Annotated in this window: 50 protein-coding genes, 1 tRNA gene and 1 pseudogene (2 of these 52 cut by a window edge); 19 read left to right on the forward strand and 33 right to left on the reverse strand. The window is 63.3% G+C overall.

Annotation, left to right across the window (positions count from 1 at the left end):
- From LAC81_RS00275 to LAC81_RS00285, 3 genes are all read right to left on the reverse strand, one after another.
- Positions 1 to 608 carry the 5' end (the start) of a methyl-accepting chemotaxis protein gene (locus tag LAC81_RS00275; RefSeq protein ID WP_223726272.1) on the reverse strand. Its footprint begins 1,792 nt before the window's first position, so only the first 608 of its 2,400 coding nucleotides appear in the window; its start codon is at positions 606 to 608; its stop codon lies off the left edge, out of view.
- Positions 609 to 1,014: 406 nt separating this feature from the next.
- The gene (locus tag LAC81_RS00280; protein WP_223726273.1) at positions 1,015 to 1,914 is read right to left on the reverse strand and encodes a ribokinase; all 900 of its coding nucleotides are present in this window, start codon (positions 1,912 to 1,914) and stop codon (positions 1,015 to 1,017) included.
- A 51-nt stretch (positions 1,915 to 1,965) separates the two neighbouring features.
- Positions 1,966 to 3,159 carry a DNA recombination protein RmuC gene (locus LAC81_RS00285; protein WP_223726274.1) on the reverse strand — a complete coding sequence of 398 codons (1,194 nt, stop codon included), beginning with the start codon at positions 3,157 to 3,159 and terminating at the stop codon, positions 1,966 to 1,968.
- Positions 3,160 to 3,310: 151 nt separating this feature from the next.
- Here LAC81_RS00285 and def point away from each other — a divergent pair, with 151 nt between their 5' ends.
- From def to truA, 3 genes are all read left to right on the forward strand, one after another.
- A complete protein-coding gene (gene def, locus LAC81_RS00290) occupies positions 3,311 to 3,835 on the forward strand; it encodes a peptide deformylase (protein WP_223726275.1) in 525 nt (174 codons plus the stop codon).
- A gap of 164 nt (positions 3,836 to 3,999) precedes the next feature.
- Positions 4,000 to 4,935 (forward strand): methionyl-tRNA formyltransferase, encoded by a 936-nt coding sequence (fmt, locus tag LAC81_RS00295; protein ID WP_223726276.1) that lies wholly within the window; start codon positions 4,000 to 4,002, stop codon positions 4,933 to 4,935.
- Entirely contained in the window at positions 4,935 to 5,678 is a 744-nt protein-coding gene (gene truA / locus LAC81_RS00300) for a tRNA pseudouridine(38-40) synthase TruA (RefSeq protein ID WP_223726277.1), read from the forward strand. Before fmt ends, truA begins: the two co-directional genes overlap by 1 nt.
- Before the next feature lie 85 nt (positions 5,679 to 5,763).
- Here truA and LAC81_RS00305 read toward each other — a convergent pair whose 3' ends face one another.
- The 5 genes from LAC81_RS00305 to LAC81_RS00325 all read right to left on the reverse strand — a co-directional run bounded on the left by LAC81_RS00305 (position 5,764) and on the right by LAC81_RS00325 (position 13,192).
- Complete coding sequence (locus LAC81_RS00305) at positions 5,764 to 6,360, reverse strand: hypothetical protein (RefSeq protein WP_223726278.1); 597 nt, start codon at positions 6,358 to 6,360, stop codon at positions 5,764 to 5,766.
- On the reverse strand, positions 6,347 to 7,540 hold the full coding sequence (dapE, locus tag LAC81_RS00310; protein ID WP_223726279.1) for a succinyl-diaminopimelate desuccinylase: 1,194 nt from the start codon (positions 7,538 to 7,540) through the stop codon (positions 6,347 to 6,349). Before dapE ends, LAC81_RS00305 begins: the two co-directional genes overlap by 14 nt.
- Before the next feature lie 225 nt (positions 7,541 to 7,765).
- Positions 7,766 to 10,951: an efflux RND transporter permease subunit gene (locus tag LAC81_RS00315; RefSeq protein ID WP_223726280.1), complete on the reverse strand. Its 3,186-nt coding sequence runs from the start codon at positions 10,949 to 10,951 to the stop codon at positions 7,766 to 7,768.
- Between the two features lie 129 nt (positions 10,952 to 11,080).
- A complete protein-coding gene (locus tag LAC81_RS00320) occupies positions 11,081 to 12,283 on the reverse strand; it encodes an efflux RND transporter periplasmic adaptor subunit (RefSeq protein WP_223726281.1) in 1,203 nt (400 codons plus the stop codon).
- Positions 12,284 to 12,367: 84 nt separating this feature from the next.
- Positions 12,368 to 13,192 (reverse strand): alpha/beta hydrolase fold domain-containing protein, encoded by an 825-nt coding sequence (locus LAC81_RS00325; RefSeq protein WP_113536597.1) that lies wholly within the window; start codon positions 13,190 to 13,192, stop codon positions 12,368 to 12,370.
- A gap of 140 nt (positions 13,193 to 13,332) precedes the next feature.
- On the opposite strand from LAC81_RS00325, the gene LAC81_RS00330 reads away from it, so the two are divergent.
- Positions 13,333 to 14,244, forward strand: coding sequence for a LysR family transcriptional regulator (locus tag LAC81_RS00330; RefSeq protein ID WP_223726282.1), 912 nt, complete (start codon positions 13,333 to 13,335; stop codon positions 14,242 to 14,244).
- A 3-nt stretch (positions 14,245 to 14,247) separates the two neighbouring features.
- On the opposite strand, the gene LAC81_RS00335 is transcribed toward LAC81_RS00330, so the two are convergent.
- On the reverse strand, positions 14,248 to 14,643 hold the full coding sequence (locus tag LAC81_RS00335) for a winged helix-turn-helix transcriptional regulator (RefSeq protein ID WP_223726283.1): 396 nt from the start codon (positions 14,641 to 14,643) through the stop codon (positions 14,248 to 14,250).
- 83 nt (positions 14,644 to 14,726) lie between these two features.
- Here LAC81_RS00335 and LAC81_RS00340 point away from each other — a divergent pair, with 83 nt between their 5' ends.
- A complete protein-coding gene (locus tag LAC81_RS00340) occupies positions 14,727 to 15,044 on the forward strand; it encodes a DMT family transporter (RefSeq protein WP_113536594.1) in 318 nt (105 codons plus the stop codon).
- 87 nt (positions 15,045 to 15,131) lie between these two features.
- Here the strand turns inward: LAC81_RS00340 and LAC81_RS00345 are convergent, their stop codons facing one another.
- From LAC81_RS00345 to dapD, 3 genes are all read right to left on the reverse strand, one after another.
- Positions 15,132 to 17,099 carry a DEAD/DEAH box helicase gene (locus LAC81_RS00345; RefSeq protein ID WP_223726284.1) on the reverse strand — a complete coding sequence of 656 codons (1,968 nt, stop codon included), beginning with the start codon at positions 17,097 to 17,099 and terminating at the stop codon, positions 15,132 to 15,134.
- 139 nt (positions 17,100 to 17,238) lie between these two features.
- Entirely contained in the window at positions 17,239 to 17,622 is a 384-nt protein-coding gene (locus LAC81_RS00350) for a DUF805 domain-containing protein (RefSeq protein WP_223726285.1), read from the reverse strand.
- Between the two features lie 4 nt (positions 17,623 to 17,626).
- Positions 17,627 to 18,484 (reverse strand): 2,3,4,5-tetrahydropyridine-2,6-dicarboxylate N-succinyltransferase, encoded by an 858-nt coding sequence (gene dapD, locus LAC81_RS00355; protein ID WP_223726286.1) that lies wholly within the window; start codon positions 18,482 to 18,484, stop codon positions 17,627 to 17,629.
- Positions 18,485 to 18,852: 368 nt separating this feature from the next.
- Between dapD and LAC81_RS00360 the strand changes: the two genes are divergently transcribed.
- Entirely contained in the window at positions 18,853 to 19,752 is a 900-nt protein-coding gene (locus LAC81_RS00360; RefSeq protein WP_223726287.1) for an LOG family protein, read from the forward strand.
- A gap of 199 nt (positions 19,753 to 19,951) precedes the next feature.
- On the opposite strand, the gene LAC81_RS00365 is transcribed toward LAC81_RS00360, so the two are convergent.
- Together LAC81_RS00365 and LAC81_RS00370 are read right to left on the reverse strand one after the other, a co-directional pair.
- The gene (locus tag LAC81_RS00365) at positions 19,952 to 20,473 is read right to left on the reverse strand and encodes an EF-hand domain-containing protein (protein WP_223726288.1); all 522 of its coding nucleotides are present in this window, start codon (positions 20,471 to 20,473) and stop codon (positions 19,952 to 19,954) included.
- Between the two features lie 225 nt (positions 20,474 to 20,698).
- Positions 20,699 to 21,412, reverse strand: coding sequence for a pyrimidine 5'-nucleotidase (locus tag LAC81_RS00370; protein ID WP_223726289.1), 714 nt, complete (start codon positions 21,410 to 21,412; stop codon positions 20,699 to 20,701).
- 157 nt (positions 21,413 to 21,569) lie between these two features.
- On the opposite strand from LAC81_RS00370, the gene LAC81_RS00375 reads away from it, so the two are divergent.
- The 5 genes from LAC81_RS00375 (at position 21,570) to bchE (ending at position 27,015) form a co-directional block, all read left to right on the forward strand.
- Positions 21,570 to 22,361, forward strand: a complete 792-nt coding sequence (locus tag LAC81_RS00375; RefSeq protein ID WP_223726290.1) for a sterol desaturase family protein — start codon at positions 21,570 to 21,572, stop codon at positions 22,359 to 22,361.
- Positions 22,362 to 22,516: 155 nt separating this feature from the next.
- Positions 22,517 to 23,431 carry a DMT family transporter gene (locus LAC81_RS00380; RefSeq protein WP_223726291.1) on the forward strand — a complete coding sequence of 305 codons (915 nt, stop codon included), beginning with the start codon at positions 22,517 to 22,519 and terminating at the stop codon, positions 23,429 to 23,431.
- Between the two features lie 58 nt (positions 23,432 to 23,489).
- Positions 23,490 to 24,569, forward strand: a complete 1,080-nt coding sequence (locus LAC81_RS00385) for a bifunctional transcriptional activator/DNA repair enzyme AdaA (protein ID WP_223726292.1) — start codon at positions 23,490 to 23,492, stop codon at positions 24,567 to 24,569.
- A complete protein-coding gene (locus LAC81_RS00390; RefSeq protein WP_223726293.1) occupies positions 24,566 to 25,336 on the forward strand; it encodes an isocitrate lyase/PEP mutase family protein in 771 nt (256 codons plus the stop codon). Before LAC81_RS00385 ends, LAC81_RS00390 begins: the two co-directional genes overlap by 4 nt.
- Before the next feature lie 149 nt (positions 25,337 to 25,485).
- Complete coding sequence (bchE, locus tag LAC81_RS00395) at positions 25,486 to 27,015, forward strand: magnesium-protoporphyrin IX monomethyl ester anaerobic oxidative cyclase (RefSeq protein WP_223726294.1); 1,530 nt, start codon at positions 25,486 to 25,488, stop codon at positions 27,013 to 27,015.
- A gap of 105 nt (positions 27,016 to 27,120) precedes the next feature.
- Here bchE and argB read toward each other — a convergent pair whose 3' ends face one another.
- Positions 27,121 to 28,008 carry an acetylglutamate kinase gene (argB, locus tag LAC81_RS00400; protein WP_065372260.1) on the reverse strand — a complete coding sequence of 296 codons (888 nt, stop codon included), beginning with the start codon at positions 28,006 to 28,008 and terminating at the stop codon, positions 27,121 to 27,123.
- A 380-nt stretch (positions 28,009 to 28,388) separates the two neighbouring features.
- Here argB and LAC81_RS00405 point away from each other — a divergent pair, with 380 nt between their 5' ends.
- Positions 28,389 to 29,117: an anti-sigma factor gene (locus tag LAC81_RS00405; protein WP_223726295.1), complete on the forward strand. Its 729-nt coding sequence runs from the start codon at positions 28,389 to 28,391 to the stop codon at positions 29,115 to 29,117.
- 29 nt (positions 29,118 to 29,146) lie between these two features.
- Positions 29,147 to 29,647 carry a peptide-methionine (R)-S-oxide reductase MsrB gene (gene msrB, locus LAC81_RS00410; RefSeq protein ID WP_223726296.1) on the forward strand — a complete coding sequence of 167 codons (501 nt, stop codon included), beginning with the start codon at positions 29,147 to 29,149 and terminating at the stop codon, positions 29,645 to 29,647.
- A 43-nt stretch (positions 29,648 to 29,690) separates the two neighbouring features.
- Here msrB and LAC81_RS00415 read toward each other — a convergent pair whose 3' ends face one another.
- The 6 genes from LAC81_RS00415 to rpmH form a co-directional block, all read right to left on the reverse strand.
- Positions 29,691 to 30,230 (reverse strand): DUF1269 domain-containing protein, encoded by a 540-nt coding sequence (locus LAC81_RS00415; protein ID WP_223726297.1) that lies wholly within the window; start codon positions 30,228 to 30,230, stop codon positions 29,691 to 29,693.
- 160 nt (positions 30,231 to 30,390) lie between these two features.
- Positions 30,391 to 31,044 (reverse strand): ribosome biogenesis GTP-binding protein YihA/YsxC, encoded by a 654-nt coding sequence (yihA, locus tag LAC81_RS00420; protein WP_113536770.1) that lies wholly within the window; start codon positions 31,042 to 31,044, stop codon positions 30,391 to 30,393.
- 56 nt (positions 31,045 to 31,100) lie between these two features.
- Positions 31,101 to 32,033, reverse strand: a complete 933-nt coding sequence (locus LAC81_RS00425; RefSeq protein WP_223726298.1) for a DMT family transporter — start codon at positions 32,031 to 32,033, stop codon at positions 31,101 to 31,103.
- A 157-nt stretch (positions 32,034 to 32,190) separates the two neighbouring features.
- Positions 32,191 to 33,972, reverse strand: coding sequence for a membrane protein insertase YidC (gene yidC, locus LAC81_RS00430; protein WP_223726299.1), 1,782 nt, complete (start codon positions 33,970 to 33,972; stop codon positions 32,191 to 32,193).
- Complete coding sequence (gene rnpA / locus LAC81_RS00435) at positions 33,972 to 34,370, reverse strand: ribonuclease P protein component (RefSeq protein ID WP_057248057.1); 399 nt, start codon at positions 34,368 to 34,370, stop codon at positions 33,972 to 33,974. The genes yidC and rnpA overlap by 1 nt, the downstream gene beginning before the upstream one ends.
- 20 nt (positions 34,371 to 34,390) lie before the next feature.
- Positions 34,391 to 34,525 (reverse strand): 50S ribosomal protein L34, encoded by a 135-nt coding sequence (gene rpmH, locus LAC81_RS00440; RefSeq protein ID WP_077962533.1) that lies wholly within the window; start codon positions 34,523 to 34,525, stop codon positions 34,391 to 34,393.
- Positions 34,526 to 34,926: 401 nt separating this feature from the next.
- Between rpmH and LAC81_RS00445 the strand changes: the two genes are divergently transcribed.
- The 3 genes from LAC81_RS00445 (at position 34,927) to LAC81_RS00455 (ending at position 39,245) form a co-directional block, all read left to right on the forward strand.
- Positions 34,927 to 36,930: a HAMP domain-containing methyl-accepting chemotaxis protein gene (locus LAC81_RS00445; protein ID WP_223726300.1), complete on the forward strand. Its 2,004-nt coding sequence runs from the start codon at positions 34,927 to 34,929 to the stop codon at positions 36,928 to 36,930.
- A gap of 504 nt (positions 36,931 to 37,434) precedes the next feature.
- Positions 37,435 to 38,916 (forward strand): sensor histidine kinase, encoded by a 1,482-nt coding sequence (locus LAC81_RS00450; RefSeq protein ID WP_113536576.1) that lies wholly within the window; start codon positions 37,435 to 37,437, stop codon positions 38,914 to 38,916.
- 252 nt (positions 38,917 to 39,168) lie between these two features.
- A tRNA-Arg gene (locus LAC81_RS00455) sits at positions 39,169 to 39,245 on the forward strand.
- A 194-nt stretch (positions 39,246 to 39,439) separates the two neighbouring features.
- Here the strand turns inward: LAC81_RS00455 and LAC81_RS00460 are convergent.
- Entirely contained in the window at positions 39,440 to 40,021 is a 582-nt protein-coding gene (locus LAC81_RS00460) for a 2'-5' RNA ligase family protein (RefSeq protein ID WP_223726301.1), read from the reverse strand.
- 154 nt (positions 40,022 to 40,175) lie between these two features.
- Entirely contained in the window at positions 40,176 to 41,750 is a 1,575-nt protein-coding gene (locus tag LAC81_RS00465; protein ID WP_223726302.1) for an MFS transporter, read from the reverse strand.
- 30 nt (positions 41,751 to 41,780) lie between these two features.
- Between LAC81_RS00465 and LAC81_RS00470 the strand changes: the two genes are divergently transcribed.
- Positions 41,781 to 42,629, forward strand: coding sequence for a helix-turn-helix transcriptional regulator (locus LAC81_RS00470; RefSeq protein WP_223726303.1), 849 nt, complete (start codon positions 41,781 to 41,783; stop codon positions 42,627 to 42,629).
- Between the two features lie 447 nt (positions 42,630 to 43,076).
- On the opposite strand, the gene LAC81_RS00475 is transcribed toward LAC81_RS00470, so the two are convergent.
- The 6 genes from LAC81_RS00475 to LAC81_RS00500 all read right to left on the reverse strand — a co-directional run bounded on the left by LAC81_RS00475 (position 43,077) and on the right by LAC81_RS00500 (position 50,717).
- A complete protein-coding gene (locus tag LAC81_RS00475) occupies positions 43,077 to 43,508 on the reverse strand; it encodes a DUF1810 domain-containing protein (RefSeq protein ID WP_223726304.1) in 432 nt (143 codons plus the stop codon).
- A 44-nt stretch (positions 43,509 to 43,552) separates the two neighbouring features.
- On the reverse strand, positions 43,553 to 44,539 hold the full coding sequence (locus LAC81_RS00480; protein ID WP_223726305.1) for an aldo/keto reductase: 987 nt from the start codon (positions 44,537 to 44,539) through the stop codon (positions 43,553 to 43,555).
- A gap of 186 nt (positions 44,540 to 44,725) precedes the next feature.
- A complete protein-coding gene (locus tag LAC81_RS00485) occupies positions 44,726 to 45,310 on the reverse strand; it encodes an IMPACT family protein (protein ID WP_223726306.1) in 585 nt (194 codons plus the stop codon).
- Between the two features lie 349 nt (positions 45,311 to 45,659).
- Positions 45,660 to 49,367: a trifunctional transcriptional regulator/proline dehydrogenase/L-glutamate gamma-semialdehyde dehydrogenase gene (gene putA / locus LAC81_RS00490; RefSeq protein ID WP_223726307.1), complete on the reverse strand. Its 3,708-nt coding sequence runs from the start codon at positions 49,365 to 49,367 to the stop codon at positions 45,660 to 45,662.
- Positions 49,368 to 49,554: 187 nt separating this feature from the next.
- Positions 49,555 to 49,869 carry a YkgJ family cysteine cluster protein gene (locus LAC81_RS00495; protein ID WP_223726308.1) on the reverse strand — a complete coding sequence of 105 codons (315 nt, stop codon included), beginning with the start codon at positions 49,867 to 49,869 and terminating at the stop codon, positions 49,555 to 49,557.
- 41 nt (positions 49,870 to 49,910) lie between these two features.
- Positions 49,911 to 50,717 carry a phosphodiesterase gene (locus tag LAC81_RS00500; RefSeq protein WP_223726309.1) on the reverse strand — a complete coding sequence of 269 codons (807 nt, stop codon included), beginning with the start codon at positions 50,715 to 50,717 and terminating at the stop codon, positions 49,911 to 49,913.
- A 199-nt stretch (positions 50,718 to 50,916) separates the two neighbouring features.
- Between LAC81_RS00500 and LAC81_RS00505 the strand changes: the two genes are divergently transcribed.
- A complete protein-coding gene (locus tag LAC81_RS00505; protein WP_223726310.1) occupies positions 50,917 to 51,951 on the forward strand; it encodes a proline racemase family protein in 1,035 nt (344 codons plus the stop codon).
- 174 nt (positions 51,952 to 52,125) lie between these two features.
- Here LAC81_RS00505 and LAC81_RS38500 read toward each other — a convergent pair whose 3' ends face one another.
- Positions 52,126 to 52,383: a tetratricopeptide repeat protein gene (locus LAC81_RS38500; protein ID WP_419195834.1), complete on the reverse strand. Its 258-nt coding sequence runs from the start codon at positions 52,381 to 52,383 to the stop codon at positions 52,126 to 52,128.
- A gap of 63 nt (positions 52,384 to 52,446) precedes the next feature.
- A pseudogene (locus tag LAC81_RS38385) lies at positions 52,447 to 52,989 on the reverse strand (sel1 repeat family protein); the annotation flags it as partial.
- A 214-nt stretch (positions 52,990 to 53,203) separates the two neighbouring features.
- Here LAC81_RS38385 and LAC81_RS00515 point away from each other — a divergent pair.
- Positions 53,204 to 53,827, forward strand: coding sequence for a FecR family protein (locus LAC81_RS00515; RefSeq protein WP_328717342.1), 624 nt, complete (start codon positions 53,204 to 53,206; stop codon positions 53,825 to 53,827).
- A gap of 59 nt (positions 53,828 to 53,886) precedes the next feature.
- On the opposite strand, the gene LAC81_RS00520 is transcribed toward LAC81_RS00515, so the two are convergent.
- Entirely contained in the window at positions 53,887 to 55,749 is a 1,863-nt protein-coding gene (locus tag LAC81_RS00520; protein WP_223726313.1) for a CHASE2 domain-containing protein, read from the reverse strand.
- Positions 55,750 to 55,754: 5 nt separating this feature from the next.
- Positions 55,755 to 56,162, reverse strand: the 3' portion of a protein-coding gene (locus LAC81_RS00525; protein WP_113536565.1) for a Crp/Fnr family transcriptional regulator. The gene runs 297 nt beyond the window's last position; only the last 408 of its 705 coding nucleotides appear in the window; its start codon lies beyond the right edge, outside the window; the stop codon is at positions 55,755 to 55,757.

The raw sequence follows: 56,162 nt of genomic DNA on the forward strand, positions 1-56,162 counted from the left end.
AGCTTGTCGCCGGACATGACCGGATAGGCGATCGAGCTCATCGCGGTCGGGATGTCGGTGTCCTGCGCGGTGTAGGGCTGGGTGATCGCGCCCTTGCCGCTTTTTGCAGCGAGTTTGTACCACTCGGCCGCGTAGTCGGCGCCGAAAGTGGAGTACTGGATTTCGTTGGTGCGGCTCTTCGACCAGTAGGGCGTGAAGATGCCCTTGTCGTTGCCGCCCAGTTCCTTGTTGTTGACGACGTCCTCCTGGCGACCGTCGAAGGCCTTGGGCTCCTCAGCGAACCAGCTTCCGAAGGCGAAGGGGTTCTGCTCGAGGTTCGCCCTCAGGATATTGATCACCCCCGTGCGCTCCAGCGACTTTTCGGCATGCGCGCGGCCAAGAATGCCGGCCATCGAGCGCGCTGCACTTGCAAGCTCGCCGATGTCGCCGGCGATGTCCGAGGCGATTGCCCGGGCTTCACCGCTTGCCTGTTCGAGGACCAGCGTTTCGACGCGATCCTGGGTCTGGGAGATAAGAACGAAATTCGAAGCGAGCAGGACTAGTGCGATCGTGCCGCCTGTCACCGCGATCAGTTTGGTCGCCAGCGATTTGGCTTGGAACTTGAACATGAAATCCTCACGTGCTGGGAGGTCCGCAGACTTTCACCTGCGGTGGACGCATTTCGCAATGGGGGTGAACTCCATCATGGAGCGTCAGATGCCGACCGGCATGTCGGAGGCAACCGGGTCATTTTCGACCGGCTCTCTCAGGGTCCTGAATAGACTGGAGATTCTTAAAATTGGGCCAACGCGGACGCTGTTTTACCTGTTGCTTTGATAAAATTGCGCGCGGAGCTTTATCTCCGCGACATCGCCTGTCCGGATTGCGCAAACGCTGATTTCAAGGGCTGGAGACGGTCAAGCGCCAGAGCGTGGCAGGAAGAAAGTGCGGGCGCATTTTGCCCGCACTCGGCTTTGTTTCCGCGGAGCATTCGCATTGTAGGTCTGGGTCGATCCGACCCAGACGCGTCGCGAACTAAATGCGTGATGCCACTTCCGAGGCAAGCGGGATCGAAGGTTGTGCGCCGCGCTTGAGGCAGGCGAGCGAACCGGCAACGGCGGCACGGCGCAACGCCTCGGGGAAGGCAATGCCGGCATCCAAGCTGGCCGCGAGATAGCCGCAGAAGGTGTCGCCGGCGCCGACCGTATCCACCGGTTCGATCTTCAGGCCCTTGGCACGCTGGATTTCGCCCTCGTGCACGGCGACTACGCCATCGGCGCCAAGCGTGACGATGACGGTCTGTCCGGTCTCCGCATGGAGCGCCTTCATCGCGTCTTCGCGTTCCGCACTGCTGATGCCGCTCTTGCCGGCCAGCAGCTCGAATTCGGTCTCGTTGGCAATGACGATATCGGCCATGCGACCGAGACGTGCTGCATCCGGCGTCAGCGGCGCGATGTTGATGACCGAGCGTACGCCCTTCTGTTTGGCTGCGTTCAAGGCTTTCTCGACCGAGGCTGCGGGAATTTCGAGCTGCAGCATCAACGTGTCGCCAGGCTTCATGCCGTCGACGGCCTTCACCGCATCGGCCTCGTCGACGGTCGCATTGGCGCTGGCGACCACGACGATGACGTTTTCGCCGTCACCTCCGACGAGGATGTGGGCGGTGCCGGTCGGCTCATCTACCGTCTTGGTCAGCGACATGTCCGTGCCGGCACCCTTCAAGAGTTCCAAGGCGCCTTCGGCGAAGCTGTCGGCACCGACGGCACCCGCCATCTGCACTGTCGCTCCGGCACGTCGTGCGGCAAGCGCCTGGTTTGCGCCCTTGCCGCCGGCGGCGGTCGAAAAGCCCGTCCCGGCGACGGTCTCGCCCGGCTTCGGAAGGCGTGCGGTCGTGGCGATCAGGTCCATGTTGATGGACCCAAAAACAGTGATCATGTGAAAATTTCCCGTCGGATTAGAGAGTGGGCCGGAGAGTGCCCGAGAGCCTCAGTCCTCGTCAACCACCCGCAGACGCAATTGCCCCACCCGGTTGTCGACGGCAGCGCGCGGGTCGGTTGCCTCCTGCATGCCGCCTTCGGCCTCGAGTTCGAGCGCCTCGATCTTGGCACCGCGCCGGGTGAGTTTGCTGGACGAGATCAGAATATCCTCGACGTCCTTCTGGCTCATGGCGAAATGGCCCTGGAGCTTGCGCACGCGCTCGTCGAGACGGCCGAGGTCCTCCATCAATCTGGCGACCTCGCCCTGGATCAGATGCGCCTGCTCACGCATGCGCGCATCCTTGAGGATCGCCTGAATCACCTGGATCGACAGCAGGAGCAGGGAAGGGGAAACGATGACGATCCGCTGGCGGTGTGCCTTCTGCACGATCGCTTCGAAATGCTCGTGGATTTCGGCGAAGATCGATTCGGATGGCACGAAGAGGAACGCGGTGTCCTGCGTCTCTCCGGAGATCAGATATTTGCTGGCGATATCGCGCACATGCGTTTCCATGTCGCGGCGGAAAAGCTGGGCGATCTGCTGGCGGCGTTCGGCATCCGGTGCGTCACGCATCGCGTTCCAGGCTTCCAGCGGAAACTTGGCGTCGATGACGAGCGGCGGCTGGCCGTTCGGCATGCGGATCGTGCAGTCGGGTCGCGCGCCGTTCGACAGCGTCGCCTGGAAGGCGAAGGCGCCCATCGGCAGCCCGTCGGCGATGATCGCCTCCATGCGCGACTGGCCGAAGGCGCCGCGCGTCTGCTTGTTGGAAAGGATTGCCTGCAGCCCGGCCATGTCCTTGGCGAGCGACTGGATGTTGTTCTGGGCGTTGTCGATGACCGCCAGCCGTTCCTGCAGCCGCCTGAGGTTTTCGTGCGTCGCCTTGGTCTGTTCGGTGATCGACGCGCCGATGCGATGGGTCATGCCGTCGATGCGCTGGCTGAGCGTCTGGTTGAGTTCCGCCTGCCGCGCGCCGAAGACTTCGGCCATGGCGGCGACCCGCCCTTGCATCTCCGTCTGGGCGGCGAGCAGCATTGCCATCTGCTCCTGCCGCTCCTCGTCGCGGTTGTCCCGTCGCCGCGAAAACGCCATCAAAATTGCAACGACGACCACCAGGCCGACGGCAATCGCGAGATGGCCCAGCGTGATCGGCAAGGCGCCGATGAAAAACAGCGGCTGGGCGAAGGGGAAAGGCGCGGGTTCCATGCGCCAAACCTAACAGATTCTTTGGTTATGTGTAGATCAAAACAAGAACATTTGCGCCGTGCGGTTAACGCGGGCCTGTCCAGGAAAGGCTGCCGAAGGTGGCAAGCCAATTTCCTTGCACGCCGATGGAAAGATCGGCTATGGGAGCAGCATGACGATCAAGCCGCTTATCATCCTTCCCGATCCTGTGCTTCGCCAGGTTTCCACGCCGATCGAAACCGTCGACGCGGACGTCCGTCGTCTTGCCGACGACATGCTCGAAACCATGTACGATGCCCCCGGCATCGGCCTTGCCGCGATCCAGATCGGTGTCGCCAGGCGCATGCTGGTGCTCGACGTTTCGAAGGAAGGCGACGAGAAGACACCGCTCGTCTTCATCAATCCCGAGATCGTCGCTTCGTCCGATACCTATTCGGTCTACGAGGAAGGCTGCCTGTCGATCCCGGATTATTACGCCGAGGTCGAGCGCCCCGCGTCGATCACCGTCAAGCATCTCGACCGTGACGGCAAGCAGCAGACGATCGAGGCCGACGGCCTGCTCGCCACCTGCCTGCAGCACGAGATCGATCACCTGAACGGCGTGTTGTTCATCGATCACATCTCCAAGCTCAAGCGCGACATGGTGATCCGAAAGTTCACCAAGGCCGCCAAGACGCGCGGCGCCAAGGCGATCTGAGCCTTCGATCGCGCAAGCGGTCGCGAACAGATCGCGCGAACGGCTGAATTTGACTCCAGGAAAAGCGTGAAACGGTTTTCCGCCCGGGGTTGCCCTGTTTCAGAGAATGAGATCATTTCGCCGTTTCCCCGCATGAAGTGATCTGAGAGGACGGAGTTACCGCCTTGTCGCTTCGCATCATCTTCATGGGTACGCCGGAATTTTCCGTGCCGACGCTGGCAGCGCTCGCAGAAGCCGGTCACCAGATCGTTGCCGCCTATACGCAGCCGCCGCGGCCGGGCGGCCGCCGCGGGCTCGACCTGCAGAAGTCGCCGGTGCACCAGGCAGCCGAACTCCTCGGCATTCCCGTGCTGACGCCGCTAAACTTCAAGGACGAGGCGGATCGCCAGGCCTTCCGTGATTTCGACGCCGACGTCGCCGTCGTCGTCGCCTATGGCCTGCTTCTGCCCGAGGCCATCCTCACGGGCACCAAGCTCGGCTGCTACAATGGCCACGCCTCGCTGCTGCCGCGCTGGCGCGGTGCCGCGCCCATCCAGCGCGCGATCATGGCCGGCGATCATGAGACCGGCATGATGGTGATGAAGATGGAAAAGGGGCTCGATACCGGTCCGGTCGCTCTCACCAAGACGGTCCAGATCGGCGAGACGATGACCGGTGGCGAACTGCACGACCGGCTGATGCAGGTCGGCGCCAGCCTGATGCGGGAGGCGATGGCGAAGCTCGAGGCCGACGATCTGCCGCTGACGGTCCAGGCCGAGGACGGTGTCGTCTACGCCCAGAAGATCAGCAAGGCGGAAACCCGCATCGACTTCGCCCGTCCTTCGCGCGAGGTGCATGATCACATCCGCGGCCTGTCGCCGTTCCCGGGCGCCTGGTTCGAACTCGAAATCGCCGGCAAGCCGGAACGCATCAAGGTGCTGAACTCCGAGCCGGCTTCCGGCACGGGCGAGGCCGGAACGGTGCTCGATGACAGCCTGAAGATCGCCTGCGCCGAAGGCGCGGTTCGGCTGACCCGCCTGCAGCGCGCCGGCGGCAAGGCGCTCGGAGCGGCCGACTTCCTGCGCGGAACGCCGGTTGCGCCCGGCACGAGGGTCGGCTGATGCCGCGCTTCAAGCTGACCGTCGAATATGACGGCTCTGATTATGTCGGCTGGCAGCGGCAGGACAATGGCGAGTCTGTGCAAGGGGCGATCGAAAAGGCGATCCTGTCTCTGACCGGCGATACCGTTTCGATCCGTGGCGCCGGCCGCACCGATTCCGGCGTACACGCCAGCGGCCAGGTCATGCATGCCGATCTGACCCGTCCGTGGAAGCCCTATACGCTGCGCAATGCGCTGAACGCGCATCTGGGCCTTGCGCGCGAGCGAGTGGCGATCCTCGAGGCCGAGGAAGTGTCCGAGGAATTCGACGCCCGCTTCTCGGCGCTGCGCCGGCATTATCTCTACCGCATCATCTCACGGCCCGCGCCGCTGGCACTTGAAGCCCGGCGCGCCTGGTGGGTGCCGAAGCCGCTCGACCATGAGGCGATGCATGCGGGCGCCCAGCGCCTCGTCGGCCATCACGATTTCACCACCTTCCGCTCCGCCCATTGCCAGGCGACGAGCCCGGTGCGGACGCTCGACCGGCTGGACGTCGCGCTCGTTGGCGGCGTCATCGAGATCCGCGCGACGGCGCAGAGCTTCCTGCACAACCAGATCCGGTCCTTTGCGGGATCGCTGAAGCTGGTGGGCGAGGGCAAATGGTCGCCGGACGATTTGCAGGCAGCGCTTGAAGCGCGCAACCGCAAGGCCTGCGGCCCCGTGGCCCCGCCCGATGGGCTTTATTTCCTGCAAGTGGATTACTGATCGCGAGCCGATCCTGAAGCTCTGAAGCACGATCCTATAGCATGTCGTTATCGCAAAACCGCTGCGCACAGTTGCGCGTCACACTCTAGCTCGGGATCAGGCCGAAGAAGCGCTGCAGCAGGTCGCCGATCATCATCGAGGGCAGCAGGAATAGCGCCGTCAGCGCCGAGGCCAGCAGCGTCTGGTTGCCCGTCAGCATGCGCAGGAGCCGGAAGAGCACAGCGATGCTGACCACGAGCAGCGTCAGCCAGATCAGGCTCGTCAAGCCTTGGCTTCCGGGAATGGTGAGCCTGATCGCCGCCGGCACCGCCATCGCGTAGGAAAGCGGCACGGAGAGCCAGTTGGTGGTGACGATGATCGGCACCACTGCTCCTGCAAAACCGAGCGGACGGGACAGAATGGCGATCAGCACCAGCGGCAGCAGCCAGCTGACGAGATCGACGACCAGCAGCTTGAAGATGAAGCCTATGCCGATCACCGTCCCATCGGGCATCGCCGACAAATAGTAGAACCGCCAGGACGCCCAGGTAACGGCGATCGCCGGCAGGCACCAGAGCATCGACGTGAACGAGCGCCAGAGGCCGCTCTCGCTGAAATCGAGCCAGCGGAAACCCTCTTGGTTGCCCTGAGCCAAGAGCCAAAGGCCCTTGATATAGGCAAGCACCTCGTCAAGCAGCGGCATGGCCGAACCAGCGGAGGACGAAGGTCTCGTAAATATTGGTGAGGGTTTCGAGGTCGGCGACGGCGACACGTTCGTCGACCATGTGCATGGTCTGGCCGACCAGGCCAAACTCCACCACCGGGCAATAGTCCTTGATGAAGCGCGCGTCCGATGTGCCACCGGTCGTCGACAGCTTCGGCTGTCGGCCGGTGACAGCCTCGACGGCGCCCGAGAGCGAATCGATCAGCGCATTGTTACGCGTCAGGAAAACATGGCTCGGGCGCTCGCTCCAGGCGATTTCGTAGCGGACGGGTGCGCGATCCGGGCGCAGGCTGCCGGCCACTGCAGCGCGGTCGAGCCGTGCGATGATCTCGGCCATCAGGCTTTCGGCCGTCCAGCTGTCGTTGAAGCGGATGTTGAACGCGGCGGTGGCTTTCGCCGGAATGACGTTGACCGCGCCATTGCCGACATCGATCGTCGTCACTTCCAGGTTCGATGCCTGGAAGCTCTCGGTGCCGTTGTCGAACGGCGGATCCATCAGCGCCTGCGTCAATTGCAGGATGCCGCGCACGGGGCTGTCGGCGAGATGCGGATAGGCCGCATGCCCTTGCATGCCGTGGACGGTGATGCGGCCCGAGAGCGAGCCGCGGCGGCCGATCTTGATCATGTCGCCGAGCTGGTCGGGGTTGGTCGGCTCGCCAACGAGGCAGGCGTCCCAGCGCTCGCCCTTGTCTGCCGCCCATTGCAAGAGTTTGGTGGTGCCGTTGATCGCCGGTCCCTCTTCGTCACCGGTGATGAGGAAGGAGACCGACCCCTTCGGCGCGCCATGTTTTTCGATGTGGCGGGCGACCGCCGCGACGAAGCAGGCTATGCCGCCCTTCATGTCGACGGCGCCGCGGCCGTACATTTCGCCGCTGGCGATCTCGGCCGAAAACGGCCCATGGCTCCAGGCGGCTTCGTCGCCAACCGGGACGACATCGGTATGACCGGCGAACATCAGATGCGGGCCTTCGGTACCGAGCCGTGCATAGAGGTTCTCGATGTCGGGCGTGCCGACGTCCTTTGCCACCACGCGGTCGACCGTAAAGCCGAGCGGCTTCAGCATGGCCTCGAGGGCGGAAAGCGCTCCGCCTTCGGCCGGCGTGACCGAGGGGCAGCGAATGAGAGTGGCGAGATTGGCGATTGGATCGGTGGGGGTCATCTAACGCTATGCCGTCTGCTTGGCCGCTGGAGCCAATGGAATGGAGGCTGCTGGTTTATCCGATCGTCAGTGAACTGTCACGTGGGATGGGCACCGCTACGCGGCAGGGCGATTTGTCCCGCGGGATGCAATGCGGCGCCGCGCCTGGGCGGAGGCGCAGCGCCGCAGCTTCAACGGGCCGGAGTGATCCGGCCCGCCTGAAGATCGTGAAAGGGAAGGAGAGGCTTACTCTCCCGGCGCGAGATGCGGCGCCTCGATATGGGCTCCGGCGTGTTTCAAGGGCCGCTCGCCGGTGAGCTTGCGGATCAGCACGTAGAAGACCGGGGTCATGAAGATGCCGAACGCCGTGACGCCGATCATGCCGGCAAAGACCGCGACACCCATGGCCGAGCGCATTTCTGCACCCGCGCCGGTGGACATCACCAAGGGTACCACGCCCATAATGAAGGCCATCGAGGTCATCAGGATCGGGCGCAGACGCAGCCGGCTCGCCTCGATCGCTGCCTTCACCGGCGTGCTGCCTGAGAGTTCCAGTTCGCGGGCGAACTCGACGATCAGGATGGCGTTCTTCGCCGATAGGCCGACCAGCACGATCAGACCGATCTGGGTGAAGACGTTGTTGTCGCCTCCCGTCAGCCAGACGCCCACCAGCGCCGCCATGATGCCCATCGGCACGATCAGAATGATCGAGATCGGCAGCGTCAGGCTCTCATACTGTGCGGCAAGCACGAGGTAGACGAGCAGCAGCGCCAGCGGGAAGACGAGCAGGCCCGAGTTGCCGGCCAGGATCTGCTGGTAGGTGAGATCCGTCCATTCGAAGCCGATGCCGGGCGGCAGAGTTTCGGCGGCGATCTTCTCGATGGCAGCCTGAGCCTGGCCGGACGAGAAGCCCGGTGCCGGGCCGCCATTGATGTCGGCCGACAGGAAGCCATTGTAGCGGATCGCCCTTTCGGCGCCGACCGTCTGCTCGACCTTCAAGAGTGCCGACAGCGGGATCATCTCGCCGGACTGCGAACGCACCTTCAGCTTGCCGATGTCGTCGGCATGGCTGCGGTAGTTGGCGTCCGCCTGGATGCGCACGCTGTAGGTGCGGCCGAAGGCGTTGAAGTCGTTGACGTAGAGCGAGCCCAAGTAGATCTGCAGGGTCTCGAAGACGTCGGTGACGGCCACGCCAAGCTGGCGCGCCTTGACGCGGTCGAGGTCGGCATAGAGCTGCGGCACGTTGATCTGGTAGCTCGAATAGAGCCCGGCCAGTTCAGGTGTCTGGTAGGCCTTGGCGAGGAACGCTTTGGTTGCCTCGTCGAGCGCCTGGTAGCCGAGGCCGTTCTTGTCCTCGAGCTGCAGCTTGAAGCCGCCGGTCGTGCCGAGGCCCTGGACGGGCGGCGGTGGGAACATGGCGATGAAGGCATCCTGGATCGCGCCGAATTCCTGGTTGAGCTGCATGGCGATCGCGCCGCCGGACAGTTCGGGCGTCTTGCGTTCCTCGAAGGGCTTCAGGGCGACGAAGACGATGCCGGAGTTCGACGAGTTGGTGAAGCCGTTGATCGACAGGCCCGGGAAGGCGATGGCGTTCTCGACACCCGGATGCTTGAGCGCGATCTCGCTCATGCGCTTGATCACGTCTTCCGAGCGATCGAGCGTCGCTGCGTCCGGAAGCTGGGCGAAGCCGATCAGGTACTGCTTGTCCTGCGCCGGCACGAAGCCGCCGGGGATGGCGCGGAACAGCGTGAAGGTCACGCCGAGCAGCACCACATAGACGACCATGATCAGCGACTTGCGGGTCAGGATCCGTCCGACGCCGCGGCCGTAGGCTTCCGAGCTTGCCCCGAAGAAGCGGTTGAAGCCGCGGAAGAACCAGCCGAACAGCTTGTCCATGGCCCGCGTCAGCCAGTCCTTCGGCGCGTGGTGGTCCTTCAAGAGAAGGGCGGCCAGAGCCGGCGACAGCGTCAGCGAATTCAGCGCCGAGATCACCGTGGAGATCGCGATTGTCAGCGCGAACTGACGATAGAACTGGCCGGTGAGACCGGTGATGAAGGCAAGCGGGACGAAAACGGCGACGAGCACCAGCGCGATTGCGATGATCGGACCCGAGACTTCCTGCATGGCGCGGTAGGTCGCCTGAACAGGCGACAGGCCCTGCTCGATATTGCGCTCGACGTTCTCGACCACCACGATCGCGTCGTCGACGACGATGCCAATCGCCAGCACCAGGCCGAAGAGGCTGAGCGCGTTGATCGAGAAGCCGAAGACATACATCACCGCGAAGGTACCGACGATCGAGACCGGAACGGCGACGAGCGGGATGATCGAGGCGCGCCAGGTCTGCAGAAAGACGATGACGACGATGACGACGAGGGCGATCGCTTCGAGCAGCGTATGGATGACCGACTCGATCGAGGCGCGCACGAACTGGGTCGTGTCATAGACGATTTCGTAGTCGACGCCCTCGGGCATGGTCAGCTTCAGCTCGGCCATGGCCTTGTGCACGTTTTCGGAGATCTGGATCGCGTTCGAACCCGGCGCCTGGAAGATGCCCATGCCGACGGCCGGCTTGTTGTCGAGCAGCGAGCGCAGTGAATAGTCGGCAGCACCCATCTCGACGCGTGCGACGTCGCCAAGCCGGGTCACTTCGCCCTCGGCGCCGGATTTGACGACGATGTTGGCGAAATCCTCAGGCGTCTGCAGACGCCCTTGCGCGTTGACGGAAAGCTGCAGGTCGAGGCCCGGAACCGACGGCGAGGCGCCGATAACGCCTGCCGCCGCCTGGACGTTCTGGCCACGCACCGCATTGGCGATGTCGCTTGCCGCAAGGCCGCGCTCGGCCGCCTTCTGCGGATCGATCCAGACGCGCATCGAATAATCGCCGCCGCCGAAGATCTGCACCTGGCCGACACCGTCGATGCGGGCCAGCCGATCCTTGACGTTCAGCACACCGTAGTTGCGCAGATAGTTGATGTCGTACTGGCCGTTCGGCGAGATCAGATGGACCACCAGCGTCAGGTCGGGCGAGCTCTTGACGGTCGTGACGCCGAGGCGGCGCACTTCCTCGGGCAGCCGCGGCTCGGCCTGCGAGACGCGGTTTTGCACGAGTTGCTGGGCCTGGTCCGGGTCGGTGCCGAGTTCGAAGGTGACGGTCAGCGTCATCAGGCCATCGGCGGTCGCCTGGCTCTGCATGTAGAGCATGCCTTCGACGCCATTGATCTGTTCTTCGAGCGGTGTCGCCACCGTCTCGGCGATCACGGCCGGGTTGGCGCCCGGGTACTGCGCACGCACGACGATCTGCGGCGGAACGACTTCGGGATATTCGGAGATCGGCAGACCGGTCATGCCGATCAGGCCGGCCACGAAGATCAGGACCGAAAGGACGCCCGCGAAGACCGGGCGGTCGACGAAGAAGCGTGAGAAATTCATGGTATCCCCCTTGGGACGTTTTAGGCAGACCTCGGGCGTTCGCGGCAAAATCTTCGCCACGCGGCATAGTCTGCTGAGTGATGCCTTGGCTGGCTGCTCGCCGCGCTCAGCGGGGAGCAGCCAGGACCATTACTTGGCGATCGAAGCGGTCGTTTCCTCGACCTGCTGTGGCGCGACGACAACGCCCGGGCGAACCCGCTGCAGGCCGTTGACGACGATGTTCTCGCCGGACTTCAGGCCGCTTTCGACGATGCGCAGACCGTCGGAATTCGGTCCGAGCTTGACCTGGCGATACTCGACCTTGTTGTCGGTACCGACGACGAAGACGAACTTCTTGTCCTGGTCGGAACCGATGGCGCGGTCGCTGACCACAAGCTTCTCCTCGGGGTCCGGCTCGCCGATGCGGATACGGACGAACTGTCCGGGGATCAGCTTGCCTTCGGCGTTTTCAAGCGCCGCACGCACCCGGATCGTGCCGGTCGCCGCATCCACCTCGTTGTTGATGAGCTGGATATGGCCTGTGATCGGCGTGCCGTCGTCCGCAGCGGTGCCGACCTGCACCGGGAGACGCTCGATCGCGCTGCCGCCGGCGGATGCCGCGAGCTTCGCAAGCGCGGTGGTCACCACCTCTTCGCTGGCGTTGAAGCTCGCATAGATCGGGTCGACCGAGACGAGTGTCGTCAGCACCGGCGAAGCGGAGCCGGCTGCAACAAGGTTGCCGGCGGTGACGTCGAGCCGGCCGACGCGGCCGGAGATCGGCGCGCGAACCTCGGTATATTGCAGGTCGAGTTCGGCCGTGCGCAGCGCGGCCTTGGCCGAGCGCACTTCCGCCTGCGCCTCGTCATAGGCGCTGGCGCGCTGGTCGACGCTGCTCTGCGGCACGGCGCTGGTGGTCACCAGCTTGCGGCCGCGCTCGAGTTCGATCTTGGCGAGCGCCACGCGCGCTTCTGCTGCCTCGACCTGGGCCTTCGCCCGCTCGACGGCGGCGGCATAGGGCTCGGGATCGATCGTCACCAGGAGGTCGCCCTGCTTCACGAGTGCACCTTCACGGAAGTGCGCCTTGAGGATGGCGCCGCCGACGCGCGGGCGAACTTCCACGCGCTCGATCGCTTCGAGACGGCCGGAGAATTCTTCCCAGGTGGTGATGCGCTTGGACTGCGCCCGCGCCACCGAGACCGGCACGGCCGGAGGTGGCGCCGTGGCGGTCTCGGTGGCGGCGTCGGCTTCGAAATGCTGCGGCAGGCCGAGCATGACGGCACCACCGCCGGCGACAGACAAAAGGATACTCAGGCCGGCGCCCCAGAGGGCCCGGCGGGTCACTGTCGATGTCATCTTTTCTCTCCTTGCCGGTTGGGAGCCGGCGCTTTGCTTTCGATGTCAGATCGAGGGAATGGGCTGGGTGATCGCCGCCCTCGTCTAACGCACCGTCATTTCCGCCGGCTTCGCCCCCGTCTTCTGGAAGAAACGGGAGAAGATGCCGGTAATCTCTTGGCGCTGTGCCGGCCAGCCTTCGCCGGAAGCCGCACTTTGCGGCAACCATCCGGCTCGTCCGGGCAGGACATGGGATTCGACCGTCACGCCGGCCTGCCGCAGGCGCTCGGCATAGGCTTCGGCCTCGTCGCGCATCGGACACTCTTCGCTGGTCACAATCAGCGAGGGCACAAGGCCGGCGAGCCGCGTGCAGTGGGCCGGTGCGGCGTAAGGGTGTGTGAAGCCGCCGCTTTGGCCGAGATAACGCTGCCATCCGTCGGCGATCGATTGCGCCGAGGATTGCGGACAGTATTGCCGGAACGATTCCGTCGCCAGGCATGGGTCGAGCATCGGCGATAGCAGGATCTGGCCCTTGAGATCGGTCAGATACTGGTCACGCGCCATCAGCGCGGCGCCGGCGGCGACATTGCCGCCCGCCTCTTCGCCAGCCACGAACAGCGACGACTTCTTGTGCGCGAACTGCGGGCAGCGTGAGCGCATCGACGACAACATGGCATAGGCGACATCAAGCGCCGCGGGAAACGGATTGAGGCAGGCCGCGGAGTATTCGGGAGAGATCACCACCGCTCCGGCTGCCGCGAGCGCCTCGGCGACACGCTCACCGGCGGCGATCGTTCCGCCGACGAAGGAGCCGCCATGCAGGTGCAGCACGACCGGCGGCGGATTGAGCAAAGCTTCGCCGCGGTAGACACGTGCCGTGCAGCAGCCTTGGCCGGTCTGCATCGTCTCCACTTTGAACAGTTCGCCCATCTCTCTTGCCTTCGGCCCGAGCTCAACCCACATGTGGCGACAACAAGCCACGATAGGAGAATAACATTGTCTTCTGTCTGGAATAGTCTTTTCAAACTGACTACACTATTCGTATTCTCGAACAATCACGGCTCTTGAAAATGGACCAGCTCACGGCCATACGCGCGTTCCTCCGGGTCGTCGAGACCGGAAACTTCACCCGCGCCTCCGCTTCGCTGAATATGCCCAAGGCAACGCTTACCAATCTCATCCAGGGCTTGGAGGCACATCTGCGCACGAAGCTCCTCAACCGCACCACCCGCCGGGTGCTGGTGACGCCGGACGGCGCACTCTACTACGAACGCGCCGCACGCTTGCTGACCGATCTCGACGAACTCGACGGCAGTCTTTCGAGCGCCCAGACCCTGCCGAAGGGGCGGCTCAGGGTGGAAATGGCAAGCGCGATTGCCAACCTGATCGTCATCCCGGCGCTGCCGGAGTTTCACAAGCGCTATCCAGACATCCAGATCGATCTCGGTGTTTCGGACAGGACGGTCGACTATGTGGCGGAAAACGTCGATTGTGCCATCCGCATCGGCGCGCTCACGGACCAGTCGCTGATCGCGCGGCGCATCACCGAGATGAGCTTCGTCGCGTGCGCCGCCCCCGACTATCTCCAACGCCACGCGGTGCCGCAGCATCCGTCGGACCTTTCGAAGAACTGCTATGTCGTCGGCTATTTCCGGCCACAGACCGGCCAGCAGATGCCGTTCTATTTCAAGCGCGGCAACGAAGAGATCGAGGTGAACGGGCGCTACACCGTGGCGGCCAACGAAGCGACCACCTATCTCGCGGCGGCAAGGGCCGGCCTCGGCGTCATTCAGGCGCCCCGCTTCATGGTGCGCGACGACCTCGTGTCCGGCGCCATGCGGCCTGTTCTGGAGGATTGGGAGGTCGAATCCATGCCGATCTATCTGGTCTATCCACCGAACCGGCACCTGAGCAGCCGCCTGCGCGTCTTTGCCGATTGGGTGGTCAAGGTCGTCGCCCAGTCGCAGCTCGATGCCGCCTGAGCTTCATGTGCCGCGGTCGGCGTCGTAGCGTTCGCGTGCGGCATCCAGCGCACCGAAATGCGTCTCCGCCCAGCGGTCGAGCACCAGCAGGGTTTCGCTGAGAGAACGGCCGACTGGGCTCAGGCTGTATTCCACATGCGGTGGCACGGTCTTCTTGTCCTCGCGGATCACGAGGCCATTGCGCTCCAGCTCCTTCAAAGTCTGCGTCAGCATCTTTTGCGAGATGTCGCCGAGCCGGCGCATCAGAGCGGCGTTGCGCATCGGTCCGCCTTCAAGCGCCGAGATGATCAGCATCGGCCACTTGCCGGCGACGAGCTCCAGCGCGTGGCGTGACGAACAGGTCGGATCGAAGACGTCGGGAATGGATGTCGCGGGCGCTGATGTGTCGGGATTTTCCATAGTTACCAAAAGGTGCGTAATTGTTATCTGGTGCCTATGCTATCAGCTTGTAGGCCATGTGAGAATTCCAATGGAGACGAAACATGGCATGGATCATTCTGATAGTGGCGAGCCTCATCGAGATCGTCATGGGGCTGGCGCTGAAATATGCGGAGGGCTGGACGAAACTGGTGCCGAGCGTGATCGGCATCGCCGCAGCACTCGGCAGCGTCTACCTCCTGACGATCGCGATGCGGGACCTGCCCGCCGGCACCGCCTACGCCGCCTGGACCGGTATCGGCTCGGTCGGCATCACCGTGCTCGGCATTGTGCTCTTCGGCGATCCGGTGTCATGGATGCGCATCACCTGCATTGCAATGATCATCGTCGCCGTCGCCGGCCTTCGGTTCCTCGAAGCCTGACGGCGCCGCTTTGCCGGTCCCTGAAACGAAAAACGCCGCGATCGGATCGCGGCGTTTTTCGTTTGTCGGAGATGTCTCGTGTCGAGCTTAGCCCTGACGGTTCTTGGCGTTGTTGCCCTTGTTCTTGGCCTTTGGCTTGAAGCCGTCCTTGCCGCCCTGCGGCTTGTCCTTCTTCTTGCTCCAGGGCTTGTCTGCGCCCTTGGCCGGCGGCCGGTCCTCGGTGTAGGCCGGTCCTTCGGAGTATCCGGCCTTCTTTTCGAACTTGCGCTTCGGCTTGAAGTCGCCGCGGTCGTCATTGCGAGGAGCGTCGTCGGAAAAGGGGCGCTTCTTGGCAAAGCCCGGCTTATCCTTGGAAAAGTTTGGCTTGTCCTTGGAATAGGCAGGCTTTTCCTGGCGCTGCTGCGAAAGGTCGGGTGCACCGGCGAGCGGCTTCACGCGGATGCCTTTTTCCAGCATCTTGTCCTTGCCGATGGCCGACAGGAAGCGTTCGGCGCCATCGGCCGTCATTTCCACGAAGGTCTCTTCCTGCTGCATGCGGATCGCGCCGATGTCGCGCTTGGTCAGCTTGCCGTGGCGGCAGAGCATCGGGATCAACCAGCGCGGTTCCGCACTCTGCTTGCGGCCGACCGAGAGCGAGAACCAGCTGCCGTCGCTGAAATCGGCCCGGTCGGCGCCGAAGTCCTCGCGCGGTGCACGATCATCACGCGGTGCGCGTTCGTCGCGGCGCGGCTTGGCGCCGACTGCGACTTCGATCAGGTCTTCCGGAGCGGACCGTCCCGAACGGAACTGTCGCACGAAGGCGGCGGCCATCTGTTCGGCGCCATGACGCTCGAGCAGCGCTGCCACGATCGCCTGCTCGTCCTCGCGGATCGGCTCGGCCAAGCTCGTATCGGCAAGCAGACGCTCGTCGTCACGCTGGCTGACTTCGTCGGCCGACGGCGGGCGTGCCCAGGTCGCGGTGATCCGGCCGCCGTCGAGCAGGCGCTCGGCCTTGCGGCGCTGGTTGACCGGAACGATCAGCGCGCTGACGCCCTTCTGACCGGCACGTCCGGTGCGGCCGCTGCGGTGAAGCAGCGTCTCGGAATTGGTCGGCAGATCCGCGTGAATGACCAGTTCCAGGCCCGGCAGGTCGATGCCGCGGGCAGCGACGTCGGTGGCAATGCAGACGCGGGCGCGGCCGTCGCGCATGGCCTGCAGCGCATGGGTGCGCTCGTTCTGGCTGAGCTCGCCCGAAAGCGCCACCACCGAGAAGCCGCGATTGTTGAAGCGGGCGGTCAGATGGTTGACCGCTGCACGCGTCGAACAGAAGACGATGGCGTTCTTCGCTTCGTAGTAGCGAAGCACGTTGATGATCGCGTTCTCGCGATCGTTCGGAGCAACGGTCAGCGCGCGATATTCGATGTCGACATGCTGCTTCTGTTCGGAAGCGGTGCTGATGCGCACGGCATCGCGCTGGTAGTTTTTCGCAAGCGTCGCGATCGACTTCGGCACGGTGGCCGAGAACATCAGGGTACGGCGGTCTTCCGGGGATTCTTCCAGAATGAACTCGAGATCCTCGCGGAAGCCGAGATCGAGCATCTCGTCGGCCTCGTCAAGCACGATGGCCCGCAGCGACGAAATGTCGAGCGAGTTGCGGCGGATGTGGTCGCAGAGACGGCCGGGCGTGCCGACGACGATGTGGGCGCCGCGCTCGAGCGTGCGCTTCTCGGTGCGCATGTCCATGCCGCCGACGCAGGAGGCGATAGTCGCACCGGTTTCGCCGTAGAGCCATTCAAGCTCGCGCTTGACCTGCAGCGCCAGTTCGCGCGTCGGCGCGATGGCGAGCGCCAGCGGTGCACCGGCCGAGCCGAAACGGCGCTCGTTGCCGAGCAGCGTCGGCGCCAGCGCCAGGCCGAAGGCCACCGTCTTGCCGGAACCGGTCTGCGCGGAAACCAGCGCGTCGCGCTCGGCGAGTTCCGGGTCGCGCATCGCCTGTTGAACCGGCGTCAATTCGTTGTAACCGCGTTTTGCCAACGCCTCGGCGATCGCAGGCGCGATCCCTTCGAATTCAGTCATATCTTGTCTTTCGGATTTCGGTCGTCATGCCCAGGACGATCGGATCGTCATCGGCGCGAATTGCCGTGGCCAACACGTCGCGGGCCTGTCATGGCGCGCTACATACGCGCTCGCACGGTTCTTGTACAGGGGCGAAGGGTCAGGGGCCGGGTTCGTCGCTGCGCACGCCGAATTCGTTGGGTCCCTGCTCCCCCGGCCAAAGGCAAAGGGCGAGGAAGACGACCGGGCTGAGAACGGGGATGAACAGACAGAGCGAGAGCGGGCCGGGATAGCCGATATCGTGCAGGCGCTTGATTGCCAGCATGGCGATCGAGGGCAGGGAGACGATCGCCGAGATGGCGAACGCCAGTGTCCAGAGGGCGAGCGCCGTCTCGTATTCCTCGTTGGCAACCATCCTGGCGACGATGAAACCGCCGATCAGAAACCAGAACAGCCAGGAGAGAAAGAAGGGCAGACGGCCGATGCGGCCGGAGGGGCTGAAGAACAGCCAGGTCATGCTCGGCTGCGGCCCCTCCGGTGTCATCGCATCAGTCTCGGAGCAGTTCGTTGATACCGGTCTTCGACCGGGTCTTTTCGTCGACGCGCTTGACGATGACGGCGCAATAGAGGTTCGGTGCGGGCTGGCCGTTGCCCATGGTCGAGCCCGAAGGCATCGAGCCTGCGACGACGACGGAATAGGGCGGAACTTCGCCATAGGTCACCTCGCCGGTGGCGCGGTCGACGATCTTGGTCGACTTGCCGATGAACACGCCCATGCCAAGGACCGAGCCCTCGCGCACGATGCATCCTTCGACGACTTCCGAGCGGGCGCCGATGAAGCAATTGTCCTCAATGATCGTCGGGCCCGCCTGCATCGGCTCCAGAACGCCGCCGATGCCGACGCCGCCCGAGAGATGCACGTTCTTGCCGATCTGGGCGCAGGAGCCGACGGTCGCCCAGGTGTCGACCATCGTGCCTTCACCGACATAGGCGCCGAGGTTGACGAAGGAGGGCATGAGGATCGCGTTGGGAGCGATATAGGCCGAACGGCGCACGACGCAGTTCGGAACGGCGCGGAAGCCGGCCTTTTCGAATTCGTTGACGCTCCAGCCATCGAACTTCGACGGCACCTTGTCCCACCAGACGGACTGGCCCGGGCCGCCCTTGACGATTTCCATCGGGTTGAGCCGGAAGGACAGGAGTACCGCCTTCTTCAGCCACTGATTGACCGTCCACACGCCATCCTCGCCGCGTTCGGCGACGCGGACCTTGCCGCTGTCGAGCAGGTTCAGAGATGTTTCCACGGCGTCGCGCACTGCGCCACGCGTTCCGGTGTTGATGGAATCGCGGTCTTCAAAGGCGGTCTCGATCGTCTGCGACAGGGAGGCGAGGTCGTGGTTGTTCATCGGAATTCCTTAAAGTTCGGCGGTTATCCTGCGAAAGCTCTACTGCATAATTCCTTAAATCGGAATCGATTTAAGGACAAAAACATGCAGCAGTTCAGAGTGCTACAGCGACCTTGCGCGCCTTGAAGGGAACGCGGCGCTGTAGAGCGTGATCCTGAAAAGTTGAAGGGCTTTTCGGGTTCATACGCCCCGCCGGGGCTTGGCAAGTCTCGGCGAGTCCGGCACTACAGCGCCGCGCACCGGTGCAGGATGCGCAAGGGCCGCTGCGACGCGTTGATGCGTTTGCGACCTTCATGACCGAGGAAACAGGATAGGACGCGTCCGGACGAGATGCAGATTGTCCGGAACGCGACGGGAAAGACGACACTATGGCACGTATGAAGAAACGCGCGCTGCGCCGCAAGGACGGGGTCTGGGATCCGCTGGCCGACAGCACGCAGAGCCGGCAGCGCGCGCAGACGGTTCCGGTCACGCCGCAATCGGCCTCGCCCTCCTATCGCCTCGCCTATATTGACGACGATTTCCTGTGCCGCGAGGAGCTGCGCCCCATCCGCCTGCAGCTCGAGCTGCTGAAGACCGAAATGATGCTCGAAGAGCGCGGTATCAACTCGACCGTGGTGATGTTCGGCGGCGCCCGCATCCCTGAGCCCGGCGGTGATGCCTGGGCTGCAAAGAACGAGACGCAGCGCAAGAACCTGGAAGCCGCCTCGGTCTATTACGAGGAAGCGCGCAAGTTCGCGCGAATCTGCTCGGAGCACTCGGCCAAGCTGGGTCACAAGGAATATGTTGTGGTCACCGGCGGTGGGCCGGGTGTGATGGAGGCGGGCAACCGCGGCGCGGACGATGTCGGCGCCCCGTCGATCGGCCTCAATATCGTGCTGCCGCATGAGCAGGCGCCGAACCGTTTCGTGACGCCGGAACTGTCGTTCAACTTCCACTACTTCGCCATCCGCAAGATGCACTTCCTCTTGCGCGCCAAGGCCGTCACCGTTTTTCCCGGTGGCTTCGGTACGCTCGATGAACTCTTCGAAACGATGACGCTGATGCAGACCGGTCGCCTGGCGCTGGTACCGCTCATTCTGTTCGGCGAGAAATTCTGGCGCTCGATCATCAACTTCGACGCACTTGCCGAGTTCGGCACGATCGCGCCCAACGACGTTGACCTGGTACAATTCGTCGAAACGGCGGATGAGGCCTGGGAGATCATTTCCCGCTTCTACGAAACAGTCGACCCGAAGTCGGTGCCGATGGCGAACGGACGACGCTAGCGTTCGCGGCCCGATCGGGCCCGCCTTCGTCAGATGAAAAGACAATGCCGCGCGCCTAGCTGGCGCGCGGCATTGTCTTTTTGGGAGGATTGGTTCTTGGGAATTCACGCCTCCCCCTGGCGATCGCGTCCGATGCGAGGGGGAGGCGCCACGCAGACGACACGCTCCACCGGGCGGGAGAGCGCGTCATCATCCGGGTTTAGATCTTCTTGGTGAAATCGGCGGCATCGATGACGCCGTCCCCGTTCTTGTCATGCCGTTTGAACATCGTCTCGGCGGCGCTCGAAACTTCGTTCTCGCTCAAGGATCCGTTACCGTCGGTGTCGACACGCTTGAAGGCTTTCGGCCGGAGACCCGGCAGCATGCCGGGGTGAACTTCCTTCAGCTTGGCAAGTGCTGCCTCGCGCTCGGTGCCGCTCTTGTCCTTGGCTTCGCGCCAGGCTTTGCGCGCCTCGCGGAAGGCTTCGCGTTTCGCCTTCATCTCGTCGGCGCTGATCTGGCCGTCACCATTGGTGTCGAAGGTCTTGAAATTGGCGGCGACACGCGCCTGGAACTCGTCCAGGCTGACCTTCTGGTCCTTGTTGGTGTCGAGCCGCTGGATCATGCGTTCGCCGCGCTGCTCGGGCGTCAGCTTTTCGCGCGCTGCAAAGGACGGGGCGGCCATTCCGGTGACGGCTACGGCCAGTGCGGTCACACCGAGGATCAGGGTCTTTTTCGGCATCATGCTTCCTTTCGATCGGGTTGTCCCTGATCGAAAGGATAGACGGAGCCGCGCGCCGTACCAGTTAAACTTTTGTAATTTAAGTCATTGGCCGAAAAGGGGTTTTTCGGCGGCCAAATTGTGTCGGAGCGGCTTGGAAATGTGCTTGCGGTCGTCCTCCCGCCGGTATCCCGCTCGCACCTGTGAGAAGCGATTTCGGGTCGATCCGACCCAAATGATCGTGACCTAGAGGCCGGTGACCAGACGGCGCAGGAAGCTGGTGAGATCTTCCGTCACGTAGTCGATCTGCTCGTCGGTGTCGTTCGACTTCTCCCAGGATTCAGCAAAGGTGTATTCGAGATTGCGCGGCACGAGCAGCACCGTCTTCATGCCCAGCGCCTTCGGCACCAGGAGGTTGCGCGGCAGGTCCTCGAACATCACCGCGTTGCGGGTGTCGACCCGGTGCAGGCTCATGAACTTGTCATAGGTTTCACCGGCCGGCTTCGGTACGAAATCGGCAGCGACGATGTCGAAGATGTCGTTGAATTGGTCGAGGATGCCGAGCGCCCGCGCGGTCATCTCCGCATGTGCGACGCTGCCATTGGTGAAGATGAACTTGCGGCCGGGCAGCGACTTGATGGCTTCGCCGAGCGCCGGATCCGGCGGCACGATGCTGTAATCGATCGCATGCGCCTGCTCGAGGAATTCATTCGGATCGATGCCGTGGTGGACCATCAGTCCCTTCAGCGTCGTGCCGTGGTCGCGGTAGTAGTCCTTCTGCAGCTTCTTTGCGTCCGCCGGATCCAGCGACAGCAGTTTCGCCACATAGGCCGTCATGTTGCGGTCGATCTGCGCAAACAGGTTGACGTGATGCGGATAGAGCGTGTTGTCGAGGTCGAACACCCAGTCGGTGACGTGGGCGAAGTCGGAATGGGTCGGCAGGCGGTCGAGCTTTTTCATGACCGCCTTATGACACGGGGAACGGTGGCGGCAAATGGGAAAAACGCGGACAACTGCACGAGGCTGCAATGTTGGCGCATAGAATTCCACTTTGAATTGCCGAATCGGCGTGGCATCTTCCAGCACGCGGTTTTGGCTCGGGGGAATGCAGGCGCCAATGTCGGACGAACGTTTCTATCTGCTGTTCCTGTTGGGATTCTATGCGTTCACCGTCGTCACGTACTTTGCCCTGGGCTACGGCCTGACCTGGTTCAACCAACGCAATCCAGAGCGAAAGATCCAGAAGGGGCGCAGTTCCGACAAGCGCCGCAACGCTGAAATCCGCCAGAGCCTGGCGTCGATGTTCAGTGCCTGCCTGCCGTTGACGATCGGCCTCTACGCCCAGCAGAAGGGCTGGGCACCGGCGCCCTGGAACCTCACCTGGTGGAATGCAGTGCCGCTCTTCGTGCTCTGCATGTTCCTCTACGACACCTGGTTCTATTTCATGCACCGGCTGCTGCACACCAGGTGGCTCTATCCGTTGCACGCCCTGCACCACAAAAGCGTCGCGCCGACGATCTGGAGCACCTATTCGGAGGATGTCTTCGACAACTTCCTGCTGCAGAGCTATTCGGCCGTCGTCGTCTTTCTCGTCCCGTTTCCGCCCGCGATCCTCATCGGGCACCGGCTGTTCGAGCATTTCAACGGCATGTTCGGGCATTGCGGCTTCGAGTATTTCGCAGCGTCGACGGCGCGTTATCCGTCGCCCCTGCTGTGCACGACTTTCCACGATCAGCATCATTCCGCGTTCCGCTACAACTACGGCAACTATTTCTCCTTCTGGGACCGCGTGCTCGGCACGATCTCGCCGCACTATGATCAGCGGGTGAAGACCTTCGAAGAAGAAGGGCCGTCGCTCTCCCTCAAGCCGGTCAATACTCCGGTGGAGGCTGCAGAGAAGGCGGACTGAAACCCCAAGATCCGGAGTTCTTGGCAATAGCCGGACCTGTGTGTTAGATGGCTTGATCTTCCTTGAAACAGTGAAGCGATCCAACTCCCTGAAATTATGTAATTTCAGGCGAATGACCGTTTCACACTCTTCCTGAATTGCTCTCGCTCGCAGCCATGGAAACCTGGGTCCTCATCACCGTCGCCGCGGCATTCCTTCAGAATGTCCGCTCGGCCATGCAGAAACACCTGAAAGGCGTCATGGGCACGACCGGCGCAACCTTCGTGCGGTTCGGCTTCGGCCTGCCTTTCGCCTTCCTTTATCTGTTCCTGCTCTGGCAGGTGGCGGGCCGTCCGCTGCCGGTGCCAAACGGCACCTTCTTCCTCTGGGCCGTCATCGGCGGGCTGGCGCAGATCGCCGCGACCTTCCTGCTCGTCCATCTCTTCTCCTTCCGCAACTTCGCCGTCGGCACCGCCTATTCGCGTACCGAGCCGGCTCAGGCGGCCCTTTTCGGGCTGATCTTCCTCGGGGAGAAGGCAAGCGAGGGCACGCTGGTGGCAATCGCCATCTCGGTCATCGGCGTCATGCTGATCTCGGTGGCGCGCACCACCCTGAGCCCGCGCACGCTGGTGACCTCGGTATTCTCGCGCACGGCTGGCATCGGCCTGTTGTCCGGCACCTTCTTCGGTCTTTCGGCCGTCTCCTATCGTTCGGCCTCGCTGGCGCTGGCGCCGAGTCTTCCGGCGCCGGACTACGTGATGCAGGCGAGCTATACGCTCGGTTTCGTCATCCTTCTGCAGACTATCGTCATGCTCATCTGGATCGTGCTTCGCGAGCGTGACGAGCTGCCGCGTATCGCGGCTGCCTGGAAACCGGCCTTCATCGTCGGCTTCGTCGGGGCCTCTGCTTCCTTCGGCTGGTTCATGGCGATGACGCTGCAGCAGGCAGCCGTGGTCAAGGTCGTGGCCCAGGTGGAAATGCTCTTCACCTTCGCTTCGTCTTTCTTCATCTTCCGCGAATGGATCAACCGGCTGGAGCTCTTCGGCTGCCTGTTGATCGTTCTTGGCGTGGTGATGCTCGTCCTGATCTGAAAAATAGACGCCCGAAAACCGGCGCCGCTGTAAATGCAGGCATGGTAGAACCGCCAGCATGTTGTTCGATCTTCCTTCCGACGAAACGCTTTACGACGCCTTGATTGCGCGAAGCACAGAGTACGAGGGCGCCGCCTTCGTCTGCGTCAAGACGACAGGCGTCTTCTGCCGCCTGTCCTGCCCCGCCCGCAAGCCGAAGCGCGAGAACACGATCTTCGTGGGCTCGATCGGCACCTGCCTGGAGACGGGCTTCCGCCCGTGCCAGCGCTGCCGGCCGTTGGCTTCCATCCGCACCAAGGACTCGCTCGTCGAGGATCTCCTGCGGGCGCTGGAGGCAGCACCGGAACGCCGCTGGAGCGAAGGCGATCTCGTGCGCCGCGGGCTTGATCCTTCGACGGTCCGGCGCGCCTTCAAACGCAGCCTTGGCATCACCTTTCTCGATCTTGCGCGCCATCGCCGCCTGGGACTTGCCGCCCGCCAACTTGCCGATGGCGGCCGGGTGATCGATGCCCAGCTCGAAGCGGGATACCAATCGCCGAGCGGCTTTCGGGCTGCCTTCCAGCGGCTGCTCGGTGACGCGCCGGCGGCGGCCCAGGGAAGGGCCCTGCTTTCCTCCGATTGGATCGAAACGCCGCTCGGACCGATGGTTGCGGTTGCCGATGCGACACACCTCTATTTGCTGGAGTTCCATGAACGCAAGGCGTTGCCGACGGAACTGGAGGCGCTGAAGCGCGCGACGCGCTCGGCTATCGTCCCCGGCCGGACGGCGCCGATCGACCAGATCGAAAGCGAGCTCACGGCCTATTTTGCAGGCGGGACAGGCGGATTCCAGACGCCGCTCGCGCCCGGTGGTACGCCATTTGAGCGCAATGTCTGGGCGAGGCTTGTGAAAATTCCCGTCGGTGGAACGCGTTCCTATGGTGACATTGCCCGCGAGGTCGCTACGATCCAGTCCGCACGTGCCGTGGCCAAGGCCAACGGCTCCAACCGGATTGCCATTGTCATTCCCTGCCACCGTTGCCTAGGTTCGGACGGTTCCCTGACGGGTTACGGCGGTGGGCTTTGGCGGAAACAGTGGCTGCTCCGGCACGAGGCGAAAGCGAAACCTGTCAGCCTGTTCGTGGAGGAAATGCAATGAACCAGAAGGAAAAGGCGCTCGCCTTTGCTGCCCTGCATCGGAAGGGCGATCCAGTGGTGCTCTACAACATCTGGGACGCCGGCAGCGCCAAGGCGGTGGCGGATGCCGGCGCCACGGCGCTTGCCACAGGAAGCTGGTCGGTCGCCGCTGCCCATGGGTTCGGCGATGGCGAGAAGGTGCCGATGACCTGGCTCGCCGATGTCTCGCGGCTGATCGTTGCCTCGACGGAGCTGCCCGTTTCCGTCGATTTCGAAGGCGCCTACTCCGAAGATCCGGCAACCGGCGCTGCCAACGTCTCGCGCATCCTCGACGTCGGCGCCATCGGCATCAACTTCGAGGACCAAGTGGTCGGCAAGGGCGGCGTGTATGCCGTCGAAAAACAGGCGGCGCGCATCCGTGCGATACGCGAAATGGCCGACCGGCGGGGCATCCCGCTCTTCATCAACGCCCGTACCGACCTGTTCCTGCAGGAAGGTGATGAGTCGCGGCACGCTGGCCTTGTCGACGAGGCGATCGCGCGCGGCAAGGCCTTTGCCGAAGCCGGTGCCAACGGCTTCTTCGTGCCGTGGCTGGTTGATGAGGGCCTGATCGCCAAGGTCTGCGCCGCCTCGAACCTGCCGGTCAACATCATGATGCGCCCGGCCGCACCAGACCTGAAGTCGCTCGCCCGAGCCGGGGTCTCGCGCGTCAGTTATGGTCCTGGCCCCTATCGGGCGATGATGGAAAAGCTGAATGCCGCGGCGACGGAGATCTATTCGCATCGCTAGAGCCCAGGGCTGGGCGTGCCGTGCGGAGCATGGCGCGCCATCTTACCGCGAAATCGTACGGTTTCGGCCACAGCCTGGAAGCGAAATTTCCGCAATCTTCAGTTTTATCGTGTCTCTGACTGGGGCCCTTCCGGACATAGAGACACGCTATGAAGATTGTCCTTCTCAATCCACCGCATACGGCGATCGGGAGCCGCATTCCCGACGACCATCTTCCGCCGCTTGGCCTCCTCGCAGTTGGTGGACCGCTGATCGACGACGGCCACGAGGTGCGGCTGATCGATTGTGAGTTCGGGCCGTTGAGCTTTGCCCAAATTCTCGAACGGGTGCTCGCACATCGGCCGGAACTCGTTCTGATCGGTCATTCCGGCTCGACATCCGCGCATCCGACTGCCAGCCGCATCGCCAGAGAGATCAAGGCAGCCATGCCGTCGGTTCGGATTGTCTATGGCGGGGTCTTCCCGACATACCATTGGCGTGACGTCCTGAGTGAAACGGATGTCTTCGATTACATCGTGCGGGGAGAGGGTGAAGAGTCCGTACGGCGGCTCGTTCGTGCCTTGTCCTCCTCAGGATCGTTCAGCGACGTTCCCGGCATTGCCTATCGTGAAGACGACGGCGTGCCTGTTGCCACCAGGCCTGCAGAGGCGATCGCGGACCTCGACGCTTACCGCATCGGTTGGGAATTGATCGATCACCAAGACTACAGCTATTGGGGCGGAAAACGAGCCGTTGTCTTGCAGTTCTCGCGCGGGTGTCCCCATCTTTGCAATTACTGTGGCCAGCGTGGCTTCTGGACACGCTGGCGCCACCGCGCCCCGGTTGCCTTCGCGAAGGAGATCGCGCGCGTTCATCGCGAACAGGGCGTTGAACTGATCAATCTTGCCGACGAAAACCCGACCTCGTCACCCAAGGCTTGGATTGCATTTCTGAACGCGATGATCGCCGAAAACGTACCGGTGCAGATCGTGGGCTCGACACGCGCCGACGATATCGTGCGCGACGCCGATATCTTGCATCTCTACCGCAAAGCCGGCGTCGTCCTTTGGTTGCTCGGTATGGAAAACACTGATGACGCGACCCTGAAGCTGATCAAGAAAGGCGGAACCGTCACCAGCGACAGGCAGGCGCTCGCACTTCTGCGCAAGCACGATATCCTGTCGATGGCGACATGGGTCGTCGGCTTCGAGGAGGAGCGCCTGAGTGATCTTTGGCGAGGCTTCCGGCAACTGCTTTCCTATGATCCGGACCAGATCCAGGCCCTGTATGTGACGCCGCACCGGTGGACGCCGTTCTTCGGCCTGGCGAAGGGCCGGACGGTTATCGAACCCGACATTCGGAAGTGGGATTACAAGCATCAGGTGTTGAAGACGAAGCACCTGCATCCGGTTGTGCTGTTCTGTTGCGTCAAGCTGATCGAGGTTGCGATCCAGGTGCGGCCGAAAGCGTTGACGCGCATCTTCCTTCATCGTGACCGGCAGCAGCGCCACGCCATGCGCTGGTATACCCGCATGGGGCGGAGGGTCTGGTTCCATGAACTCTACGAGTTCATGTTCCGACGCCGCCATCTCGATGCGGGGCCTTCACTTCAGGCATTCTGGGGAGCGCCACAGGAGGCGGAAGAAGAAAGCATGCTGCCGCCGCACAGACGGCGCCCAAATAAAATGGCCGCCGCCTAGAGGAATTCCGGGGAACGGATGCTTCCGCGCCCGGAATGGCATGGTTTGAGCTGCATGGTGCTGGATCACTCCATCGCTCGCTGAAGCGATGGAGTGATCGCGTAATCAGGGCACGATCAGCGTGCCGGCGCCGCGTTCGGTGAAGATTTCGAGCAGCACCGAGTGGGCCGTCTTGCCGTTGAGGATGACGACGCCTTGCACGCCGGCCTTGATCGCGTCGATGCAGGTCTCGACCTTCGGGATCATGCCGCCGGAAATCGTGCCGTCGGCGATCAATGCGCGGGCCTGGGAAACCGAAAGTTCCTTGATCAGGTTGCCCTGCTTGTCGAGAACGCCCGGAACGTCGGTCAGGAACAGGAGGCGCGTGGCGTTGAGTGCACCGGCGATGGCACCGGCGAAGGTGTCGGCGTTGATGTTGTAGGTGTGGCCGTCACGACCAGGCGCCACCGGTGCGATGACCGGGATCATCTCCGAGCGGGCGAGCAGATCGATCAGCGTGCGGTCGACTTCGACGACTTCGCCGACGAAGCCGAGATCGAGCACGCGCTCGATGTTGCTATCCGGATCCTTGATGGTCTTGCGCGCCTTTTCGGCAAAGACCATGTTGCCGTCCTTGCCGCAAAGGCCGATCGCCCATTCGCCCGTCTGGTTGATGAGCGCCACGATCTCCTTGTTGATCGAGCCGGCGAGAACCATCTCGACGATCTCGACCGTCTTTTCGTCGGTGACGCGCAGGCCGCCTTCGAACTTCGATTCGATGCCCATCTTCGTCAGCATCGCGCCAATCTGCGGGCCGCCGCCGTGCACGACGATCGGGTTGACGCCCGACTGCTTCAGAAGCGCGATGTCGCTGGCAAAGGCGCGCCCAAGCTCGCTGTTGCCCATGGCGTGGCCGCCATATTTGACGACAATCGTCTTGTTCTCGTAGCGCTGCATATAGGGCAGGGCCTGGGTGAGCAGGCGTGCCTGGATTTCACTTTCATTGGCGGACATGGCGTACCCTCGAAAAATACCGGCTGCTGTTTAGCGCAAGTTCCGGACCGATGGAATGATCGGCGAGCAAGATAAAGCCGGAATGACAGGGCTGGTGCTCGGCGCATCGTGCCCTACCTTGCCGACAGGTGTAAACCAGCAGGGAACGTGATTGACGAAGCCCGCGATTTGTCTGATCCTGCTGCGGATCCGGAAAAATTGGCGGTTTTCAAGCGCAAGGGGCAGGTGGATCGATGCCTGCATGGAGGAGCTTGAAGGACCGCAACACTGTGTGGCGGAGGTCTTTTTCACCGGGAACCGGAGGAGTCTTCGTCGCCGCTGAACACGATGCGGTCTTGGTTGAGGCGTAGCCTCATGAAGGTACGAGAGCGTAGGGAGCGATGACAGCACCAACCCCAGAGGGCCGGGATTTCCGCCGCGACGAAGTGATCGCCGGGGAATATGTTCTTGGCGTTCTGTCCGCCGATGATCGCCGCAAGGTCGAGGCTCGCCTTGTCTCCGATCGCAACTTTGCCGCCATGGTCGACCGTTGGCAGAGCAACCTGTCTTCCTTCAATGAAGCCTACGAGGTGCTTGCTCCGCCGCCCCGAATGCTTTCCGCCAGCGAGCGGCGGTTTCTTGAACAGTCGCGACCCGCACCAATGGGGCCGCCGCGCGGAGGACTTTGGCGTTCGCTGCCGCTGTGGCGCGGTCTCGCGCTGGCTTCGCTCGCAACGCTGACGGTGATCGGCGCATCCATGGCCGGCCTATTCGACGCGCCGACGACCAAGGCGTCGCTGGTGGCCGAATTATCAGGCAAGGCCAACGGCGCGATCGATCTCGTCGCCCGTTTCGATCGGGTTACGGGTCATCTGAAAGTGACGCCGATCGCTACCGTCCAGCCCGAGCAGAAGTCCCTTGAACTCTGGCTGGTCAACGGCAGCAATCCTGCGATCTCGCTTGGCGTGCTGCCGCAGACGGGTGAGGGCGAAATCGCCGTGCCCTCCCTGTACCAGCAACGAATGTCCGCCGGTTCGGTCTTCGCTGTCAGCGTCGAGGCCTCTGGAGGATCGCCGACCGGGCAGCCGACCGGGCCGTTTATTGCACTCGGCAAGGCGCGAAAGTTCTGATCTCGATCACAGGGGCCGAAGGAGGTTCCATGATCAGCAGGCGTGTGTTCTTGATGGCAGGTACCGCGTTCGCCGCAGCCGCGGCAATCCGCGGCCTTGCTCCTTTTGCCTGGGCGAGCGCGACACAGACCTTCGAGATCGTCAAGACAGATGCGGAGTGGCGGGCGATCCTGACGGACGACCAGTATCGGATCCTGCGGCACGAGGACACGGAGCGCCCCTTCACCAGCGCCCTCAATCACGAAAAGCGCGAGGGTGTCTTTCGATGCGCCGGCTGTGCGCTTCCGCTCTATTCGTCCGAGGCGAAGTATGACAGCGGCACAGGCTGGCCGAGCTTCTGGCAGTCGCTGCCCGGTGCCGTGGCGACGCGAGATGATACGTCCCTGCTCATGACCCGCACGGAGTGCCATTGCCGCCGCTGCGGCGGACACCTGGGCCATATCTTCGACGACGGCCCGCCACCGACCGGCAAGCGCCATTGCATCAATGGCCTGGCGCTTGCCTTCGTACCGGCGGCCAAATCAAGCTAGCCACTGCCGGCTGGAGCGCCTTGCATCCGGTGTTTCCCGGGGCTTAGAACGACCCGGCCGGCGGCGAGGCTGCCGCGGCACCGGAGAGTGCCGCTTGCAGCTTCTGCTCCTGCTCTGGCGAAAGCGACGTCTTCAGGACACGGCCACGCAGGTCCGGGAATTCGGCGAGCACCTTCTCGGGCTGTACCTTGCGCACGAGGATGAACAGCGCCGAGGAATTGTTCGGGATGGTGTTGCCGAGCGATTTTATGAACTCGTCGTCGATGCCGTAGTCGGCCAGCGAGCCGGAGAGAGCGCCGGCACCGGCGCCGAGGGCGCCGCCGATCGCAAAGCCTGCCAGCGGGTTGAGGAAGAGAAGGCCGACGAGCCCGCCCCAGATCGAACCGGAGAGCAGCCCGGACGTCGCGCCGACGGCGGTCAGGTTCAGGCTCTGCTTCAGATGAACCTTGCCTTCCGTGTCGCGCACGACGACGACCGCGTCCTCAAGGTCGATCAGGTATTCCTTCTTCAGCCCGGCAAGCCGGACCAGAACCTTATCGGCTTCCTCGGGGGAATCGAACCCGACAACGATCAAATCGGACATGTCTCTCTCCTATCTCTGGCCACGCCACCGAACTGGACGCAACGCAGAGATAGAGCGGATTGCATGTCGGGGTAGTGACAGAGATCAAAGACTTTGAGGTGATCGGTCTTGTCGGGAGCGAGCAACTCGGGCCGCGCTTCGAACGAAAGTCGGAATTACCCTAGCGCGTGATCGCAGTGTTGATCGCGGCGCGCAAGTCCTCGATGCCGTCGCCCTTTTCCGAAGATGTCGAGAGAACCTCCGGGAAGGCCGCCGGGTGCTTCTTGATCTTCTCGAGCGTCTCGGCGATCAGCCTCGGCACGCCGGCTGCCTTGATCTTGTCGGTCTTGGTCAGGACGATCTGGTAGGAGACAGCCGCCTTGTCGAGCAGTGCGAGCACGTCTTCATCGTTCTTCTTGATGCCGTGGCGGGAGTCGATCAGCACATACACGCGCTTCAGCGTCGAGCGGCCGCGCAGATAATCGAACACCAGCTTGGTCCAGGCGTCGACCTGTTCCTTCGGCGCCTGGGCATAGCCGTAACCGGGCATGTCAACGAGCGCCATAGGTGGCAGGTCGTCGGCCTCGCCGGAATAGCCGTCCGGCACGAAATAGTTGAGTTCCTGCGTGCGGCCCGGCGTGTTCGACGTTCTCGCCAGTCCCTTATGTCCGACCAGAGCGTTGATCAGCGACGACTTGCCGACATTCGAGCGGCCGGCAAAGGCGATCTCCAGCGGGCCCTCGGGCGGAAGGAACTTCATTGCAGGCACGCCGCGAATGAAAATCCACGGCCGGCCGAACAGCGGCTTGTCGTCTTTGGTTCTGGTTTCGGCCATCGGCGGTCGGTCCTTCATCGAGAAAGCTCATGGCTTCCCGGTTTTGGCCGTGGATGTCAAGGCGTCGGCGTGCGGACCGGTCGTGTCGGGATGGTTTGCACCCGCCGGAACTCGTTGAGCAGGTAGGCAAGCAGCGCCAGAAAGATGAAGGCGCCGCCGATGATCGTCCGGCCGCTCGGCACTTCACCGTGGATGATCGCGACCCAGAGCGGACCGAGCACGGTTTCCGCCGTGCCGAGCAGGGCGGCGAGCGCCGAGGGTACAAGCCGGGCTCCGGTGACGAAGAGCGCCATGCCAAGCCCAAGGTTGAAGGCGCCAAAGACGAAGAGCAGGGCGAGCTCGCCTGAGGTCACCGCAAGTCCGGACGATTGGCTTGCCGCAATGGCGCTGGCGGCGAAGCAGCCGAAACACGTAGCCGGCGTCATCCGCACATGCGGATAGCGGCGGGTGATGACGGTCGCCAGCGCGAAGACGATGGGGATGAGCAGCGCCAGCGCATCACCGGCCGGCGAAACACTGCCCGTGAGGCTCTCCGAAACCATGATCGCGACGCCGACGATGACGGCCGTGATCGCGCCCCAGGTGAAGCGCGAGACCCGTTCGCGAAACAGGACCCAGCTCATCAGAGCAGCAAACAGCGGCACGCCGGCGCCAAGCAGCACGACATTGGCGATGGTTGTATAGGAAATGGCGATGATGAAGGAGGTCGAGGCGATGGTGAAGCAGAGCCCGACGGCAATGCCAGGCCAGCCCATGTCCTTGAACAGTGCCAGCGTGCCGCGCGGTCCGTCGCGCACCAGCATGAAGGCCAAAAGAAACAGGCCTGCAAACAGGCAGCGCCAGAAGACGATCGTCCAGCTGTCGGGGATCTCCAGGAAGCGGGCAATGGCCCCTCCGAAACTCCAGAAGAAGGCAGAACCGAAGACAAGCAGGGCGCCAAGCTTCTCGTTGGCAGCGAACGGAGCAGAGGTGGCCGACGGGTCGGTCATGGCAAATTGTCCTGGAGCGGAGGCGCAGTGATTTCAATATCGCCTGATGCCCGTGCTGCGCGCCCGCGTCAACGTCATTGCGTGTCGCGCGATGGCACCGAAACGAAAAAGCCCCGGACCGTGGTCCGGGGCTTTGGGATTGTCGTACCGTCCGGCGTCACTCCGCCGGTTTGGGCTTCTTCGAAAACAGGCTTTTCAGGTTATCGAAGAGTTCGATCTTCACGCCCTGGCGCTTCATGATGATCGACTGCTGGAGCACCGAAAGGGTGTTGTTCCAGGCCCAGTAGATCACGAGGCCGGCCGGGAATGATGCCAGCATGAAGGTGAAGACGACGGGCATCCAGGTGAACAGCATCGCCTGGGTCGGGTCCGGCGGCGTCGGGTTCATGCGCATCTGCACGAACATGGTGACACCCATGATCAGCGGCCAGACGCCGAGATGCAGGAAAGTCGGGCCATCGAACGGCAGCAGGCCGAAGAGGTTGACGATCGTGGTCGGATCCGGCGCCGAAAGGTCGTGGATCCAGCCGAAGAACGGCGCATGGCGCATCTCGATGGTGATGTAGATCACCTTGTAGAGTGCGAAGAACACCGGGATCTGGATGAGGATCGGCCAGCAGCCCGCCAACGGGTTGATCTTCTCTTCCTTGTAGAGCTGCATCATTGCCTGTTGCAGGCCCATGCGGTCGTCGCCGAACTTCTTCTTCAGTTCCTCCATCTTCGGCTGAACCTTCTTCATGTTCGCCATCGATGCGTACTGCTTGTTGGCGAGCGGGAAGAAGAGGCCCTTGACCACGATCGTGGTGATCAGGATCGCGATGCCGAAGTTGCCGAACAGACGGAAGAAGAAATCCATCATTTTGAACATCGGCTTGGTGATGAAGTAGAACCAGCCCCAGTCGATCAGCTTGTCGAAGTTGGGGATCGAATAGGCCACTTCATAATTGTCGACGACGGGGACTTCCTTGGCGCCGGCGAAGATGAGGTTCTTGATCTCGGACGTCTGGCCGGGGGCCACGGTCACGGCGTCGCTCTTGTAGTCGCTCTGATAGCGGGGGCGCCCGTCGGTGAAGTGCGTGAAGCGCGTGTCGTACGGAGTTGCCTGCGGCGGGACGATTGCCGCTGCCCAGTACTTGTCGGTGATGCCGAGCCAGCCGCCGGTCGCCTTGCCGGGTTCGACGGACTTCTCGTCCTCGATCTTGCCGTACTTCAGTTCCTGCAGGCCATGTTCGCCGAGCACGCCGATGAAGCCTTCATGCAGCACGTAGACGCTCGGCGTCGTCGGCTTGTTGAAGCGGGTCACGCGACCATAGGACGAAAGCGCGAGCGGCTCGGCTGTGTCGTTCTTGATGCTGTCGACCACCTGGAACATGTAGTGGTCGTCGACCGAGACCGTACGGGTAAAGGTGACGCCCTTCTCGTTGGTGAAGGTCAGCGTTACCGGGGTCGCTGCGGTCAGCTTGTCGCCGCCCGAAAGCGTCCAGACGGTCTGCGGGCCCGGCACGCTGCCGGTCGCATCGCTGCCGACATAACCGAGTTCGGCGAAGTAGCCGTCGGTCGTCTCGGCAGGGCTGAAGAGCGTGATGACCGGGCTCTGCGGATTGACCGTTTCGCGGTATTCCTTGAGCTTCAGGTCGTCGAAGCGGGCGCCGGTCAGGTTGATGGAACCGGACAGGGCCGGCGTGTCGATCGCAACGCGGGCCGACTTCGCAATCGCCTGGTCGCGGTTTTCACCAGCGCCCGGGATAGCGCCGCCGCCCGGCAGGGTCTGGCCCGGCGTCGCCGGAGTCGGAGTTGCCGACTGCGCCTGTTGCGCCTGCAGGGCTTCCGCGGCGATGCGTTCCTTTTCCATCTTCGGATTGACGTAAAGGAACTGCCAGGCAATGAGGATCAGCACGGACAGGCCAATCGCCACGAAATAGTTGCGGTTTTTTTCCATCATGGTTTCCTGGAACCGGCCGGCGGCCGCTTCTGTTTCGGCTTGTTTTCGATGCGCTCGCCAAGCCCCCGGGTCAAGGCGTCGAAGGGGGCATTCAGGAGATCGCGTCGCGCGACAATCACATAGTCGTGTCCGGGTTTCATTGCAAACCCGGCGGAAAGCCGCACCGCCTCTTTCAGGCGTCGGCGCATCCGGTTTCGCTCGACGGCATTGCCGTGTTTCTTGGTAACGGTGAAGCCGACGCGGGCTTCGCCTTCCGGATCATTGCGGTCGAGCACCTCGAGGAGAAACAGCGGGCCTCTACGGCTTTCTCCTGCCCGAACGGCCAAAAACTGCGGACGGCTTTTCAGCCGCCCGACAGTCGTTTTGTCTTTATCTGACGTCATGTGCCCGGACACTGGTTTCGGGCAACTTCGGCTTAAGCCGAAAGACGCTTGCGGCCACGAGCCCGGCGGGCTGCGAGGACCTTCTGGCCACCCTTGGTAGCCATACGCGAACGGAAGCCGTGACGACGCTTGCGAACAAGCTTGGACGGTTGGTAGGTACGCTTCATTTATTTAATACCGCGGTGTGCGGCCCTTCTTGGGTTTGCGTGTAGCAAGGAGCGTTTACGTTACCGGACACGGCTCCGCCTTGCGGGCAGGAGAGCTTGACCGGACGTGCGCGGCTTATAAGAGGAAATTTCCCGGAAAGTCAATTGCGGCCGGCGATTCAGTGATGGCAGGCCCACAAAAGTGACCGACCCTCCCCGAGAGAGGCCCGGACAGACGCGCAAAAAAGAAAAGGTGGGCATCTAGCCGAGATTGGTAAACAGAACTCTAACCGGCGCTCCCCAGAATGCCGGCTGGCGGCGACGAGCTTTATTAACCACGGCTATTTTAGGGTCGCCCCGGTGCAATGGGGTGGCGGCGTGTCCGATAATCGGACAGGTCTCGCGGCCTTGTGGAGGTCGGGATGAAAATACGCGGTAAGATCAATCTAATCGTCGGCATTATGAGTGTGCTGGCGGTAGCGGTGACCGGCATGTCGCTGGTCGCCGTCAGCAAATACAACGAGAAATTCCACCAGTACGAGAATGTCGCGGCGCGCGCCTTCAACGCGGAACGCCTCAACCGTCTGGTGACCGCAGTCGTCATGGAATCGCGTGGTGTCTACGCCGCCCCGACCATCGAGAAAGCCAAGCCGTTCGCCGAGGGCATTCGCAAGAACCTCGACAAGATCGACACGCTGCTTGCCGAGTGGCGGCCGCTGATCCCCGCCGAATCGAAGGCGTCTTTCGATACGCTCGTCGCTCGCGCCGCGGAGTTCAGGACCTTCCGCGTCGAGACGGCGCGGCTTGGCGAAGAAGTTTCGCCGCAGGCCGCCAACGAGCAGGGCAATACCGACGCCAATCGCGCCAACCGCAAGGCTTTCCAGGAGCAGATCGACGGCGTCGTCGACATCAACCTGAAGACGCTTGAAGTCGTTACGGCTGACACCGCCACCTTCGAGCGTAGCGTGATCATCACCATTCTCGCCATCGCCGGCCTTGGCCTCATCGCCGGCATTGGAGCCGCATTCTACATCGCGACCAACCATTTGAGCCGTCCGATCCTTGAATTGACCGGCAAGATGAAGCAGTTGGCCGGCGGCGATCTCACCGCGGACGTGCCTTTTGTCGGCCGCAAGGACGAGATCGGCGAAATGGCAGAAGCCGTCGAGGTCTTCAAGCAGAACGGCCTTGCCGTCCGCGACCTCAACGCGCAGGAAGCGGTGCTGCGTGAAAAGAGCGCCGACCTCCAGTCGAGCATCGGTGTCGTCGTGGCGGCTGCGGCCGCCGGCGATTTCACCAAGCGTATCGGCAAGAACTATGAGAACGAAGATCTCAACCGGTTCGCCGCCAGCGTCAACGAACTGGTCGGCAGCGTCGATGCCGGTATCGCCGAGACCCGTCGCGTGATCGCGAGCCTGGCCGGTGGTGACCTGACCCAGAGCATGAACGGTCACTACCAGGGCGCCTTCGCCGAGCTGCAGAAGAACGTCAACGAGACGCTCTCGACCCTGCAGAAGACTCTGCGCGAGGTCCGTGTGACGACGGACTCGATCAACGGAAATTCGTCCGAGTTGCGTTCGGCCGCCGACGATCTGTCGAAGCGCACCGAGCAGCAGGCTGCAGCGCTGGAGGAAACTTCGGCCGCACTCGACCAGATCACAGTCGCGGTCAAGAGCTCGACCGAGCGGGCGCAGGAAGCGACCGTCATGGTCAACGAGGCCAAACACAGTGCGGCGCAATCTGCGGCCGTCGTGCGCAATGCCGTCGATGCCATGGGCCGCATTGAGCAGGCCTCGAGCGAGATCGGCCAGATCACCAACGTGATCGACGAAATCGCCTTCCAGACCAACCTGCTGGCGCTGAATGCCGGCGTCGAGGCGGCACGTGCCGGTGATGCGGGCAAGGGTTTTGCCGTCGTCGCCCAGGAAGTGCGCGAGCTGGCGCAGCGTGCGGCAAGTGCTGCCAAGGACATCAAGTCGCTGATCTCGAAGTCGGGCAGCGAAGTGGCGACCGGCGTCCGGCTGGTGCAGGAAACCGGTTCGGCCCTCGGTGAGATCGAGGACCGCGTCTTGAAGATCAACGATCATATCCACTCGATCGCCACGGCGGCGCGCGAGCAGTCGACGGGTCTTAGCGAAGTGAGCACCGCGGTCAACCAGATGGACCAGGTGACCCAGCAGAACGCGGCGATGGTGGAAGAGGCGAATGCCGCCACCCACAAGCTCTCTGCAGAAGCCAACAACCTTGCCAACCTGATTGCCTACTTCAAGGTGGACAATATCGCGGCAAGACCGGTGGTCGTGGCGCGTGAAACCACCCGCCCGGTCGAATCGCCGGCCCGTCGGATGATGGGCAACGTCGCCCGCGCCTTTGGCGGCGGCGGTTCCGCTGCGGCGGTCGCGAAGGACGACTGGCAGGAGTTCTGATCGGCGGCTCGTTCCGCGACGGCATGTTTCCTTGGGTCGTTGCCGACCAAGGGTAAAAGCATGCAGCACTTGAAAGCATGTTTCCCTGAGCCCGCGGCGTCGTCATGGTGCCGCGGGCGTTGTTTTTGGCGGCCTCGAATGTCGGCTGCGGCTGTCGTCACCGCCGGCGCGCGCCGATCCCCGCAGGATTGCCAAATTGTTCCCTGGGTGACTTACACCGATCCGGATTCTGTGCAGGTAGATCCCGAGCGAGGCGGCATTGCGTCGAGGATTTTGCCTTGGTGATGCGAGGGGAGAGAGATGATCGGGATGTGGTTCTCAGCGATTGCCAATGGCGCGACCCCGAAAGACGTCCGCGCCTATGTCGCACTCGGGCGGCTCCCTCCGAGATTGGAAAACAATTCGGCATCTCCTATTATGCGCCCTTCACACGAAGCCCGTTGGCTCGGGCGCTTGTGTAGGGACTCGGGCGTTTTGATCGACGGGCAGGGAAGTTTGTAAGGCATGGCGGAAGAGACGCGTCCGGCAACGGCAAGCGAGCCACTGAAGACGAGCGCGGGGTTCTTCCGGGGCCTTTCCGGCAAGCTGCTCCTGTTGACCATCGTCTTCGTCATGCTCGCGGAAGTGCTGATCTTTGCGCCGTCCGTGGCGACCATGCGCATTCGCTGGCTTGAGGATCGGCTGAACACGGCCGCTGCCGCTGCCGTCGTCGTCGACGGCCTGCAGAATGTCGAGTTGCCGCGCAGCGTCCAGAAGGACACGCTGATGGCGACCGGCACCAAGGCGATCGTTATCCGCCGCAAGGACGCGTCGCGCATGATCGCGCTCACCGACATGCCGCTCGAGATCAAGGGCGAGTACGACGTCGCCAATGCCACCGCCATTGGCGCCATCCGCGATGCCTTCGATACCCTGCTCTTTGGCGGCGATCGCGTGATCCGCGTCTATGGACCGCTCGGGGAAAGCGATGCGACGATCGAGCTCCTGATGAAGGATGCGAGCCTGCGCAAGGCGATGCTCGTCTATTCGCGCAACGTATTTGCCCTGTCGCTTGTCATTTCGCTGATTACCGCGGCGCTGATCTTTCTCGCCATCAACCGCATGCTGATCACGCCCATTCGGCGCATGACGGCAAGCATGCAGGAGTTTTCCGACGACCCGGCCGATCCGGCTCGGGTGCTGGTGCCGCCGGAGGGGCGCGACGAACTTGCCGTCGCCGGCCAGCATCTCGCCAGCATGCAGCGCGAACTGCAGAAGACGCTGAAGCAGCAGAAGAGCCTTGCCGAACTTGGCCTTGCGGTGTCGAAGATCAACCACGACATGCGCAACATCCTGTCGTCGGCACAGCTGATCTCCGACCGTCTGGCCGACGTGGACGACCCGGTAGTCAAGCGCTTCGCTCCGACCCTGCTGCGTACCATCGACCGGGCGGTCGGGTATACGCGCGAGGTCCTCTCCTATGGCCGTACCACCGAGGCCGAGCCGCACCGCCGCTTCGTGGCATTGAAGCCGCTCGTTTCCGATGTCGCCGAACTGCTGGCGATCGACCCCCAGGCGGGCATCGATTTCCAGATCCAGATGCAGGACGACATCGAGGTCGATGCGGACAGCGAGCAACTGTTCCGGGTTGTGCACAATATCTGCCGCAATGCCGTCCAGGCCCTGACCAATCACGAGCCGGAGGACGGCCGCCCTCGGCTGCTTACGGTGTCGGCCATGCGCATCGGCAGCGTCGTCACCATCTCCGTCGACGATACCGGCCCCGGCATGCCGCCCAAGGCGCGGGAAAACCTGTTCGCCGCCTTCCGCGGTTCGGCCCGTTCCGGGGGCACGGGCCTTGGCCTTGCGATCGCCCGCGAACTGGTGCTTGCCCATGGCGGCACGATCGCCCTTGTCGAAAAGCCGACCCCCGGCACGCTTTTCCGCATCGAACTCCCTGACCGGCCCGTGCCTCTCGACGCGTTCCGCTCGAAGTTTCGCCAGTAGCGGACGGGAAGTCCGACCTTTGAAGCGGGCAGCCGCTAGCGCCGCCGCAGCCGCCAAATTTTTTCTGAAGACGCTTCCACTGCGCAACGCCCTGCTTTTCAGGGCGTTGCTGCACCGCCGTCGTCGCGACTGTCCACAGTCAGCCGGGCCATCGTCGTAAAAATGAAATTTTTTCCAGAACGGCGCTTGCAATCCCCGAAAGGACCCTTTAGAGAACCGCTCACGCAAGCGGTTTGACCGCTGCAGGCGAAAGCACCCGTAGCTCAGCTGGATAGAGCACCAGACTACGAATCTGGGGGTCAGGAGTTCGAATCTCTTCGGGTGCGCCATTCTTCTTCAAGCCTCAAGTCGAGGCTGACTATTCCCTAGAAGACCTGAAATAAAAGCCGCGAATTGCGGCTGCTTCTTCGATTAAGTTCAATGAACGATAGCTGTCGATGCTGACTCCTATTCGAGTCTTCTCGGTTGTATTCTTTGCGCGTCGCAAAGCGCCCTTGGCGGCGAGTGTTAGCTGATCTTCCTGCTAAGCCCGCAATTTGCATTCCCGCCTGACAACAACGGGTGGAAACCGAACGAGGTCTGCGACCTCGAAGTCCACCGATACAGCAAGACGTTTCTGTTGCGCCCATTCCATCGCCTGCTGACGCCGAGATGAGGGAATTTTTGTCGCTAGGCTACAGTGCGGCACCCATTGCCCTACGCGGTAATGTTCATGACAAGCGCCGGGATCCAGGTGCCGATGCAAGCTTGCATGCAGGTTGAGGAGCGCGTCGATGTGGTTTGGCCGTGCCCAGAGAACTAGGTATTCGTTTTCGAAGTAACCCACGCTTTCGAAAGAAATGGACAGCGGTGACTGACCCGCGAAAACCTCTTTGAATATCTCGCTCGCGTTCTCTGGCTCCTTGTCAAGAACGGCGAGCGTGAGGTGTGGAGGGTACCGCAATCCCGACATCGAGGCGGCTTCTTCGAACCCGCTTGCCTCATCCCACAGCGCCATGATCGGGGATGCGGTCGCGTTGATACATTTGATGCTGATCGCAAAAGGCATTGCATCACCAAATTCGTTCCAGGCATGGACCTTGGACTGAAGTCCCGCCGCTGTCATCTCGAAAGCTCTGGCTGTTTTCCCGGGGCGGCCGTTCGTACGTCCGGCCGCAGGCTGCTATATCGCCTTGCGGCTTGTGGTGGTTGGTATTCCAAAGTTGTGTGGCTGCGCGGGTGCGAAGCCGAATCGCCATGGCGCGGCCCGCGATCTCGCCTCACTCGGATGATGGCTCGAGTTTCTTGATATGACGCAGCGCCAGGGCCGAAAGGACCGCAAGCATGGTCACGGCGATGGCGCTGAGGACGGCCGCGGTGTTGAAGCCCGCCACAAAGGCGGCCCGGGCATCCTCGATGAGGACTGCCGGCACTTCCGCTCGCACTGCCAGGGCGCCCCACAGGCTATCGCTGACGGCCTCATGGGCTGCCGGGCCGAGGTTGTCCGGGGCGCTGCGCGCAATCCAATGGCGATAGATGGCAGTCGAGATGCTGCCGAGGATGGCGATGCCGAGTGAAATGCCGAGATCCTGCACGGTTTCCGTCATCGCCGAGGCGGAGCCCGCCTTCTCCGGCGGTGCGGAGCCGACGACGAGGTCGGTGCCGAGCGCGGCAATGGTGCCGTTGCCGAAATAGGCAAGTGTGAGCCCGGAAACGGCCAAGGCGACACCAGACGACGTGTCACCGCAAATGATTGCCATCAGCAGGTAGCCGGCCGCGGAGAGGGCGAGCGAGGCGGCGACCACATGACCCGGCCGGAAATGACGGGCGACCAGCGGTGCCGCAACCCCGCCCGCGATCATGCCCAAGGCTGCGAGCCCCATCCACAGCCCCGCGCCGAATGGCGCGTATCCCGCCACAAGCTGGAGATATTGCGCGACGAGCAGCATGGCGCCGCCGACGGCGACAAGTCCGACCAGGAGGATGATCAGGGCCACGCAAAGGGTTTTGCTGGAAAACAGCGTCATATCAAGCAGCGGATCGCTCAACCGCCGTTGCCGGCGGATGAACAGGATCGCGACGGCGAGCCCGACCGCAATGGCGGTCAGCGCGTCGGTCGCGAAGCCGTATTTGGCGATCTGTTTGATGCCGTAGATCACCGGTAGCATGGTGGCGAGCGACAGGGCGAGGCTCGGAAGGTCGAGCTTCTCGCTATTGGCGGCGCGATGCTCCGGCAGGAGGAACGGGCCGAGGATCAGCAAGAGCAGGACGATCGGGAGGGCAATGAGAAACGCCGCACCCCACCAGAAAAGCTCCAGCAGGAAGCCGCCGACAACCGGCCCCAGTGCATAGCCGACGCCGAACATGGTGGCCCATACGCCGAAACCAAGCGCACGCTGCCGGGGATCCCTGAAGATATTGCTGATGAGCGCGAGCGTCGAGGGCATGAGTGTTGCCGCCGACACGCCGAGCGCTGCCCGGGCAGCGATCAGCATGACGGCGCCGCTCGAAAAGGCAGCAAAGATCGAGGCGACAGCGAAGGCCGCTGCCCCGACCATCAACAGCCTGCGCCGACCGATGCGGTCGCCGAGCGTACCCATGGTGATGAGGAAGCCGGCGATCATGAAGCCATAGGCATCCATGATCCAGAGCGCCTCTGTACTGGAGGGGCGCAGGTCTGCCGCCAGCGCCGGAAGCGCGAGGTGCAGAAGCGTCAGGTCGAGCCCGAGCAGCGCAGTGGGCAGGGAAAGCAGTGCCAGTCCCGACCATTCACGTAGGCCCGCCCTGTTCACGTCAGGCCGCGTGCCGCTCGTGGCAGTCTGGCGTTCGGGTAGATCGATATTGCTCTCGGACATCATCACCTCCTTGTAGGAGGGAGACAATTGATGCACGATCTGAACTGTTACAATATTGCTTATTATCCTGTTACTGAGGGCAATATCTTGTCTGGCCGAACCCTTGCACGTACGCGAAGCGATCTCTCCGACTTCCTGGTCCGGCACAGGGCAAAGCTCACGCCGAGCGACGTCGGCCTTCCTATAACCGGCGGCCGCCGAACACCGGGATTGCGGCGCGAGGAGGTGGCGCAGCTCGCCGGTGTCGGGCTCACCTGGTACGTCTGGTTTGAGCAGGGCCGCGACATTCATGTCTCGGAGAGCTTCCTCCTCAAGGTCTCGAAAGCGCTGAGGCTGGATGACGCGGAGTGCAGCCGCCTTTTCCTGCTTGCCCATGGCCGTCCGCCGCCACCCGAGGCCTACCAATGGCCCTCCGTTGGTCCGCGGATCCAGCAGCTGCTGGACGATCTGGTCGCGCGTCCCGCCTATGTGCTCAACCTGCGCTGGGATGTGATTGCGTGGAACCGAGCGGCCGACGGCCTGTTCGGCTTTTCAAGCCGCGACATAGGCGATCGCAACGTCATGCGGCTGGTTTTCGCCGATCCCGACATGCGCCATCGGCTGCCCGCATGGCAGGAGGATGCGCCGAGATTGCTTGCCCAGTTCCGTGCCGACCTGGCCACCGCCCGGGATGATCCCGCCATGCTCACCTTGATCGACGAACTCAAGTCGCTCTCCCATGTGTTTCGTCAGTGGATGGAGCAGCCCGGCATGGATCGCTACGGCCGCGGCCTCGGCTCCGTCCTGGATGCACAAGGTGCGCGCCAGGACTTCGCGCATGAGACGCTGCTCGTCGACGAACACCGTCATTTGCGGATGATCGTCTACTTCGAACGCTAGAAGGCTTGGTCGGATGATAGACGTCGATCTTTCCGGCGGAGCCGAGGCTCCGCGCCGGCAGGCACGAAAGGCAATTGTTCAATGCCACGAAGTGGTTAGGTGACAAGGAATATGTATAGCATAATTTATAGAGGTCGTGGAGGCGTCGAACCCGTCTCGGAGCCGTTGGAAGAGGGAGTCCCGGATCACAAAAAGGCGGGAGCGCCTTCACGAACTTTTGACGCCTGTATCTGAAAATCGGCCCAATGAATTCCTATATTCAGGGTGGTACCGCGGCCACTAAAGGAAAGGAGGTGCCGGATGTATCGCTACATGATGAAAGAACTGCTGGTGATCGTTGCTGGCCTTTCGATCTGTGCCTTCACGATCTTGTTCTTCCTGGTCAATTCGACGCCCAATCTCTAACGGCCGCCAGACGGCGTTCCGCCAGCGCCAAGGCGCTCGACATCACTGCCGATGCGCCAGTATGTCCAGAGTGCGCCGATCTCTCTCTCCCTCGAAGTAAATTCCTAGCGCCTGCTCGAACAGGCGCCCGGCTTCGTCGACCTCGGCAAACAAGGTCATCGACGAGCGGAATTTCATGTCGTCGGGGCTTGCGAAGATGTCGTGCGCCGACTTCCCTGAAACCGAATTGACGAGCTCCGTGCATTGCCGAAGCCGTGGCCCCAGAAGCGGATGGGCGAGATAGGCCCGCGCTTCGTCAAGTCCGGTGATTGCGTAGCGCTGTGCCATCGGCGAGTGGCCGAGGCCGGCAATCTGCGGGAAGACGAACCACATCCAGTGCGTCCGTTTGCTGCCGCGGCCGAGCTCGTCCAGAACCGCGACATAGACGCGGTCCTGGGCTTCGACGAAACGTTGCAGCTCGAAGGGATCCGTCATGGCTGCGCCTCCCTTGGTCCAGCGCCCGCGGGCGCTGGCGTCAGTTACCAGCGGTGATGAACATGAACCTTCACCAGCCGCTCGTAAACCTTGCCGATTGCGGCCCTGGTTTCGCCGTCGATAGCGCCAAGGGCGCTGGCGGCTGCGTTCGATTGGGCCTGCGCCTCATTGCGGGCGCCGGGGATCACCACCGAAATCGCCTGCTGCTCGAGGATCCAGCGCAGTGCGAACTGCGCCATCGGCACGCCCGTGGGCACCAGCGGACGAAGCTGCTCGACGGCTTCCAGCGCCGCGTCGAAGGGCACGCCGGCAAAGGTCTCGCCGACATCGAAGGCCTCGCCGTGCCGGTTGAAGTTGCGGTGATCGTCGGCAGCAAACGCGGTTTCTCGGTTGATCTTGCCGGAGAGCAGGCCGGAGGCGAGCGGTACCCGCACGATGACGCCGACATTCTTCTTCTGCGCTTCGGCGAAGAACAGCTCGTGCGGGCGCTGGCGGAAGATGTTGTAGATGATCTGCACGGTCGCGACGCCAGGATATTCGATCGCTTTCAGCGCTTCCTCGACCTTTTCGACCGAGACGCCGTAGTGGCGGAGCTTGCCCTTGGCGACGAGCCGGTCGAGCGCGCCGAACAGCTCCGGCCGGTAATAGACCTCGGTCGGCGGGCAATGGAGCTGTACCAGGTCGAGCGTCTCGACGCCGAGATTGGCAAGGCTGCGGTCGATGAACGCTTCGATGTTTTCGTCCGTATAGCCTTCGGTCACATGCGGGCTGAGCCGGCGGCCCGCCTTGGTCGTGACGAAGGGCTTGTCGCCGCCGCGCTCCTTCAGCACCGCCGCGATGATCTTCTCGGAGCGGCCGTCGCCATAAACGTCGGCGGTGTCGACGAAGGTCACGCCGGCATCGAGCGCGGCATTGAGCGCACGCTTGCCGTCCGCCTCGCTGACATCGCCCCAGGAGCCGCCGATCTGCCAGGCGCCGAAGCCGATCTCGGAAATGGTTGCGCCGGTCTTGCCAAGAACTCTCGTCTTCATGGTGCTGTCTCCTGTTGTGCGTCATCGAGCATACGCTGGATGGAGCGGTTCTAGTATGACGCCCTTGGTCGAGTAAATTAGAGCGGGGCAGGGCGCAGTAAACCGCGCACACTTTTCGCTGGCGCTCCTTCGTGTCGGGCGGGCTGGGTGCGGGTGAAGACCTGCGGGGTTTGGTTGACGGAGGAGTTAGTCGTCCAGCGAAACCACGGCCTTGCCGCGGCTGAGATCGACGACCATTGAGAGGATCGCCTCGGCCTCGTCTTTGCGCAGGTCCACGGTCAGAACCGGGCCTTTGTCCGTGAAGCTCTCGCCGACAATGGTCACGTCCCGGGCAAGAAGCCGCGCCTTGATCAGCGCCATGTCGGAAAAGTCGAGGGCGACTGTGGCGCGCACGGTTTCGATCATGTCGATCTTTTCCGCCGCCCGCAGGCACAGCGCTGCCGTGCCGCCATAGGCGCGCACCAGGCCGCCGCTGCCGAGCAGGATGCCGCCGAACCAGCGAGTGACCACTACCGCGACGCGGTCGAGTTCCTGGCCATCTATGGCAGCGAGGATCGGCTTGCCGGCGGTACCGCTCGGTTCGCCATCGTCGCTGAAGCGATAGGCCTGGCCTATGCGCCATGCCCAGCAATTGTGGTTGGCGGTGGGGTCGGAGTGGGAGGCGAGGAAGTCCTTTGCCGCCTGTTCATCGGCAACGGGCGCGGCAAAGGTCAGAAACCGGCTCTTCTTGACGTCCTGGCTTGCCGTTTCGATGCGCTTGAGGGTGAACATGGCTGCTTCCGTTTCTCAAACGCTGATAACGGATTGCGAAGGACAGCGCCACAATGGTTTGGATCGGTGCGGGTGTCGGATTTGGTGCGGTGCTGTAGATGAGGCCGCGTGCTTCCACCGTCATTCCTGTGCCTGTCACAGGAATCCAGTCACGGCGCGTCCGTGCCGTGAGAAGACTCATTTTTGTTGAGATGTTATTTCGCGCCGCCGACGCGGCGCGGCTGGTCCCTGTGACAGGGCACAGGGATGAGGTGGCGTGGGTGAGTTCCTCGCCCCCACCAAGAGTGGGGGAGAGGAGAACTTCCAGTGCGCTCTCTTGAACCGGGGGAGCGCCTATCGAGCTGCGGGTTTAGCCGATCGCCATCAGGCTCGCGTTGCCGCCTGCAGCTGCCGTGTTGATCGAGGTCGAGACCTCCTCGAGCAGCCAGTTCAGGCAATAGGCGTCGGGGTTCTTGCCGATCTCTTCCGTCGAGGCAGCCTGTACCAGAACCAGCGGACCCGGAAGCCCGGCGATCGCCTTGCTGACCTCGCGCACCCGGGCACCATCACCTTCGACGAGCGCGCCGGCGAACGGACCATCTGCCGCCCAGTCCTTCGACCAGGAAAGCCGCGCGGAGACGCTGGCCGGCATATCCTTCAGCGATGCCTGCAGGCCGGAAGCGGCGTCGACGACGACGGTGTTGCCGGTCGCAAGGGCAGCCCCCAGCTGGCGGTAGAGACCGGTTTCCGTCGCCGGAACCAGGAGCACGCGGCCGCGCGGATGCAGCGCATAAAGGTTGCGCTCGCCGACCGGGCCCGGAAGCTCCGAGTGGAGGCCGAGAGCCGAGTTGCTGCCGGCGGTGCGGGCGGCTTCGGCTTCCGCCTTGGCACCCTTGCCGTCGAGCCACTTGACGAAATCGAGCAGAGCAGGATCGGTGTGAACGGAGCTGTGCTGCGGCGGTACCGGGGCGGTGGCGACGAGACGGCCGAGATAGAGCGGGCCGCCAGCCTTCGGGCCGGTGCCCGAGAGCCCGCGCCCGCCGAACGGCTGCACGCCGACCACGGCGCCGATGACGTTGCGGTTGACATAGAGGTTGCCCGCCTTCACCCGCGAGGTGACGTGGGCGATGGTCTCGTCGAGACGCGTGTGCAGGCCGAAGGTCAGACCATAGCCGGTGGCATTGATGTCGTCGATCAGCCGGTCGAGATCGTCGCGGCGGTAGCGGATGACATGCAGAACCGGACCGAAGACTTCGCGCTTGAGGTCCGAAAGCTTGTCGAGCTCGATGATCGTGGGCGGCACGAAGGTGCCCTGTTCGGTGCCGGAGGCAAGGCCGATCTGCTCGACCTTGCGGCCAAGGCCACGCATGGCGTCGATGTGCTTTTCGATGATGCCCTTGGCCTCAGCGGTAATAACCGGGCCGACATCGACCGAGAGCCGGTCGGTGCGGCCGATCTTGAGCTCATGCAACGCACCCTTCAGCATCGAAAGCGTGCGGTCGGCAACGTCTTCCTGCAGGCAGAGCACACGCAGCGCCGAGCAGCGCTGGCCGGCGCTGTCGAAGGCCGAGGCGATGACGTCGCCGACGACCTGTTCGGCAAGTGCCGAGCTGTCGACGATCATGGCGTTCTGGCCACCAGTCTCGGCAATCAGCGGGATTGGCCGGCCGGCGGGCGAAAGACGGTCGGCCAGCTGCGCCTGAATCAGGCGGGCGACTTCGGTCGAGCCGGTAAACATCACGCCGGCGATCTCCGGTGAGGCCACCAGGGCAGCGCCGATGCGGCCGTCGCCGGGCAGAAGCTGCAGCGCGTCAGCCGGGATGCCGGCCTCGTGCAGGATGCGCACGCCTTCGGCGGCAATCAGCGGCGTTTCCTCGGCAGGCTTTGCCAGCACCGGGTTGCCGGCCACGAGTGCGGCGGCAATCTGGCCGGTGAAGATCGCCAGCGGGAAGTTCCACGGGCTGATGCAGACGATGGGGCCGAGCGCCTTGTGGGCCGGGCCGAGCGTGCGACGGGTCTGTTCAGCGTAGTAACGCAGGAAGTCGATCGCCTCGCGCACTTCGGCAATCGCGTTCGGCAGCGACTTGCCGGCTTCGCGCGAAATCAGGCCCAGCAGGGTCGGCATACGTGCCTGCATCAGGTCGGCAGCACGCGTGAGGCAGGCGGCACGCTCCGTCGGCGAGACGGCGGCCCAGCTTGCGGCGGCCTTGGCGGCAAGGCTTGCAGCCTGGCGGGCATCGGCTTCCGAAGTCTCGGTGACCGAGCCGACAACGTCGCGGTGGTCGCCGGGGTTGAGAACCGAGCGGGTTTCGCCGGAGGCAGGACCTGTTGCCAGCAGCGGCACGGCCTTCCAGTCGATCGCAGCGCTCGCCTGGAGTGCTGCGGTCAGCGAGGTCAGGCCCGCTTCGTTGGAAAGGTCGAGGCCGGCCGAGTTGCGGCGCGTTTCACCGAAGAGATTGTCGGGAAGCGCGATCTGGTCGTGCGGTGCGCCGACGACCGGCATGGCGCGCACGATCTCGACCGGATCGGCAATCAGCTCGTCGACGGAGACCTTCGGGTCGGCGATGCGGTTGACGAAGGAGGAGTTCGCGCCGTTTTCGAGCAGGCGGCGAACGAGGTAGGCCAGCAGCGTCTCGTGGGTGCCAACCGGCGCGTAGATGCGGCAGGGACGGTCGAGATTGCCCTTGCCGACCACTTCGTCATAGAGCGGCTCACCCATGCCGTGCAGGCACTGGAACTCGTACTTGCCGACCTTGAAGTCCTTGCCGGCCATCTCGTAGATGGTCGCGAGCGACTGGGCGTTGTGGGTGGCAAACTGCGGGAAGATCACGTCGGTCGCAGCCAGCAGCTTCTTGGCGCAGGCGATGTAGGAGACGTCGGTGTAGATCTTGCGGGTATAGACCGGGAAGTCTTCCAGGCCGTCGAGCTGGGCGCGCTTGATCTCGGCATCCCAGTAGGCGCCCTTGACGAGGCGTACCATGACGCGGCGTTCGGCGCGACGGGCAAGGTCGATGATGAAGTCGAGCACATAGGGGCAGCGCTTGCCATAGGCCTGGACGACGAAGCCCATGCCGGCCCAGCCGGCGAGGTCCTTGTCGAGGCAGAGTTCTTCGAGCAGGTCGAGCGAAAGTTCGAGACGGTCGGCTTCCTCGGCGTCGATGTTGAGGCCGATGTCGTATTTCTTGGCGATGACCGCGAGCGCCTTCACCTTCGGCAGAAGCTCTGCCATCACGCGCGACGCCTGCGAACGGGCGTAGCGCGGGTGCAGCGCCGAAAGCTTGATCGAGATGCCGGGGCCTTCATAGATGCCGCGGCCGGCCGATGCCTTGCCGATCGCATGGATCGCCTGCTCGTAGTCGCGGTAGTAGCGCTCCGCGTCGGCAGCTGTGGTCGCCGCTTCGCCGAGCATGTCGTAGGAGTAGCGGAAGCCCTTCTGTTCGAGCGCGCGCGAGCGCCGCAGCGCCTCGTCGATGGTTTCGCCGGTGACGAACTGCTCGCCCATCATGCGCATCGCCATGTCGACGCCGCGACGGATGACCGGCTCGCCGCAACGGGCGATCAGGCGGGTGAGCGCGGCGGAAAGGCTGCGGTCGTTGACGGTTGAGGTCAGCTTGCCGGTGACGACGAGACCCCAGGTGGCGGCGTTGACGAACAGCGAGCGGCCGCCGCCGATATGCGACTTCCAGTCGCCATCGGCGATCTTGTCGCGGATGAGCGCGTCACGCGTCGCGGTGTCCGGAATGCGCAGCAGCGCTTCGGCGAGGCACATCAGCGCCACGCCTTCCTGGCTCGAAAGCGAATATTCCTGCACGAGACCCTCGACGCCGGAGCCCTTGTGCTTGGCGCGCAGTGCCTCGATCAGCTTGCGTGCGGTCTTGGCGGCCGCCTCGCGGGTCTTGGCGTCCAGCGTCGCAGCTTCGACGAGTGCCGGCAGCACTTCCGTTTCCGGGCGACGGTAGGCGGCGGTGATGGCCTGGCGAAGCGTGCTCTGCGGGCGCATCGGCGGAGCGAACTCGGCGAACGGAGCCTGCGGAGCGCCGGTCTCTGCAGTGGTCTTGTGAAGCGGTGTCTGGCTCATCGAGCGCTATCCTCCGGGAAGCGGTTTCTAAGGGCGCGGCGCGCCCCTGATCGTGGGCGGAAAATACGCTTCCTTCCGCCGTACATCCATCCGGCATTTTTCGTCTTTGGCGGAATGTTTCACCGTTCTACGGATGTGGTGCCGCAGAGGATGCGGAATGTTAGCGAATCCTCCGGATGATCCGGCGTCAGGCGGCCTTGCCGAAGTGCTTCTCGCGGGCCATCAGGCACTCATCGTCGCCGGGCATGCAGGTGCGGCAGACGATCGGCCGGATCGCATAGATCTTGCAGCCGACATGTTCGCCGAGCTTGCCGTTCAGGGCAGAGCAGCGATCGTCCTCGCAACGCATGCCGCCGAGATCGGTCGACACGTACTCCGCCGGGATCAGGTCGAGCTCCTCGTCCGTCTCCAGCGAAAAGCGGGGCCAGTCAGCCGAATACGCGCAGCAGGCGCCGCAGCTCTGGCAGTCGAAGGTTTCGTCGAGGGATACGGGTTCGGTCATATCCTCAAACTAGCATGAAGGTCGGCGGTCCGAAATGGCCCTCAAGCGATGGCGGCGTCCCGGCGGGCAATCTCGTAGTCTTCCGTATGCACCAGCACGCCATCTTCGGTCACGACAGCGATGCCGTAGGCGGCCGGCTCGTCGACGGACAGAGAGGTGTCGGGCGTGTCGAAGGGCATAGGCTGCTGGTGCACCGGGCTCTTGAAGATCGAGAAAGGAATGCCACGGCTGGAGCCGTTGATCGTGCGGTGCACATGTCCGGCGAAGATGTGACGGACGTTGCCGTGCCGTTTGACGAGATCGTAGAACTCCGCCTCGTTGGCGAGCCGGATCGCATCCATTCCGGTAAAGCCCGTCCGGTGCGGCGGGTGGTGCATGAAAATCAGCGCGGGCTTGTCGCCGGCCTCAGTAAGCTGCCGGTCGAGCCAGGCAAGGCGCCTGGCGCAGAGAAGACCCGTATGGCTGGTCGGGTAGTCATATGGCGGAGCAAAGAGCGTATCGAGGAGAATGGCGCGGCAATCCGGGAAATCGATCGCCTGCTGCACGAAGCCGCCCTCGTCGGTCGTTGCGTCCGCAAAGACGTCAAGAAACACCTCGCGCCGGTCGTGGTTGCCGATGGTGATGGCGACCGGCGGCGTGATCTGATCGACGAGCCGCTTCAGCCGCTCGTAGGAGGTGTGATCGCCGTAGTGGGTAAGGTCGCCGGTGAAAATCACCCGTTCGGCGTCCGCATGGTAGCGGTTGACGTGCTCGATGCCGTTGGCGAGGCGCTGGTAGGGATCAAGCCCGATGATCGTCGTGCCTTCGGGCACCATGTGTAGGTCGGTGAAGATGATCAGCTTTGTCATGGAGATCCAGAAGGTTGCGTCGCGAGTGGCCCCAAGCTGTCGCGCTACGTGTGACGCGTCAAGCGGCAACTTTGGGGCGACTCTTGCGGCGTCCGGCGGTTTTCCTTGCGGCGGATCGAGGAAAGCGGTAATGCAAGCGCATCTGATATATCAGCCATGATCGCCGCCAGGGCGATGGCAAGCGAGTTGGAGAAACGGCATGCGGTGGAAGCGCACGATCCAGTTGCTGGACGTTCATTGCGAGGGTGAGATCGGTAAGGTCGCGATCGGCGGCGTGCCGAAGATCCCGGGAAACTCGATCGCCGAGCAGCTCAACCACATCAACACGGTCGACGACAGCCTCCGGCGGTTCCTGTGCCTGGAGCCCCGGTCCGGCTCGATCGGTTCGGTCAACCTCTTGGTGCCGCCGAAGCGGCCGGAAGCCGATGCCGGCTTCATCATCCTGCAGGCCGACCAGGCGCACGCCATGTCCGGCTCGAATTCCATCTGCGTCACGACTGCGCTCTTGGAATCCGGCATCATCGAGATGAAGGAACCGGAGACCGTCGTCATGCTCGACACCGCCTCCGGTCTCGTCAAGGCGACCGCGACCTGCCGCGATGGCCGGTGCGAAAAGGTAAAGCTGACGATGGTGCCGTCCTTCGTGCATGAGCTCGATGTCGAAGTCGACACGCCGAAGTGGGGCAAGATCAAGCTTGACCTCTGCTATGGCGGCATCTTCTACGCCCTTGTCGATGTCGGCCAGATCGGTACCACGATCGACAAGGCAAACGCCCGCGAGATCGTCGAAGCCGGAATGATCCTGAAGGATATCGTCAACCGCACCATCCCCGTCGTTCATCCGGAAATCCCGGAGATCAAGGGCGTCGCCTACGTCATGTTCCGCGATGTCGAGCCCGACGGCACGATCCGCACCTGCACCACCATGTGGCCGGGCCGTGTCGACCGCTCGCCCTGCGGCACCGGCAGCTCGGCCAACCTCGCGACGCTGCATGCGCGCGGCAAGGTCAAGGTCGGCGATGTCCTGAAGTCCCGCTCGATCATCGGCTCCGAGTTTGAAGTCGGCCTCGAAGGTGTAACGACGGTTGCCGGTCGTGAGGCGATCATCCCTACCATTGCCGGCCGCGGCTGGACCTTCGGCCTGCACCAGGTGGCACTCGATCCCTTCGATCCGCTCGCCGACGGCTTTGCACTGACCGATACCTGGGGGCCGCAGGCGGGCGAGATCCGCTAAAGCAATTCCAGGAAAAGTGCGAAGCGGTTTTCCGTCCGGAATTGCGAACTGGAAGACCAATTCCAGGAAAAGGCGAAGCGGTTTTCCGTCCGCAATTGCGTCATCCGAAACGAAAACGCGGGCCGAAGATCCTGATGATCTCCGGCCCGCGTGGCCCTTGGGAGGCGTGTGGGGTTACTTGATGATCCGGCTGGTCTTGCCGAGCATGGCGGTCTGGAAGGTTTCGTCGGCGGTGAGTTCCGCTAGCTTCTTTCCGGCGAAGGCGTCGCCCTCGTTGGCGGCCTTGCGGAACATGGCACGGGCAGCGGGAAGATCCTTGGCGGTACCTTCACCGTTCTCCAGCATCAGGCCAAGGTTGACCATGGCGTCGACATTGCCGCGGTCTGCGGCCAACCGGTAGAATTTGGCAGCCCTTCCGTTGTCTTCCGCCACCAGCTTGCCTTCGTCCAGAATGACCGCGAGGTTGAAGGCAGCGACGTCGTCACCGGCGAGCGATGCCCGCTCGAACCATTCGATCGCCAGCTTGCCGTTGACCGGCGTGCCCATGCCGTCGCGATAGGAAACGGCGAGATTGTAGGCGGCGAGAATGTTGCCGGCGGCCGCGGCCTTCTGGTTCAACGAGAATTCGGTTGCCGTGTCGCCCTGTTCGCCCATGAGTACGGCGTAGTTCGTCATTGCCAGTGCGTGACCGTGTTCGGCGGCTTCACCGAGAATGCGCAGCGACTGGGCCTTCTGCCCCGCCTTGTCGAGCACGCGGGCCAGCTGGAATTCGGCGCGGGCGCCGCTCTTCTGATTATAGGCCTCGCGGCAGGCCGACAGCGCGACGCCAATCCGGATGTCTTCGGTGGAAACGGCAGGGAAAGCCTGGTTGCGCTGCAGGTCGAACATGCTGCCCGCCTCGCGGTCGCAGACCTCGGCAGCGGAGAGATCCGCAGCACGCGCCGGGGGAAGGGCGATCGCGGCCACCGCGAGCAGGCTGACAATCGCCAGCAGGAGTGCGTTGATGATGCGGGTGCCGGATGTGCTGCGCTTTTCCATGATGCTTTCCCCTTCTCTTGACGTTGACTTTATTCGCGCCCGTCGCGGATCGCTGTTCCGGCGGGAACAGCCCGGTGGCGAAAGCTCTGGCGAAGTGGCGAGGGGCCGTTGAGGGCGGGCTTTTGAGCCGCTTGCATCCGGGAGCGCCGGGGCTATCCTCGAATGGCGGCAACGCTCAAAGAGGAGAGAGGCAATGAAAGATCTGGCAGTGGCGCTGCGCCACATGCTGGTCAGCCGACGCGCCGTCGTCGGCGGACTGTTGCTGGCGGCCGTCGGCGGTCGTGCCGTCCCTTCCTGGGCAAGTTCGGCCCTTGGCGAGGCGACCGAGGTGCGCGGCGACGTAAGGCGAAAGCGGGCGAAAAAGGACGAACTGCTTGCCGTCGGTAGCGAGCTCTTCGAAAACGACCGCGTGCACACCAATGTCGAAAGCTATGCGACCTTGAACCTTGGCGCGGACACCCGGGTGCTCCTCGGCGCCGAAACCGAACTTCTCGTCGATAGCTTCATTGCTGGCCAGGGCGGAACGCTCGAGCTTGGAACAGGACGCATGGTCTTCGATCGGCCCGAGGGGTTGCCGAAGGTCGATGTGGCCGTGCGCACCGCTTTCGGTATGATCGGCGTGCGCGGCACCAAATTCTTCTGCGGACCGAGCCGTGCCGCCTTTGCGGTCTTCGTCGAACATGGAAGCGTTACGGTCGCGCGCGGCGGCGTGACCAAGATCGTCGCTGCGGGGCAGGGGGTGGAATTCCATCACCGGGGTGATGCCCCGAGCGAGCCGGTCAACTGGGGCGAGGCGCGGATCAAGGAAGCCTATGCCAGCGTTGGCCTGACGCGTTGAATTGGCAAAACCCGAAAGCCGGTATGCCTTTCAGTGAGCATGGGCGGGTGGCCGTCGCCTCAGTCCGCAACCGTGAACAACTCCATCGTCGAGAAGCCGCGGATTTCGTGGCTGCCGAGCGGGCGAAGCGGCTGTTTGCTTTCCGCTGCGGCTGCAGGCCCGATGCAGATCGCCGTACCGAGAAACTTGTTCGCCTCCTGCAGACGGGCCGCCAAGTTGATCGCGTCTCCATGGGCGGTGTAGTCGAGCTTGCCGCCAGCGCCGACTTCACCGACGACCGCCGGTCCAGTCTCGACGCCGATCCTCGTCCTGCCGAAGGTATTGGCCGCGAACTGCGGACGCCGGCGCATCTCTTCCGTCAATGCGTGGATCGCCTTCGCGCAATCGATGGCCCTGTCGACATGCTGCGGCAAATCCTCGGGCGCATTGAAAAACGCATGCACCGCATCGCCCACCACCTTGTCGACCATGCCGCCATGCGCCGCCACCAGGGCGTTGACCTCGGCGAAATAGACATCGAGCAGGCCAATGAGGTCCCGCGGCTTCAGCCTCTGCGATAGGGCGGAAAAGCTCTCGATATCGGTGAAAAGCGCTGTTACCTGCCGTTCCTCGCCGGCCACGCGCGCAAGCCCGGGATTGTCGATGTAGCGGGCGACGACCGATTGCGGCAGGTATTGTGAGAACTTCTGCCGTGCCGCCGCTTCGGCCCGCCGCACCCGGGCGAATTGCAGGACGCTCGTGACCGCGAGAACCGTGACAAGAGCGACGGAAATGCTGACCGCATCGATAAGCCAACCGCTGGCGTCATAGATGGCCGCCGCGGCCGCGACGACGGCGGCGACGGCGCTTAGGCCAAGGGCTGCCGATATCAGCGGCCGAAGGCGTGCCGCCGCAAAGGCGATGCCAAGGCCGGCGGCGAGGGCCATGGCGGCCTCGGCCAGCGGAAGCCGGCTGTCGCGCTGCGGGATGAAGCCGGTCAGGATCGCATTGGCGACATCGGCATGAATCTGCACCGAGGGTTCGAGCGGCATCGAGGCGCTGGGCCGCAAGCCCCCAAGGCTCGGCAGGCTGCTGCCGATCAGCACGAGCTTGCCTGCAAACCGGTCTGCGGTCGCCTCGCCGGAGAGCACGTCAGCGGCTGAAACCGTGCGGGTGGCGAGCCGGTCCGCAGCGCTCGCGACGAAGCGCAGGCTGCCGGTTTCGTCGAGCGCGATCACCTGTCCGTCGATGCGCACCCACGCGGGCGCGCCGCCGAGAATGGGCGTGCCGGCCCCGCGCATCAGCCGTGCCGCCTCGATCGCCAGCGTCGGATAGGCGTCGTTGCCGAGGATGGCATAGGCTTGTACCCGCCGGATCCGCGCGTCCTCGTCGCCAACGAGAAACGAAGCGGCAGCCGCCTTTGCCTGCTCCATGAAAGCGGCACAGGGCGTTTCGGCGCCGTCGAGGAACCAGAGTTCGGGCGGAGCGAAGGGGCGGCTCAGGGCCAGTGGCGGTACCGGCCGCGGCCGCTCCTGCACCGTATCGGCAACCAGAAAGCCGAGGATGACGGGGACGCTTCCGAGTGCCGAGGCGAGGGCAGCGTTGCCGTCGCTGGTCGCATTGCAATCGGCGCTGAAGACGAAGTCGACGGCCACCGCCCTGGCGCCGGCCTTAGCAAGCCGAGACAGGAGCTCGGCGGTTGCCGTCCTGTCCCATTCGCCGGACGGACGCGATTGGTGGGCATGGCGGTCGATGTCGACGACAATGATATCAGGCGACTGCGGCGCGGGGATCCATTGTGTCAGATTGTCGAAGAACAACTCGCGCTGCGTTTCGAAGACCGGCTCGGCGAAGAGATAGAGAGCGACGGCGACAAGCAGGCTCGTCAGGAACCCGCCGGCAAGCGGAGTAAAACGCAATTGCCGGCGCGGCTCAGTGACCATGCGGTCTAGTGCTCCTCCGGGTCGGCAATACTGTGCAGGCGACCGACCTTGCAGGCGATGATGCCGTCGTTCCGCTTGATGGCGCCGCTCTCTTCCAGCCATTGGATGGCGCGGTTGACCTTCGGTCGGCTGGCACCGAGTACACCGGCGATATCCGTCTGGCTCATGGTCAGCCTGAGATTGGCGCTCTCCGGCAACTCGTTGCCGTGGATCTGGCGGAGTGTCGCGAGGAAGAAGCGCGCGACACGGGCGTTGAGGTCGTAGAGTGCGATGGTCTCCAGTCGCTCGGTTGTGTCTCGTAGCTGGGCGCAGAGGAAGCGGATGACGGCCTCGGCTGCCTCCGGTCGATTGGTGACGATATCGAGAAAGGCTTTCTTGCCGATCACATAGCCCTCGGAGGCGGTCATCGCCGT

Source organism: Ensifer adhaerens, from assembly GCF_020035535.1.
GTDB lineage: Bacteria > Pseudomonadota > Alphaproteobacteria > Rhizobiales > Rhizobiaceae > Ensifer.

What these genes read in the sequence shown, in the direction of transcription:
- putA (WP_223726307.1), bottom strand. Translation starts at nt 49,367, where the DNA reads ATGAGCCAGACACCGCTTCACAAGACCACTGCAGAGACCGGCGCTCCG.
- LAC81_RS00315 (WP_223726280.1), bottom strand. Translation starts at nt 10,951, where the DNA reads ATGAATTTCTCACGCTTCTTCGTCGACCGCCCGGTCTTCGCGGGCGTC.
- LAC81_RS00375 (WP_223726290.1), top strand. Translation starts at nt 21,570, where the DNA reads ATGTCGGACGAACGTTTCTATCTGCTGTTCCTGTTGGGATTCTATGCG.
- LAC81_RS00475 (WP_223726304.1), bottom strand. Translation starts at nt 43,508, where the DNA reads ATGACGGATCCCTTCGAGCTGCAACGTTTCGTCGAAGCCCAGGACCGC.
- LAC81_RS00285 (WP_223726274.1), bottom strand. Translation starts at nt 3,159, where the DNA reads ATGGAACCCGCGCCTTTCCCCTTCGCCCAGCCGCTGTTTTTCATCGGC.
- LAC81_RS00450 (WP_113536576.1), top strand. Translation starts at nt 37,435, where the DNA reads ATGGCGGAAGAGACGCGTCCGGCAACGGCAAGCGAGCCACTGAAGACG.
- LAC81_RS00330 (WP_223726282.1), top strand. Translation starts at nt 13,333, where the DNA reads ATGGACCAGCTCACGGCCATACGCGCGTTCCTCCGGGTCGTCGAGACC.
- LAC81_RS00465 (WP_223726302.1), bottom strand. Translation starts at nt 41,750, where the DNA reads ATGTCCGAGAGCAATATCGATCTACCCGAACGCCAGACTGCCACGAGC.
- LAC81_RS00305 (WP_223726278.1), bottom strand. Translation starts at nt 6,360, where the DNA reads ATGCCGCTGCTTGACGAGGTGCTTGCCTATATCAAGGGCCTTTGGCTC.
- LAC81_RS00505 (WP_223726310.1), top strand. Translation starts at nt 50,917, where the DNA reads ATGCGGTGGAAGCGCACGATCCAGTTGCTGGACGTTCATTGCGAGGGT.
- LAC81_RS00390 (WP_223726293.1), top strand. Translation starts at nt 24,566, where the DNA reads ATGAACCAGAAGGAAAAGGCGCTCGCCTTTGCTGCCCTGCATCGGAAG.
- rpmH (WP_077962533.1), bottom strand. Translation starts at nt 34,525, where the DNA reads ATGAAGCGTACCTACCAACCGTCCAAGCTTGTTCGCAAGCGTCGTCAC.
- yidC (WP_223726299.1), bottom strand. Translation starts at nt 33,972, where the DNA reads ATGGAAAAAAACCGCAACTATTTCGTGGCGATTGGCCTGTCCGTGCTG.
- LAC81_RS00405 (WP_223726295.1), top strand. Translation starts at nt 28,389, where the DNA reads ATGACAGCACCAACCCCAGAGGGCCGGGATTTCCGCCGCGACGAAGTG.
- LAC81_RS00495 (WP_223726308.1), bottom strand. Translation starts at nt 49,869, where the DNA reads ATGACCGAACCCGTATCCCTCGACGAAACCTTCGACTGCCAGAGCTGC.
- bchE (WP_223726294.1), top strand. Translation starts at nt 25,486, where the DNA reads ATGAAGATTGTCCTTCTCAATCCACCGCATACGGCGATCGGGAGCCGC.
- LAC81_RS00415 (WP_223726297.1), bottom strand. Translation starts at nt 30,230, where the DNA reads ATGTCCGATTTGATCGTTGTCGGGTTCGATTCCCCCGAGGAAGCCGAT.
- LAC81_RS00520 (WP_223726313.1), bottom strand. Translation starts at nt 55,749, where the DNA reads ATGGTCACTGAGCCGCGCCGGCAATTGCGTTTTACTCCGCTTGCCGGC.
- truA (WP_223726277.1), top strand. Translation starts at nt 4,935, where the DNA reads ATGCCGCGCTTCAAGCTGACCGTCGAATATGACGGCTCTGATTATGTC.
- LAC81_RS00500 (WP_223726309.1), bottom strand. Translation starts at nt 50,717, where the DNA reads ATGACAAAGCTGATCATCTTCACCGACCTACACATGGTGCCCGAAGGC.
- LAC81_RS00460 (WP_223726301.1), bottom strand. Translation starts at nt 40,021, where the DNA reads ATGACAGCGGCGGGACTTCAGTCCAAGGTCCATGCCTGGAACGAATTT.
- msrB (WP_223726296.1), top strand. Translation starts at nt 29,147, where the DNA reads ATGATCAGCAGGCGTGTGTTCTTGATGGCAGGTACCGCGTTCGCCGCA.
- LAC81_RS00345 (WP_223726284.1), bottom strand. Translation starts at nt 17,099, where the DNA reads ATGACTGAATTCGAAGGGATCGCGCCTGCGATCGCCGAGGCGTTGGCA.
- LAC81_RS00340 (WP_113536594.1), top strand. Translation starts at nt 14,727, where the DNA reads ATGGCATGGATCATTCTGATAGTGGCGAGCCTCATCGAGATCGTCATG.
- LAC81_RS00485 (WP_223726306.1), bottom strand. Translation starts at nt 45,310, where the DNA reads ATGTTCACCCTCAAGCGCATCGAAACGGCAAGCCAGGACGTCAAGAAG.
- LAC81_RS00280 (WP_223726273.1), bottom strand. Translation starts at nt 1,914, where the DNA reads ATGATCACTGTTTTTGGGTCCATCAACATGGACCTGATCGCCACGACC.
- LAC81_RS00445 (WP_223726300.1), top strand. Translation starts at nt 34,927, where the DNA reads ATGAAAATACGCGGTAAGATCAATCTAATCGTCGGCATTATGAGTGTG.
- argB (WP_065372260.1), bottom strand. Translation starts at nt 28,008, where the DNA reads ATGTCCGCCAATGAAAGTGAAATCCAGGCACGCCTGCTCACCCAGGCC.
- LAC81_RS00480 (WP_223726305.1), bottom strand. Translation starts at nt 44,539, where the DNA reads ATGAAGACGAGAGTTCTTGGCAAGACCGGCGCAACCATTTCCGAGATC.
- yihA (WP_113536770.1), bottom strand. Translation starts at nt 31,044, where the DNA reads ATGGCCGAAACCAGAACCAAAGACGACAAGCCGCTGTTCGGCCGGCCG.
- dapE (WP_223726279.1), bottom strand. Translation starts at nt 7,540, where the DNA reads ATGACCCCCACCGATCCAATCGCCAATCTCGCCACTCTCATTCGCTGC.
- LAC81_RS00425 (WP_223726298.1), bottom strand. Translation starts at nt 32,033, where the DNA reads ATGACCGACCCGTCGGCCACCTCTGCTCCGTTCGCTGCCAACGAGAAG.
- LAC81_RS00360 (WP_223726287.1), top strand. Translation starts at nt 18,853, where the DNA reads ATGGCACGTATGAAGAAACGCGCGCTGCGCCGCAAGGACGGGGTCTGG.
- LAC81_RS00380 (WP_223726291.1), top strand. Translation starts at nt 22,517, where the DNA reads ATGGAAACCTGGGTCCTCATCACCGTCGCCGCGGCATTCCTTCAGAAT.
- LAC81_RS00365 (WP_223726288.1), bottom strand. Translation starts at nt 20,473, where the DNA reads ATGCCGAAAAAGACCCTGATCCTCGGTGTGACCGCACTGGCCGTAGCC.
- LAC81_RS00470 (WP_223726303.1), top strand. Translation starts at nt 41,781, where the DNA reads ATGCACGATCTGAACTGTTACAATATTGCTTATTATCCTGTTACTGAG.
- LAC81_RS00350 (WP_223726285.1), bottom strand. Translation starts at nt 17,622, where the DNA reads ATGACACCGGAGGGGCCGCAGCCGAGCATGACCTGGCTGTTCTTCAGC.
- LAC81_RS00320 (WP_223726281.1), bottom strand. Translation starts at nt 12,283, where the DNA reads ATGACATCGACAGTGACCCGCCGGGCCCTCTGGGGCGCCGGCCTGAGT.
- dapD (WP_223726286.1), bottom strand. Translation starts at nt 18,484, where the DNA reads ATGAACAACCACGACCTCGCCTCCCTGTCGCAGACGATCGAGACCGCC.
- LAC81_RS00325 (WP_113536597.1), bottom strand. Translation starts at nt 13,192, where the DNA reads ATGGGCGAACTGTTCAAAGTGGAGACGATGCAGACCGGCCAAGGCTGC.
- def (WP_223726275.1), top strand. Translation starts at nt 3,311, where the DNA reads ATGACGATCAAGCCGCTTATCATCCTTCCCGATCCTGTGCTTCGCCAG.
- LAC81_RS00385 (WP_223726292.1), top strand. Translation starts at nt 23,490, where the DNA reads ATGTTGTTCGATCTTCCTTCCGACGAAACGCTTTACGACGCCTTGATT.
- LAC81_RS00370 (WP_223726289.1), bottom strand. Translation starts at nt 21,412, where the DNA reads ATGAAAAAGCTCGACCGCCTGCCGACCCATTCCGACTTCGCCCACGTC.
- LAC81_RS00335 (WP_223726283.1), bottom strand. Translation starts at nt 14,643, where the DNA reads ATGGAAAATCCCGACACATCAGCGCCCGCGACATCCATTCCCGACGTC.